A 56123-nucleotide genomic window follows, 5' to 3' on the forward strand; every position below is an offset into this window, starting at 1 on the left:
AGAGATCTTCGAATTGGCGCCGCGGCAGTCGCCGCGCTTGGTGACGAAGTTGTAGATGCCGCCGACGCCTTCGGCGTTTCCTGGATACCAGTTCTGCACCGTCGAATATTTGATCTCGGCGTCTTCCAGCGCGACCAGCTCGACGACAGCCGCATGCAGCTGGTTCTCGTCGCGCTGGGGGGCGGTGCAGCCCTCAAGATAGCTGACATAGGCGCCCTTGTCGGCGATGATCAGCGTACGCTCGAACTGACCGGTATTGCGTTCGTTGATGCGGAAATAGGTCGACAGCTCCATCGGGCAGTGTACGCCTTCCGGCACATAGACGAAGGAGCCGTCCGAGAACACCGCCGAATTGAGGGTAGCGAAGTAGTTGTCTGATGTCGGCACCACGCTGCCGAGATATTTCTGCACCAGCTCCGGATACTCACGGATCGCCTCCGAGATCGGCATGAAGATCACGCCGGCCTTCTTCAGCTCCTCCTTAAACGTGGTCGCGACCGAGACCGAGTCGAACACTGCGTCAACCGCGATCTTGCTGCGCGGCGCTATAGTTTCGCCGTCGACCTCGCCCGCCGGCCGTTCCACGCCTTCGAGGATCTCGACCTCGCGCAGGGGGATGCCGAGCTTCTCGTAAGTCTTCAGGATCTCCGGATCGATCTCCTCCAGCGACGCAACCTTCTTCTTCGGCTTCGGCGCGGCATAATAATAAAGATCCTGATAGTCGATCTTGGGGTAGCCGACGCGGGCCCAGGTCGGTTCCTCCATGGTCAGCCAGCGGCGATAGGCCTCCAGCCGCCATTGCAGCATCCAGGCGGGCTCGTTCTTCTTGGCCGAGATGAAGCGGATGGTGTCTTCCGAGAGGCCCTTGGGAGCCTTCTCCGACTCGATGAGGGTCTCAAATCCGTACCGATACTGATCGACGTCGATACCCTTGACCCGATCGACGGTCTCTTGAACGGCTGCCATGCCTCACTCCGCTTCTCTTCCCTCACCACGCCGTCGCGTCAGGCAGGCACGCAGGTGTCCGGAACCGGACAGACGGCTGCGCATTGCGGCGAGTCGAAATGCCCTTCGCACTCGGTGCACTTCTTGGGATCGATGATGTACATGTCGTTCTTCAGCCGGATGGCTGCATTCGGACATTCGAATTCGCAGGCACCGCAGACCGTGCATTGCGAAGCGATGATCTTGTAGGCCATGAACCGCTCCCCGCGATTAGCGACATCGGACGACGTCATTCGCCAGGAGGTCTTTCAAGCCGCATGCCAGAGGTCATGCGGTTGATATTTCAGGATTATTCTAAACTGCTTCGGGGGGCCGGGCTGTCGCGCTCCCGACATGTCGCAAGTCCGACAGCTTCGCCGACCTCGATCGACACGTCGCGCACACGCCGGGTCGCGAGCCAAAAAAAATCACGCGCCGTTGGATGGCGCGTGAGCTATTCGCTGACGTTTCGGTTGCGCAGCGAACGGAAAGCAGCTGGGCGCCGCAACCGCCGGATCAGAACCGCTTGACCTCGATGTTATACTTCTTCAGGGCGTAGCCGATCTGCCGCGGCGTGAGGCCAAGCAGCCGCGCAGCTTTCGCCTGAACCCAGCCGCAACGCTCCATCGCCTGCACGATCCGGTCGCGGTCGATCAGTCCGGCCTCATCGTTGAGGTCGGCGATCTCGCCCGCCGCCTCGTCGTCCACGGGTTCAATTTCGCGAACCGGCGGCTCAATCGGCGCTTTCGCACGCGGCATGATCGGTAGCGGCACCAATGGCTGCGATCGCGGCGCAGGCAGATCGGAATTGCCCTTCCAGAGGATCGCCGACATGCATTCGTCGCGGCTGCAGGCGAAATCCTCCATCACGATCGATGGCCCCGCCGCCATGGTCGCCGTGCGCTGCACGCAGTTCTCGAGTTCGCGGACGTTGCCGGGGAAACCACAATGCATGAGAACATCGATCGCGCTGACGTCGAAGTTCAGGTTGCGGTTGTTTTCGGTGTTGAAGCGCCGCAGGAACTCGCAGGCGAGCTGCGGAATGTCGCTGCGGCGTTCGCGCAAGGGCGGCAGCCGGATCGGAACGACGCTGATGCGGTAGTAGAGGTCGGCGCGGAACTCGTTGCGCGATACCGCCTCTTCAAGGTTGCGGTTGGTCGCGGTGACGATGCGGACATCGACCTTGATGGTCTGGTTGCCGCCCACACGCTCGAACTCCTGCTCCTGCAGGACACGCAGCAGCTTGGCCTGGAATGCCGGCGAGATCTCACCGATCTCGTCCAGGAAAAGAGTGCCCTTGTCGGCCAGCTCGAAGCGGCCCTTGCGGGCATTGATCGCGCCGGTGAACGCCCCCTTCTCGTGACCGAACAGTTCGGATTCAAGCACGGTCTCCGGCAGCGCCGCGCAGTTGATCTTGATGAAGGGCCGCTTGGCCCGCGCCGACAATTCGTGGATGGCTTTTGCTACCAATTCCTTGCCGGTGCCGGATTCGCCGCGCAACAGAACCGGCGCGTTCGACTTGGCGACCACGTTGATCTTGTCGAGCAGTGTACGCAGCGCCGGGCTGTCGCCGACGATGCCCTCGACCAGCACCTTCTTGCGATCCTTTGGCGCCGGCTTCAGCTCCGACAGCTCCTTCTGCAGCCGATGGCTTTCCGCCATCAGCCGCTCGCGGTCGCGCGCAACCACGCGGTGCAGCTTAATGGTCTGACCGATCAGGTTCGCCACCATTGTCAGGAAGCGCACATCGGCGTCGAGGCGGAACACCGCCCGTCCGTCCCAGACCCGATCGATGGTCAACGTTCCCACCACCTTCTGGTCGATCCGGATCGGCACGCCGAGGAAGGATACGCGCACGTCAGACCCGGCACCGAGCACCGCCACGTCGGCTTCACTGAACGCCGAATGGTCGGCCACATTCTCCGCGATCAGTGGCACGGCGGTGGCCACGATCTGATCGAGCGCCTTTTGCGGGAGACGTTCGCGGTAGCGCTGATCGCTGCCCTCGCTCCAACCGGCGCCTACGGCGATATCAGGAATACCGTCATCGGCCAGCAACGATACCACGCCATGGCGCATCTGCATGAACGACTGCAGCAGGTTGACGACATTGGCGAGGGTGATTTCGAGCCGCGTCGGTGCGGCGAGAATTTTCGAGATCTCGAAGATACCGGTCAGTGCGATCTCACTGAGCGGGATCGGAGCTGCATTGGACCGCGTGTCTTGAGCTTCGAGCTTCAGTGCTTCCGTATGGATCATGGTCGCATCTCTATGCGTCACGGACGCCCCAGCGGATCGCCCGGATTTTGTAGGCGTTCTAACATCCTCGCTCATCAGCTACTGATTGTCGTGCCTAACTTTGCTGCACCGCCGCAGAATGAGTGGGCAAACACAGACCAGAAAAGTTGCAGGGCTTTCATGATGTTAACGCCGCACGCGCGCGCACGGAGGCGGCCTCGACCGCATCGCCGCATGATCGAGGACCGACAGGACAAATTTGCTCTTATCAGGTCGATTCCGTCATTCAATCGAACGGCTTGCGGTAGATCGGAACGCCTCGCAAATGCAATTAGAGATGCTGGCCGCCATTGATCTGAATCTCCTCGCCGGTCACGTAGCTCGCCGCGTCCGAGCAGAGAAAGAAGATCACCTTCGCGACCTCGTCCGGCGTGCCGATACGGCGCATCGGGATCAGCGGCGAGAAACGCGCCTCGGTCTCCGGTGACACCATCTCCGTCTTGATTTCGCCGGGCGCGATCGCGTTGACGCGGATGCCATGCGGCGCGAAGTCGTGGGCCATTTCACGGGTGAGACACGCGAGCGCCGCCTTCGACGTCGCATAGGCGGTACCGGCGAAGGGATGGACGCGGGAGCCGACGATCGAGGTCACATTGACGACCGCGGCCTGCCCAAGCTTGAGCTCATCAAATAGCCCCCGCGCGAGCAGAATGGGCCCGAGAAAATTGACATGAAAGACGGTCATCCAGGCTTCGACCGAGGTGGACAGTGAATCGAGCCGGGAGCCGTCCATCGCCTTCGGCGAGATCGCGGCATTGTTGATCAACGCATGCAACGGGGCCCCCGCCAGTCGCGCCTTGATATCGGCGATGGCGCGCGGTACCGCCTGGCGATCACTGAGATCGACCTGGACGTGATTGTCGGGACCGGCGTCCCACGGACATCGTCCGCCATCGAACGGCTGCCGCGAGCAGGTGATGATCCGCCAGCCTGCGTCGGAGAATAACTTGGCCGTGGCGTGCCCGATCCCGCGCGAGCCGCCGGTCAGCACCATCGTCTTCTGCTCTTGTCGCCCTCTCATCTCGGTGGAGAGAGCATCGCCGTGAAATGGACACGACAACGGCACCGCTTCGGCGTCCGCTGGCCGCTCGTCATGTTCGAGATCGAGACTCACACGCGCTCCCGCGTTGTGCTTCAGATATCGACCTGCGGCCACGAGATGCGGCGCGATGGTCTTGCGGTAAAACTGCAGGATTTGGGCCAGCAAAAAACACGGCGCAACATCTCCGGGCCTGTCGGATTTGCGACAGCTTGGCTGGTTTGGAACATGCCGCTCGTCGAATTCGTGACGGATCTTCGGGTAACCCGTTGAAGTCTAGCCGCTAGTTCCCGTCCTATGGATGTGGTCCAAGTCTTGCTCACGTTCTGACAATCAGGTTTTGCCAATCTACTTTCCAACCACACTGCGTGAGACGTTCGACGCTGCAGGGCCTTTTCGATGGGATTGAGCGCCGTCAGGCTCGCTGTCATTCTCGGCACGAACGAAATCGCGTCGGCCGTCGCCGTCTATCTGCATCGCGCGGGCTACTGCGTGGTGCTCTCGCACGATCCCAACCCGCCGGTCATGCGTCGCAGGATGGCGTTCCATGACGCGTTGTTTGCCGATTTCGCGCGGGTCGAGAATGTGATCGGCGAGCGCATCGAGGGCAGCGTCGACGTCTTCAACGCATTGCGCGCGCCGCGGCACGTGCTTGTGACCTGGCTTGGACTACTCGATTTGTTGCCGGTGCGAGAGATCGACGTCTTGGTGGACGCGCGCATGCAGAAGCGCGACATCACGCCCGATCTGCGGGGCCTGACGCGCCTGTCAATCGGACTGGGACCCGGATTTTCTCCGTCAGCCAATTGCGATGTTGCGATTGAGACCAGGCCGGCGCAGAGCGGACAGATCGTGCGCCACGGCTGGACCGCAACGGCCGACAGCGCCCCCGCCTTGTTAGGCGGCGTCGGCGCCGAGCGCTTTGTCTACTCGCCCTATGAAGGCCGCTGGCACACGCCGGTCGAAATCGGCACCCGCATCTACAAGGGCTTTGTCGTAGGCCACCTGTCGGGCGCGCCGCTGACAGCGCCTTATGATGGAATACTCCGCGGGATCGTCCGCGACGGCAGCGATGTGCCGGCCGGTGCCAAGCTCCTCGAAGTCGATCCCCGCGGTCGCGATGCGCAATGGACCGGGATCGATCGGCGCGGACGTGGCATCGCGCAAGCCACACTGACGGCCGTGCAGCAGCATCGCGCAGCCGGCGTTGCTCCCATGCCGCTTCACGCGGCGGACTCGAAGCTCTGATCCCCCTTGTTCTGCGCTGTCATCGACAAAAGCAGCAGCAGAATCGACGTTTGCCTCCGTCTAGATCTATTCCAAATCCGCCTGTAACTGCTGCCGCCGTCCTGATCGCGGCTGGCACTCTTGTTGCTTATCAGTTGCAGAAGCCGGACATCGAACCCATGATCATCTGTTCCTGCAACGTCATCACCGACCACGCGATCCGCAACATCGTCACCACGACCGATCTCGCTTTCGGATCGCCGGCACAGGTCTATGACTGCCTCGGCTGCGCCGTCCAGTGCGGACAGTGCTCACGCTCGGTGAAGCGCATCCTGGAGGAGAAGCTTACAAACGGTGTTGCGGCCTGGTCCGTTGGTCGGGCCGACCGCTATCAGGCTGCGGGCAACGCGAATGAAAATGTCGCGCCACCTTCGGGCGCGTTGGCAGCAACGAGTTCGCCGCCATGCTCACGCACGATGCCATAGCTGATCCAGAGCCCAAGCCCGGTCCCCTCGCCCACGCGCTTGGTGGTGAAGAACGGCTCGAAGATATGGCTCAGATGATCCTGATCGATGCCGGGGCCATTGTCGGACACCCTGAACAGGATCTCGTTGCCCTCGCGCTGGGCTGACACGACGAGCCGGGGCGCCTCGGTCGCGCGCATGGCATCAATGGCGTTCTCGACCAGATTGACGACCACCTGATGCAACTGGCCTTCATTGCCGGAGATCCAGAGGTCCGGCGCGACATCGATCTGAACGTCGAGATGGCGCTGCTTGGTCCGGACCGCCCAGAGCACTGCCGTGTTGATCAACCGCTCGATATCGACCCGCTCGACCTCGCCGAGTTTCGAGAATGACAGCCGGCGCAGGTTCTTGACGATCTCGCTGATACGAACCGCACCTTCCAGCGTGCCATCGATCAACGAGCCGAAATCCGCGAGGATCGCATCGATCCTAAGCTTACCCTTGAGCTCGGCGACCTCGGCCGGCAGCGGCCGCTCATGGATCGCGTCGAGATAGGTCGTGAGCGCGGTCCGATAGCGCATCAGGGTGTGAATGTTGCCGTAGACAAAGCTGATCGGGTTGTTCAGCTCATGGGCGACGCCGGCAACAAGGCGGCCGAGGCTCGCCATCTTCTCCTGCTCGACCAGCTGCCGCTGTGCGCGCTGCAGCTCCCGGTGCGCCTTGTGCAGAGCCTCATAGGCGCGACGGAGCTCGCCGATCGGCCGGCCCGTCAACACGACGCCGATGAAGCGGCCGCGGTGATCATGCCGGGGCGAGCTGTTGATCGCGAACAGGTCCGAGCTGCCTTGCTCGTTGACGAAGCGCAGCTCGCTGTCGACGACCTCCGCGGCAGCGCGGGGTTTCAGCAATGGCGCCAGCCTGGCCCTGTCCTCGCGGTCGATCAGGTCGGCGATATTGCCACCTGTGATCTCCTGCATTGCACGGCCGGAGGTCTGCTGAAATGCGGAATTGGCCTGCTGCACGGCTCCCCTGGCGTCGCACACCACCAGAATGTCCGAGACGGATTCGATTACATTGGTGACGAAAGCCTGCGCTTCCTCGAGCTCGGCATTCTTGTGCTCGAGATCGACCTCGTAGCGGAGGAGATCGGAATAGACCTCATCCATCTTGCGGATGACTTCGATCCAGACGCCTTCGCGCTCACTGTCGAATTCCAGCGAGCCGCGGCCGGCAATCAGCTTCAGCAGCGTTTCCGAACCGGGCATCTCAGGAGAGGACGTCGCCTTTGCCATTTTTTCTCAGATCGTATCGGGACAATTTGTTGCGCAAGCCCACGCGCGACAGGCCAAGCTCGTTCGCGACCCGGCTGATATTACCTTCATATTTCTCCAGATAATTGATGATGACAGCCTTTTCGAGATCTTCCACCTTGTCCTTGAGGGTTGCGGAACCGTTCAGCTGGCCATTGGCCGCCGGCGACGCCCGGCGCGGAGTGCGGCGTCCCGCGAATGGCGGACAGCGCAATTCATCCGCGTCGGCCAGCACGGCCATGCGCTGGATCTCGTTCTGCAGCTCGCGCACATTGCCCGGCCAGTGATATCTGGAAAATTCCTCCAGCGCCGCCGACGCGAAGCGCAGGTTCGGCCGGTTGAACGAAACCTTGACCGCCGACAGCACGCCTTCAGCAATCAGCGGGATATCCATGGGACGGTCGCGCAACGCCGGCATATGCACAGGGAACGCGGCGAGCCGGTAATAGAGGTCCCGCCGGAACCGGCCGGCCTCGACTTCAGCCTCCAGATCGCGGTTGGTGGCGGCCACCACGCGGACATCGACCTTGCGCACCCGCTGCGCGCCCAGCGGCCTGATCTCGCTCTCCTGCAGGACCCGCAAGAGCTTCACCTGAAAGGCGGGCGAGGTCTCGCCGATCTCGTCGAGGAAGATGGTGCCGCCGTCCGCGACCTCGAACAGGCCGATCCGGTCCTGATAGGCGCCGGTGAACGCCCCCTTCTTGCAGCCGAACAGCTCGCTTTCCAGCAATTCGTCCGGCAGCGCACCGCAGTTCTGGATGACGAAAGCCTTGGTGGCCCGTGCGGAGCCATAGTGGATGGCGCGCGCCAGCAGCTCCTTTCCGGTACCGGATTCGCCGGTGATCAGTACCGAGATGTCGTAATCCGCCGCCCGTCGGCCGAGCTCGATGACGCCGCGCATCGGACTATCAGGCGAGTGCAGGATGCGGTCGAAGTCATAGAGCTGCTTGGCGGCGCCGCGTTTGACCGAGACCACCTTCTTGACGTGCGCAGGCCGCGCCTTGACGTCGACGCCCGCCGTCTCGGTTTCCTTCTGCAGACGGTACAACTGGACCGCTTCGCGCACGATCTCGATCAGGCGCTCCGGCTGCCATGGCTTGGTGATGTACTGGTAGATCCCGGCCTCGTTCAGGCCGGCGATGATGTCTTCCGAATCCGAGTAGCCGGAAATGATCATGCGGACCGGATCAGGCCACAGCTCGCGGACGCGCTTCAGGAAGCTGACGCCGGACTCCTGCGGCATGCGCTGGTCGCAGATGACGGCGTGCACGATCTCGCCTTCCAGCAGCTTCTCGGCATCCGCGGTGTTGCCGGCGCAGAGCACCTCGAAATCCTGATCGAGGACGCGCCGCAGCGCCTCCTGCGAGCGGACCTCGTCATCGACGATCAGTATCGTCCCCTGCACGCTCATCTTCGGTCTCAACAGATCCTTCAACAGATTCGTCAACAGATCCTTGGCAACTGCTCGCCCGACAGCCAGTCGACGATCCGCCCGCCGCCGAAGCTGGTCGCCATCTGGACGAAGCGGTGATCGTCCGCGACCGCCTCGCCGATCTCAGCGGCGTCACGGCCGAGCGGATGGGCCTTCATTGCCGCCAGGACAGAGGCCGCCACATCCGGCGCGACCACCGCGACCAGCTTGCCTTCATTGGCGACATTGAGCGGGTCGAGCCCAAGCAGCTCGCAGGCCGCGGCCACCGCAGGCTTGACCGGGATCGCCTCTTCCTCCAGGCGGAAGCCGAGCCGCGACTGCTGGGCGATCTCGTTCATGGTTGCCGCAAGGCCGCCGCGGGTGGGATCGCGCATCAGCCGGATGCCTTGCCCGCCTGCCGCGATCATAGCCGCGACCAGCTCGTGCAAGGCTGCAGAGTCGGAGAGGATCTCGGTGTCGAAGGCGAGGTTCTGGCGCTTCGACATGATGGCGACGCCGTGATCACCGAGGCTGCCCGACAGCAGAACACGATCGCCGGGGCGCGCCTTGTCGGCCGACAGATCGAGCCCCTCGGGCAGCACGCCGACGCCGGCGGTCGAAATGAACAGACCATCGGCCTTGCCGCGCTCGACCACCTTGGTATCGCCGGTGATAATCGCGATGCCGGCTGACCGCGCTGCCTCCCCCATCGCATCGGCAACTCGCTTCAGATCGGCGAGGCCAAATCCCTCCTCGATGATGAAGCTCGCCGAGAGATAGAGCGGCTGGGCGCCGGCCATCGCGATGTCGTTGACGGTGCCGTGCACAGCCAGCGAGCCAATGTTGCCGCCCGGAAAGAACAAGGGCGAGACGACGTAGCCGTCGGTCGTCATCACCATGCGGCCGGCGGGCACGTCGAAGGCCGACTGGTCGTTGCCGCGCGCCAGCCATTCGTTGCCGAAGGCTTCGTGGAAAAGACCGGAAATGAGCTGTCCCATTGCCCGTCCGCCGGCGCCGTGGGACAGGTCGACACAGCCGTTCTTGAGGTCGAGCCGGCGCTGCGGGACGCTCATGATGCGAGCCTCCGCTGATGGTCGCGGAAGCGGCCATAGGTCCAGTGCGCGGCGCAGGCGCCTTCCGACGACACCATGCAGGAACCGACCGGGGTCTCAGGCGTGCAGGCTGTGCCGAACAATTTGCAGTCGACCGGCTTCTTCAAGCCGCGCAGGATAGCCGGGCATTCGCAGGCGGGATTGTCGGCCACGATCTTTTCGTCCATCGCAAAGCGCAGTTCGGCATCGAAACGCGCAAAGGCCGGGCTCAGCTTCAGCCCGCTGTGCGGGATCGACCCCAGGCCACGCCATTCGAACGTCTCGCGCAGCGCAAAGATGTCGGCCACATCGGCCTTGGCGCGCTGATTGCCGACGCGGGTGACGGCGCGACGATATTGGTTTTCGACCTCGTGGCGTCCGTCATTGACCTGGTCGACCAACATCAGGATCGCCTGCATCATGTCGAGCGGTTCGAAGCCCGCGATCACCACCGGCTTGCCGTCACCCTCGGCAAAGGGCTCGTAGGGCGCGGTGCCGATCACGGTCGACACATGCGCAGGTCCCACGAAACCGTCGATCTCGACCGGGTTCTCGCTATCGAGGATCGCGCGCATCGCCGGCGGCGTCAGCACGTGATTGCAGAACACGCTGAAATTCGTAAGGCCCTTCTTGTCCGCGAGCCTGATCATGATCGCCGTCGGCGGCGTCGTGGTCTCGAAGCCGATCGCAAAGAACACGATTTCGCGTGCCGGATTGTCTTCAGCGATCCTGATCGCGTCGAGCGTCGAATAGACCATGCGGATGTCGGCGCCGCGCGCCTTTGCCCGCAACAGCGAGGCGCCGCGCGAGCCCGGCACCCGCATCAGGTCGCCATAGACGCAAAGGATGATTTCGGGCCGTTCGGCGAGCTGGATCGCCATGTCGATGCGCCCCGCTGGCAGCACGCAGACCGGACAGCCCGGGCCATGAATCATCCTAATATTGTCCGGCAGCATGTCCTCGAGGCCATAGCGGGCGATCGCGTGCGTGTGCCCGCCACAGAACTCCATGAAGCGGTAAGATCTCTGCGGGTCGGCCTTGGCGCGGATCGCCCGCGCCAGTCCGGTCGCAATCTCCTTGTCGCGAAACTCGTCAGAATATTTCATGGCTGCGCCTCCGCATAGTCGCCAAGCTGCCGCAGCAGATCGAGCGTCTCCTGAGCCTCGGCCGGATCGATCTTGGCCAGCGCGTGGCCGACATGGAGGATGACATAGTCGCCGACCGCGAGGTCCTCGACCAGCGCGACCGAGACCTCCTTGCGGACACCATCGATCGAGACGATCGCCATGTCGTCGGCTAAGAACTCGATCACCTCAGCGGGAATGGCTAGGCACATCAGGTCGATCCTCCGAGATGTGGTGGCACAGTGGCAAGTGTGAGGGCCGCGATCCAAGCCTGCCCCAGGCTCAAGCCGCCGTCGTTCGGCGGCAGACGGCGCGGCCGCAGCGGGTTCAAGCCAGCGGCCCGGCAGCCGCGTTCGATCTGCTCTGTCAGATGCGCATTCAGGAAGCAGCCGCCGCTCAACACGATGTCGGATATGTTCAGCGAGCGCGCCGCACGCATGACCCAGTCGACGCAGGCGGCGGCGAACGTACCGTGAAACAGGCCAGCGGCGTCGACCGGGGCCGTCGCGTCCGCCAGCAGGCGCTCGAACAAGGGACACAGCGACAGCACGCCGTCAGCAACCTCCCAACCGCGATCGCATATCGACGTTTCGCGTACCAATGCTTCGAGCTTCATCGCGGCTTCGCCTTCGTAGCTCTGCAACAGACAGATCCCGAGCAGCCCGGCGGCCGCATCGAACAACCGGCCGGCACTGGTTGTGATCGGCGTGTCCGGCCTCTCGAGCAGCGACGGCAGATATTGCGCCTGCGCATGGGCTGAAAAGCGGCGCGGGATCTCGTCACTGCGGTCGAGTCCGTGCAGCAGCGCCGCCGCCATCCGCCAGGGCTCGCGCGCGGCACGATCGCCTCCGGGCATTTTCAGCGCGGCCAAATGGCCGATGCGGCGAAAGCTTGCGCCGTCGCAGAGCAACAGCTCGCCGCCCCAATTGCCGCCGTCGGAGCCATGGCCGTAGCCGTCCAGCACCAGCCCAATCGCCGGTCCGGTGTGACCATGTTCCGCCATGACCGAAGCGGCATGCGCATGATGATGCTGGACCGCGATCATCGGGCGCCCGCTTGCGTCGGCAAAGCGCGTCGAGGCCATGTCGGGATGCAGATCATGTGCGACCGCCACCGGCTCGACGTCGAGCACGTGCGTGAGATGCGCGATCGTCTCTTCGAAGAAGCGGATGGCGGCGGCGGTATCGAGATCACCGATATGCTGGGAGACAAAGGCTTCATCGCCGCGCGTGAGCGTGACGGTGGATTTCAGGTGCCCGCCGACCGCGAGAATCGGCGGCACCTCGCGTGCAAGCCTTATCGGCTCGGGCACATAGCCGCGCGCGCGACGGATGAAATGCGGCTGCCCGGCCACGACCGACACGACGGAATCGTCGGCGCGAGTGACGATGTCACGGTCATGGGTCAACACCAGATCGGCGATGCCGGCCAGCCGCCGCCCGGCCTCCGCATTGTCGATCAGGAGCGGCTCGCCGCTGATGTTGGCGCTGGTGCAGACGAGCGCCCAATGCGCGGCATCGCTTGATCCGCTGCGCGCACCGAGCGCATGGAAGATCAGATGATGCAGCGGCGCGACCGGCAGCATCACCCCGATCCTGACAAGCCCGGGGGCCAAAGATGGTGCCAAGCCGGAGCGCGATCGCAGCAGCACGATCGGCCGCGCCACCGTTTCCAGCAATCCGCGCTCGGCGGCATCGACATCGGCGATCCCGGCCACCGCGTCCACATCCGCCACCATCACCGCGAACGGCTTCTGGTCACGCTGCTTGCGCGCCCTCAAGCAGCGAACCGCCGCCTCGTTACGCGCGTCACAGAGCAGCTGATAGCCGCCGAGGCCTTTGATCGCGACGATGCGACCGTCCTCGAGCGCTGCCGCAATCTCCTCGAGGTCATGGCTCAAGCGCGGCCCGCAGCGCGGGCACGAGATCGCCTCGGCATGAAAGCGCCGGCCGGCAGGATCCGCGTAGTCGACCGAGCAAGCCTCGCACAATGCAAAGGCCTTCATCGCGGTGGTGGCGCGGTCGTAGGGCAGCCGTTCGGCGATGGTGAAGCGCGGCCCGCAATCGGTACAGGTCACGAAGGGATAAAGATAAAAGCGGCTATCCGGATCGAACAGCTCGGCGAGACATTGCGGACAGGTGGCGGCGTCAGGCGTGATCCGCGTGGCGACCCGTCCGCGCCCGCTCTCGCGGATCTGGAACGCGGCGCTTGCCGCGGGCGCGACATGCTCGACTGCGATGTCGTCGATGCGCGCCAGCGGCGGCACCTGCCGCGGGAGCGCATCGACAAAATCAGCGGCGTGGTCGCCCTCGACCTCGATCAGGACTCCCTGCGGGTCGTTGGCGACGAAGCCGCCGAGCCGATAGCGGGTGGCCAGCCCATAGACATAGGGGCGAAAGCCGACGCCCTGCACGGCGCCGCGCACGCGCAGCCGCAGCCGCGTCCGATGCTGTGCCTGCGCCCCGCCGCTCATGATCAGACCGTAGCCGCGCTCAAGGCTTGCGCCGTAACGCTTGCCCTGGCCTTTTCCGACTGCTTCCTGATCCAGGCATAGAACGCGGCAAAGCCTTCGCCGGTGCGCGCGGAGATCGTCAACACCTCGATCTTCGGATTGACGCGCCGGGCATATTCGATGGTTTGCGCCAGATCGAAATCGACCGCCGGCGCGAGATCGATCTTGTTGATCAGCATCAAGGAGGAGGCTGCGAACATGTCCGGGTACTTCAGCGGCTTGTCCTCGCCTTCGGTGGTGGAGAACACCACAATCTTGCAGGCCTCGCCGAGGTCGAAGGCGGCCGGACAGACCAGATTGCCGACATTCTCGATGAACAGGATGCCGCCACGCAAGGACGGCAGCTTGCGATAGGCTTCGTCCACCATCGCCGCATCCAGATGGCAGCCTTTGCCGGTGTTGACCTGGATCGCCGGCACGCCGGTCGCCCTGATCCGTTCGGCATCGTTCGAGGTCTGCTGGTCGCCTTCGATCACCGCAACGGGACGGGTCTGCTTCAGTTCGGCGACGGCGCGGACCAGGAGCGAGGTCTTGCCGGCACCGGGGCTGGAAACGAGGTTGAACGCGAGCACATCATCAGCGCCGAAGCGGGCGCGGTTGTCGGCGGCAATGGTGTTGTTCTTGCCGAGAATGTCGCGCTCGATCTGGACGATACGCGACGAGGAGAGACCGGCGATCTCTTGTCCGGCCGGATTGGCGGTGCAGTCGACACGGCTGGCTTCGCCATGATCGTGATGATGATGATCATGGTCACCGTGATGATGATGGCCATGACCATGGTGGTGATGGTGGCCGTGATCGTCGTGGTTATGATCGTGAGCGTGGCCACGATGATGGTGGCCATGCGCATGATCATGATCGCCATGATGATGGTGGTGCTCGTCACCGGCTTCGACGGACGCCTTGCCTTCGCTGCAGCCACAGACCGTGCACATCACTCGACCTCCAATTCCTTGACCCGCATCTCCTCGCCGCCGGTGACCTGCAACTGGTAGCTGCCGCAGGACGGACACGGCGCGAGACGCTCGGCGATCTCGACACTTTGCGAGCAGTTGAGACACCAGGCCGTGCCTGGCTGCGTGATGATTTCCAGCGCAGCGCCTTCCGCCACCGTGCGCGCGGTGACGGCATCGAAACAGAACCGCAGTGCCTCGGGCGCGACATGGCTGAGCGCGCCGATCTCGAGCCACACCGTCTTGACCTTCGAGAATGCACACTTGCGTGCCTCCTGCTCGACGATCTCGACGATGCCTTCGCACAACGCCATCTCATGCATCGGCCAGCTCCGTCAGCTCGACACGCACGCCGACACAGGCATCGAATGCGCCGACCAGCGCCTCGACAGCGTCGCGATCGTGCATGGAGATGGCGGCGCCGGTCAGCGCCCTGGCCACCGGCCCGCGCGGATGAAAATTCCATTCGGTCGGCGCCAGAAATTCGCAGTGAACAATCTGGCCTACGCCGTCGAGCTCGACCGCGTGATAGAGTCGCCCCCTGGCGCATTCGACCGCTGCCGCGCCACGCCCGCGCCCGAGCGGATAGCTCTCGACGACGCCGCTGTCGCGCGTCTCATTGTCGTCCTGCTGGTTCTCAAGCCAGCGAACGAGCTGGATGATTTCGGCGACCTTGGCCCTTAGCCGCTCAACCAGCGTTCCGTGCGAGGCCCCGGATGTCGTTCGCAAAATGTGACGGGCCCAGACGCCGGTTTCAGGAACACGGCCGCTGAGATCGGGCCGGTCGGCAAAGGATGCGCCCTCGTCAAGCAGACGTGTAACGATGAGCGGGTCGTCCGCCGCCGACAGGTGGCCTTGGTCTGCGAGCATAGGATGTGTCCAGTCGCGATCGTTCGCGGCCACAACGATCGAGGCCAGCGGGCTTTCTGGAACGATCTCCTCCGGCTGCAAACATAAGCCCAGCGCCGCAAGTGCGGTCTTGATCTGCGACAAGGTTTCAATGCGGGACCGGTCTGCGGTGTCGGCGGCGAGGGACGCCACGGCCTGCAGCAGCTTGCGCAGGCCTACGGCCGCGCCCCGATCCTGAGCAAGACGCGGCACCAGCAGGCTACGCAGCAGTTCGGCGAGCCGCTCGGCGACGACAGCATGAGTGCGCCGTTGCTGCGTCAACGGCGCGACCTCGCGCGCATATGCGGCATCGAGCGCTGACAGAAATGCAACCTGATGCGCAGCAGCGCACAGCGAAAACAGGCGCGGCAGGGCCGCTGCCGCTTTCTCCGCGGGCTTGCCTGCGAAGATGCGGCTCAGAGGCGGACGGGTTCGCGGCCTGATATCGACGGCCGCGATCCGGCCATCGACAACCGACAGTGCGAGATCGATCTGATCGCGGATGCCCGGGCTCACCGCGCGCTCTCCGTCAGGCTTCCGCGCAGAAAGGCGCGGCGGTCGATAACGCTGCCGGTCTTTCCAAGCCCATTGACCCGCTGCTGATCGTCGGCGCATGCCGTCATCAGTTCGGCCGAGGCGGCCTGCGCCGCAGCACGTGCTGCGTCCATATCGGCGAACTCGAACATCGGTGAGAACAGCGAGCAGCTCGCGATCCGGCCGACTTGCGCGATCTCACTGACCGTGAAAGTGAAGGCGCCCGCGGGAAAGTGGATCTGCAGATGGTCCGATGCAACTCCGTCCGCAGGCGTCACCACATTCATGAACCAGGGCGTGACGACGATGCCAACAATGTTGCCCTGCATCTGCTGGAAACCGATCGCCTCCACGTCGAGCGCATCATGATAGATCGGCAGCTCGCGCATGGTGCGCGCGCCGATGTCGCGGTAGGCCGCAGCAAGCCGCTCGCCCCACGCGACCGGATCGGTGATGGGATCCCCTGCTGGCTGGACCGCGATCGCACTCATGCTTCGATCGCCATGAATTTCGATTTCGGCGCGTCGCAGGTCGGGCAGCGCCACTCCTCCGGCAAGGCGGTGAAAGCCGTCCCAGCGGGGATCTGCGCCACCGCATCGCCCTCCGCCGGGTCGTAGCGGGTCCAGCAGATGCCGCATTCCATGCGGACGCTGTCTGCGAGATCGCTGGGCACGCCGAAATTCTCAAAGCCGCTCATGTGAAATAGGCCTCGATGATCTCTTTGAGGCGCACGGCCGAATCCTCGAAATCCTCGTCGGCGGCGAGCGCCACCACCGGCACGCCGCCGACCTCGAGCGTGTCGAGGATGATGGTGTCCATCGCGTTGAAGAACTGCACCGACCACACATTGCGCACGCCGGTGGCCAGCACGCGGCAGGTCCCATAGCCGCGCGAGACCAGCTGGATCGGTCCGTTCCTGAGCGTGTCCTGCAGGAAACTCATATCGGCCGGGCTCATCGGCAGCAGCGTGAAGTTGATGGTCTGCGTGCGCGTGCCCGGCTTCCAGGCGAGCGTGCGCTCGCGGATCTCAGCCAGCACCGGCAGCGCATTCATGATGCCCTCCGGCGCCGCTCCGATCTCGAAATCCGGCACGGTCAGATCGGCGGCAGCACGGGTCACGATTTCCGGCACCGGGCCGATCTCGATGTAATCGTGCTGGCTATCCGCCTCCCAGCGCACGCGCCAGACTCCGGCCAGCACCGATTCCTGGATCTGTGCCAGCGATCCGCCGGGCAGCGCCACCACACCGGCCACCTCGCCCTCGCCGAGCACGTCGTCGATCAGCCGACGTTCGAGATCGTTGAGACCCGCGAGCCGGAACAACTGGGTCGGCCCGTCGCTGGTCTGACGCGCGATGCTGTCGGCGACCTGCGACAACAGCACGATCGCATTCGGGCAGTTACGTGCGAGTTCGGCACTGTCCAAGGTCGCAAGCTTGGCGAGCGCGCCTGCTGCGGTCAGGCCCTTATGCGCAGCGTCAAGACTCTCCTCGCCGATCGGAAAAATGTTGACCGGCTGCTCCTCCCCCTCCGGGGCAATCCAGAAACCTGCTTTCATCGCTCGGCCCCTTGGGCGGTATGGGCGGGAATAATGCTGGCGACGACGGCTGCCTTGCCCGACTTCGGTCGGTCGATCAGCCGGGAGATGCGCTCGACATAAACAGACCAGTCCTGGATCTTGGCGATCAGGCCGAGGGTCTCACCGCCGCGGCAAAAGATCAGGCTCGGCTGCACGCGCACGCCGAAACGTTCGCCCAGCGTGGCCTCAGCCTCACGCGCAATGACGGCCCCATGCAGCCGGCCCTGAAAGGCCGTGATCAGCTCGGGGAGCACGATGGCGACGTCGAGCACTTCGGGAAATCGCACGGGATCGCCCGCGGAGAACAGGACCGCCACGCCCCCGGCGCGATCGGCCGCGGCGAGAAAATCATCGATATTCGAGGCATCGACTTCGGGCAGCCCGCCCCGCCGCTGCGCGCGACCGCGCTCCTGAAACTCCATCGACGCTTCCTCCTGTCCAGTTTTTTGTTGCCAGGAATTGTGGTTAGCAAGCGATGTGCCAGAGCGATCCGGCCTGAGCTTACGAGCCAACTTATTGAAAATAGGAAATATTTTTATTGATCTGGCTCAATGCCTTCCAGCTGGAAAGCTATTTTCCGGACTTTGGCTGGAAATATTCCTACCAGGCCGGATACTTTCTTATCAGCACTCGGGGAGCCGACCGCTTATCGCAGGTGTTCGGGCAATTCCGGCTCGCGGTCGACCAGGTCGCCAAAGAAGCGGTCGCAATCCTCGCCATTGAGCGCTGCCTGCAGTCCCTGGATCGCATCGCCGATCAAGCGAGCCTCCTCGTCGTCGAGCAACCGCACTGCGCTGTCGAGATAGACCAGCACCTTCGCGCCCGCCGGCGGATCCGATAGCAGCAGCACCGAGACCCGACGCAGTTCGTCGCCATATTGGCAGAGCGCGGTCGTGCCGTCGGTTTCGACAATGGTCATCGGCAGGCCCAGGCACATCGCCATGTTCTCCAGTGGCGAGCGGGCTCAAGCCGAGCGCGCCCTCATTTCATAATTCAGGTGATCGATATCGTTTGCGAGCAGCCGCTCAGCCGGCGCGAGCGGCTCGGTGCGCGGCACCGGTGGCGCGCCCCATTGCACCAGTAACTCACAGGCCAGTCGGATCGCCGGTTCGATCTGTGCCCGGACAGGCTCTGTCAACGGCCCGCCCCAATCTTCGAGATCAAGAGGCTGACAGCCGATCAAGGCAAGGCGCTTCGGATAGCGGCCCAGCAGATCAGCCGCGCTCAAGACCTCCTGAAAGCCGGTCTGATGCAGGCTCATCTTCTTGGCGCCGGTGAAGCGCGGCACCTCGTCATCGCGGACGAGCTTCAACTCACCCGGCGCAAGACCGTAGTCGATGGCATCGAAGACGATGAGGGCATCGGCGTCCTCGACGTAGTTCACGAGGTAAAGGCCCTGCGTGCCACCGTCGAGGATGGTGACGTTGTCGGGAACGGCGTAGCGGCGGTGGAATTCCTCCACCACCCGCACGCCGAAGCCTTCGTCCGCCCACAGGATGTTGCCGATCCCGAGCACCAGGATCCGATCTTGCCCGGCCTCACTCATACACGGCCCCTATTCGCGGAATTGGCGCTCGCCCGAGACCATCGAGGAGATGATGCTCTGGCGCGACATGATGTCTTCGCGGATCGCGGCATAGATGTGCACCATCACAAACGTGACCAGCGCCCACATGCCGAGGTGATGCCACGTATGCACGTCCTGGCTGTTCGGCCAGATCGCAAACACCCAACCGAACAGTCTGTGCTGCCAGCTGTCGATACCGGTGCCCTCGGAGTAAAGCGCAAACCCGGTGATGATCATGAAGGCCACGAACAGCGTGAACCCCGTGAACATCGCGGTCTGGGCCAACGGATTGTGGCCGACATACATCTTCGGCTCACGCTCCAGGAACGCGTACCAGCGGATTTCGTGCAGCACCTCCTTCCAGAACTGCACCCGATGCACCGGGACGTAGAAAATCTGCCGAGAGTGATGGTTGCCGACGAAAGCCCACAGGACTCGGGCGAGGAAGAACACCGCCAAGATCTGTCCCGCGGCGAAGTGCGTGAAACGAATATAGCCCATCAGGAAATGCGCCGAGGCCTCGCCGCCGACCGACGGCAGCGGCGTTCCGATGAAATAGCCGCTGACCATGAGCACGACGATCGCGAGCGCGTTCACCCAATGGCAGATGCGGACCGGGGCTTCGTAGACGTAGACCGTCGGACGCCCGATCACGCGCTCGCCATGCGCGTCGGAGGCCCCCGTCTGCAACGAACCGTCCGGTGCGATTGTTCTGTCCAGCATGACGCCCTCCTATCGCACTTTCACGGTGGCCAGCTCCTGGCCGTCCGGGCTCATCACATGGGTGGAGCAGGCCAGGCACGGATCGAAGGAATGGATCGTGCGCAGGATTTCCAACGGTTTCTCTGGATCCGCCATCGGCGTATCCATCAGCGACGCCTCGAACGCGCCGATATTGCCCTTGGGATCGCGCGGCGAACCGTTCCAGGTGGTCGGCACCACGCACTGGTAGTTGTCGATCTTGGTGTCCTTGATCTTGATCCAGTGCGCGAGCGCACCGCGCGGCGCCTCGGTGAAACCGAAGCCCTTGGCCTCCTTCGGCCAGCTCTCCGGCTTCCACTTCTCAACATTGGCGGTCGAGGAATCGCCGGCCTTGATCCGCGCCACCAGCTTGTCCTGGAAGTAGCGCATCTGCCGCGCCGCCCATTGACATTCGAGCGCGCGCGCCGCGGTACGGCCGAGCGTCGAGAACAGCGCCGTGACCGGCAGGTTCAGATCCTTCAAGAACTTCTCGGTCGGCTCCTTGAATTCCGGCTTGCCCTGGGCATAGCCGACGATGTAGCGCGCCAGCGGCCCGACCTCGACGGCATTACCGCGCCAGCGCGGCGCCTTGATCCAGGAATACTTGCCGCCCTCGTCGAGCTCCTTGATGTCGGTCTTGGTGCCCTTGGCATTCGGCCCGAGCTGATAGTTCGGCTCGGTGATGCCGTCCCAGGGATGCAGACCCTTGGTCTCATCAGGGTATTTGTACCAGGAATGCGTGACGAACTCCTGGATCTGCTCGGGATCGGCGTGATCGATCGGCAGCACCTCCTTGAGATTGCCGTTCAGGATCACGCCGCGCGGCAGCTTCAGGTTCTTGGCCGAATAGTCGTTGGCGTTTTCCGGGATGTCGCCATAGGCCATCACGCTCTTGCCCGACAGCCCGCCGCCATAGAGCCAGTCCTTGTAGAAGGATCCGATCGCCGCGACATCAGGCAGATAGACCTGCTCCGTGAACTCGATGCAGCGGTCGATGATGGAGGAGACGAGGTTTAGCCGCTCCATGTTGATGGCGCCGACCGCGCCGGTGCCGTCGACATTGATGGCGCAGGGGACACCGCCGACCAGCCAGTTCGGATGCGGATTCTTGCCGCCATAGATGGTGTGGACCTTGACGATCTCCTTCTGGAAATCGAGCGCTTCCAGATAGTGCGCCACCGCCATCAGATTGGCTTCGGGCGGCAGCTTGTAAGCCGCATGGCCCCAATAGGCATTCTTGAACGGCCCCAGCTGGCCGGACTCGACGAACTTGGTGAGACGGATCTGCAGGTCCTTGAAATAGCCGGGCGAGGACAGCGGCCAGTCCGAGATCGATTGCGCCAGCGCGGAGGTCGCCTTCGGGTCAGCCTTCAGCGCCGACACCACGTCGACCCAGTCGAGCGCATGCAGATGGTAGAAGTGCACGAGGTGATCATGCACCTGCAGGCAGAGCTGCATGATGTTGCGGATCGAGTTGGCGTTCTCCGGGATCGAGATGCCGAGCGCGTTCTCCACGGCGCGCACCGAGGTCAGCGCATGGGTGCCGGTGCAGACGCCGCAGATCCGCTCGGTGAAGGCCCAGGCGTCGCGCGGATCGCGGTTGCGCAGGATGGTCTCGATGCCGCGCCACATCGTGCCGGTCGAGACTGCATTGCGAATGACATTGTTGGAGTCGACATTGACCTCGACGCGAAGATGTCCCTCGATCCGGGTCAAGGGATCGACCACGATCCGCTTGCCGGAATTATCGAGATTGAACCCATTGGGTGTCTGAATGCCCATCGTTACCTGCCCTGAAGAGAATTAGTTGTCCTGCCCGACGTTTTGTTTGGCGTCGTCACGCTTGGTCGCGAGCCGCTTCACGGCGGTGACCGCCGCATGCGCGGCGACGGCGGCGCCGACCGCGCCGGCCGCGACCATGCCGACCTCGTCCGCATTGTGCTCGATGCCGAACTGCTTGATCGTGGTAAGGCGATCATAGAACGAGCCCTTGTCCCAGAAGCCGTCCTCCGAGCAGCCGATGCAGCCGTGACCGGATTGGATCGGGAACGAGACGCCGCCGTTCCAGCGCACCGTCGAGCAGGCGTTGTAGGTGGTCGGTCCCTTGCAGCCCATCTTGTAGAGACAGAAGCCCTTGCGCGCGGCCTCGTCGTCCCATTCCTCCACGAACTGGCCGGCGTCGAAATGCGGCCGGCGATAGCATTTGTCGTGGATGCGCTGGGAATAGAACATCTTCGGCCGCCCCTGCCGGTCGAGCTCGGGCAGCTTGCCAAAGGTCGTGATGAAGGTGACGACGCCGGTCATCACTTCCGCGATCGGCGGGCAGCCCGGCACCTTGATGATCGGCTTGTTGGTGATGACCTTGTCGATCGGAGTGGCCTGGGTGGGATTGGGCTTTGCGGCCTGCACGCAGCCCCAGGAGGCGCAGGCACCCCAGGCGATGATCGCCATCGCATCCTCGGCCATCAGCTTGAGTTTCTCGACGAACGGCTTGCCGCCGTCGATGCAGAACATGCCGCCTTCGTTCAGCGGCGGATTGCCTTCCACCGCGAGCACATACTGGCCCTTGTACTTGGCGCGGGTCTCTTCGAGAATCTCCTCGGCCTGATGGCCGGCCGCCGCCATGATCGTATCGTCGTAGTCGAGCGAGATCATCGACAGCACGGCATCCTTCACCAGGGGATGCGCAGAACGGATGAAGCTTTCCGAGCAGCAGGTGCATTCGAGCCCGTGCATCCAGATCACGGGAATGCGCGGCTTGGTCTCGAGCGCGTTGGCGATGCGGCTCGCTGCCAGCGGGCCGAGTCCCAGGCTCGTTGCGGTCAGGCTGCAGAATTTATGAAAGCTGCGTCGCGTGATGCCCTGGCGCCTGATCACGCTGTAAAAAGTTTCCGTTGCCGCGCCCATGAGCCCTCCCTTGATGATTGCTTTGGCGACCGCGACTGGTCGCTGTTCGGGAAGGCAGACAGCAAGAAGCAGGCCAGGATCAATTGCAACTTTAAATCAGAATGATTCCAAGCGCTTGAAGACGAGGCGCGGTCTCAAACCGGTGTCGCGGGCGTCTCATCACGGCGGAAGCGGAAACAACCGACTTTGCAGTCGACAACGAAGTTTCCGGCACACCGCCCAAGCATCGCGCGGCGCCACAACTTCAATGCGCAGTGCACACCATGCAGGGATCGAACGAGCGCACCACGTGCTGGACGCCGACCGCGCGCGCGCCGGCGTCGCCAACCTCCGTCCCGACCAGCGCCTGCTCGAGCGGCCCGGCAACGCCATCGGCATCGCGCGGCGAGAAATTCCAGCTGGTCGGCGCGATGATCTGATAGCGCTCGATCTTGCCGTGGTGGACTGCGAGCCAATGGCCAAGGCTGCCGCGCGCCGCTTCGACCAGACCGACAGAGTGACCATCGGAGATGTCGCGGGCGTTGACACAGAACGGCTCGTTGAGCCGCAGCGCCTTGACCCAGCTTTCGATCGCAACCGCAAGACGTGCCGTCTCGATCAGCCGGGCGATCACGCGGTTGCGGACATTGCTGCCGCTCTCTGCAACGAGCGCGGCAATCAGCGATTGGCCGTCAATGGCCTGCCGCGCCAGTGCGCCGACCTCGACCGGCTGGCCAGCCAGCCGTGGCGCCTTGCACCAGCTATACGCACCCGGCTTATCGGCATCCGGCACGGTCGAGCTCTCTGCCGGATCGAGCGAGGTGTCCCGCATCCAGGCGTGCGAGACGTCCTCGGTGATCTGACCGAGCGGGAGCGGCGCGACTTGCGCGGACGAGCTGAGGACGCCTGCGCGGAAATGCGCGCCCTCCTGATCATGGTAGGCGCCAAAGCTCATCAGGCGCCCCGTACCCTTGCCGAGATCGGCGAGCGCAAGCGCGTCAGCAATCCGCAGGAAATGCGCGAAATCGCCACCGCGGCCCTCGCGCCAGCGGTCGAGCTCATGCGCGCTGGACAGCGCCAACACATTCTCCAGCCTATCGGCAAACACAACACGCTCGAGAAAGCCACGGAACGCGGCCGCAATCGAGGTCAGCCGGATACGTTCGCCGAGCTCGATCGCCCGCGTCGTGCCGCCCGGCTGGAAGGCGAGGCTATGTGGCCATTTGCCGGCGATCACGCCCATGATCTCCAGCAGCCGCGCACGGGCAGGCAGCGCCTCACGCGCGGCGCTGCCATGCGTCGCCTTGAAACGTTCTGTGGCCGGAGCATGCCAGGCTTGTGCCGCATAAGCTTCGCGCGCGAAGTCAGGCATGAAGAACACATAGAAATGCGTCAGATGGTCGGCGGCGTTCTCCGCCGCATGCGCGATATTGGTCGCGAGCAGGCCGTTGGGCGCAGCGTCCACGGCCATCGCGGCCCGCAATGCAGCCGCAGCGGCGACCGACTGCGAGACCGAGCAGATGCCGCAGATGCGCGGGGCGATCACCAGCGCGTCGAGCGGCGGACGCCCCTCCAGGATCTGCTCGAAGCCGCGGTAAAGCGGCGCGGTCACCTCGGCCCGCGCCACCCGCCCATCTGCGATATCGAGGCGCACCTCGAGGTCGCCCTCGACACGATTGAACGGGCCGACCGTGATCCGGGTCATGGCGCGCGTTTGCCGCTGGGCCGGGTCGGCGGCACCACGACATGGTCCGACGTCGCATTGACCCGCACGCGCCGCGGGGTTGCGGATTTCGACAGGGCCGCGAGCGCAACGAACCAGGCCTTCGGCATGTCAGTCGGCAGGCCGACCGGGATGCCGGCAAGCTTGGCCGTCTCCAGATAATTTTGCGCCGCCTCGAAGCCCGGCGATGTGCAGGCAATGCAGGCATAGCCACCCTTGGTGCAGGAGCCTCCGCCATTCCAGGAGCGCTGATTGCAGTCGCCGACGGCTTGCGTCGCCCGACACCCGAGATGCTCCATCAGGCAGCCGCGCTCGGACATCGCTTCGGCGCTGGCCTTGAACTCATAGAATTCGTTGCGCGAGCAGCCGTGATGCGCGAGATGATTGGCGATGAATTTCGGCCGGCCATATCCGTCGAGATCGCCGGACGCGAGATCACCACTGCCAAGTGCCAACAAGGTTTCCATGATCCAGCCGGGATGCGGCGCGCATCCCGCGATGTTGATCGCCGGCAGCCCGCGGCGCGACCGGAAGCCGCCCCCCAGCGCGCCGCCGCTGTCAGTGCCCTCGAACTGCAGCCCGACCGCATCGGTCGGATTGGAGCCGGCGGCCGGAATTCCACCATAGGCGGCACAGCTGCCGACCGCGACCACATAATCGGCGAGCGGCGCGAGTTCTGAGACCCAATGATAGATTGAACGGTTGGTGCCGGCGAGCATGTTGAAACGCCCGGTCAGGTCAGGCCCACGCGCGACCGAACCTTCGAGCACAAGAACATCGAGCCGCTCACGTCCGTCGCGAACGGCTTCCAGGATATCCAGCGCCTCTGCGCCGGTCTCCTCGCTGACCGAGGGATGCCACAGAAGCTCGATGCCGGATTGCCTCAGCTCATCGAACCAGCCGGATGCGCCGCTCTCCAGGATCGACATGGTACATCCGCCGCAGCTCGCCCCCTGCAGCCAGAGCATCTTCATCTTCCGATCGGACAAGGCCATCTCCGGGCGTCTTCAACTCATCTGGCGCGCGATCGCCACCAAAAGGACGGGGATCACGGCGCGAGCTTGTGATTTTGCGCTTCTGTCGGAACGCTGGCAAGCACCGCTCCGTCGGGATGGCGTCGGTGACATTCGACCGCGCTCGCGGCGGTATCCCGCCCCCGGTTGATCAACATCGATCCGATCCAGACCGCGCCGAGCAAACCGATCACGACAATCCCGAGATCGGCGAGATGGGCGTTGAGATCGCCAACCACATCCCACACGCTGCCCACGAGGCCGAACCGCGTACCCAACAGCTGAGCCGCTTCGATGCCACCAATGACAAAGGCAACCGTGACGGATGCCGCTGTTATCGCCAGATTGTAGCGAAGCTTGCGATGCGGATCCGTCAGCGCCCATCGATAGGCAGCGGTCATCAGCACGCTGTCAGCGGCATCGACCGTTGCCATGGCCGCAGCGAACAACGCCGGGAACACCAGAACATGCAAGAGCGATGTTCCACGTGCGGCCTCCGTCGCCGATAGGCTCAACAGGCCGATCTCGCTCGCGGTATCGAATCCAAGGCCGAACACGAGACCGAGCGGATACATGTGCCACGGGCGGCTCACCATACGGAGCAGCGGCCTTAACACGCGGACCAGGAAGCCACGTTGCGGATCGGCCGAACTGATCGCGACAACGTTGCGCGCGCTCTGGTCAGACTGCCGCAGCGAGCGAAACTTACGCCAGAGGTCGAACAAAACGACCAGATTGGCCGAAGCGATCAGCAGCAGGAACGCGGCGGAAACCGACGTGCCAACGGCGCTGCCGAACAACCTGATCAGGCTGTCGCCATCAGCCAAGCCTATCGTCGCCATGCTTGCCAGCAGGATGGTGGCCGCGACCACGACGCTGGAATGGCCGAGCGCGAAATAGAGGCCACTGGCACGCGGCATCTCGCCCGCATGCATTAGTTTCCTGACAACGTTATCGATCGCGGCGATGTGGTCGGCATCGACGGCATGGCGCAGGCCGAGCAGCCAGGCCAGCAGCGCGGTGCCGACGACAGCAGGCCGCTCCGAATACAGCGCGAACGCCCAGGCCCAGGCAAGGCCGTTGGCGATCAGGAGCCCGCCGGCCAGGGCAGCCGGACCGGTGGTCCTGTCGCGCAGCCTACGTGCCGGATGATCATTGGCAAGAATCGTCATACTCTGCTGAGAGCAAGTCCCGCGCCATTCGGTCCGTGCCAAAATTCCGTGGATCTTCAACGGCGGCGGGCGGCTGACTGAGGCCATGTTGGCACGTCGTGGCAAGCCGCTTACCAGCCGCCGACGGCCGCCCTGGCGAGATGGACCTGCACATCACTCAGACCATCACGGACAAGACCCCTACGGACAGGCCATTGTGCCCAACGAATTATCGCTAGCCTTGTCGCGGTCCCGCAAACGTGTGTCGCGGGTTCCTGCCGCAGCGGGCGTTAGTCCCAGATGCGGCTGCCAGACACTGGCTGCGAGTCGCGAATTGACAGTTCCCGGGATAGCCCCATCGCCTTCCTTGCAGACAGTATCGATCCTGTATGCCGGAGGTCGCCCGCGTAACACGGTCACGCGCCTGACCTGGTGAACTCGAGGTCGCAATCGCAACAAGGCCAATCGCAAACAATGAAGCGAATAGAATGTGGCCGCGCATGGCACAACTCCCGGTCTCGGACTACAAGGCGAGCCGTCGGCCAATCGTGCGGCATGATCGAGCATTTCAGCTACTACTCGATTGATCTGCCGTGACGATCGTGCACGTCGGCGCGATCGGCCTTCGACACGGAAATCCACCTAACACCGATGCTGGAAGTTGGCGATGCGGGTTTTACCCGGGCCCGGATCGGGACAAGTCCACCTTCGGGTCATGACCTTTACTTAGTGTTCTGGGAGTGTGCAGCGGATTCGACGGCGCTCCCGCTTTCAGTCCGGTTGGATCGTGCTTTTGCGCAGCATTTCCGTTGACTCGGCCCAAGCTTGCGTCCTGGTGCCTGACGTGGAGTTCCCGGGGGTCACGCCCCAGCGAAGCGCGCCCACTCATAGTTTCAGCTCTCGACCATGAGGTTAATACCGGATGTTCGGGACCGTTCCGACGGGGCATGGTCTACCAATGAGAGGAGCCTGTCCTCCCAAGACTGGCCCACCCTCAGGTGGGCATTTTTTTGATAGCTTCAGGGCTCGATCAATTTCTTGCGGATCGCATAGCGTACCAGCTCGGCCGTCGTCGACGTGCGAAGCTTGTGCATCGCCGATGCTCGGTGGGTTTCGACGGTCTTTATGCTGAGTTTCAAGATCGAGCCGATGGATTTGTTGGTGTATCCCTCCGCGATCAGCTGAACCACACTCTGCTCTCGCGGAGTGAGAAGCGTTGATGACCGGTTCTGCTGGTGGAGCTGGTAGTCGCTAAGCAATTTCTCCAGCAACACTCCGGTGAAGTAAGGCCTTCCCTCCAACAGAGCCTCGATCGCCGAAATGAGATGCTTGCTGGCGTCCGATTTCAACAGGAAACCGCGAGCTCCCGTCAGAAGAGCCTCGGTCAGAATCTCCTCGTCTTCGTGCATCGTGAGAAGCAGCACCTGCGAAGGGAGATGGAGCGCCTTGATGCGCCGGCTCACTTCCAACCCGTTCATCAAAGGCATCGAATAGTCGACGATGACAATGTCCGGCCTCGTCTTCGCAGACAATGCCACTGCCTGCTCGCCGTCAATCGCGTCTCCACTTACGGTCCAATCGGGTCGTGCCTGAATGATCGCACGAAGTCCCGAGCGTACCACCTCATGATCATCCGCGATCAATATCCGTTTCACAGCGTCGCCCCGTATACCGGCGCCGCAATCATTGCCGGTTGTCTGCAGATTCAAGCGGGCAGGTCGACAGCGTACTGATCGGTCTTCCAGCGACCATTACGCAAAACCCGAGGAATCTCGCAGGAAATGTATTGAGATCGCGCACGCCGTCCCGCCTAAACACCGGCGCGACACGAGCGCCCCGTTACGGTTCCACGAGGTTGGCGCGTACTGCGTATCGAACCAGGCCTGCCGTCGAGTTGACTTCCAGCTTGCGCATTGCGGCCGCGCGATGCGCTTCGGTGGTCTTGACGCTGAGGTCCAGCATGGCGCTGATACGCTTGTTGGTATAGCCCTCCGCGACCAGCTTCACAACCAGCCGCTCTCGCGGCGAGAGGTGATGATACCTGTGCTTGTCTTCACCCAAACTGCCGTTCAGCTCGCTCGCGCAACTGTCCGTGCAGAATGCCTTGTGCACCAGAAGCGACTCGACCGCAGCCAGCAAGAGCTTGTTGGCATCTGATTTCAACAGGAACGCGCGCGCCCCCGCCTGGAACGCCTGCTGCGCAAGTAGACCTGAATTGTGCACGGTGAAGATGAGAATCTCCGTGTGCATGCGATATTCCTTGATGCGCCGCGCAACCTCCACCCCCGTCATGCGCGGCATGGAGAAATCGAGTATCGCGACATGGGGCTGGCTTGCGACGGCCGCGGCAAGAGCCTTGCTGCCGTCGTTCGCCTCCGCAACGACTTCCCAGCCGGGGTGCTGTTCCAGGACAGCCCGCAGTCCCGAACGGACCGCTTCGTGATCATCCGCAATGAGAAAACGCTTCATGGTGAGGCAACTCCAAACTCGTACCGCTTCGCGCGATCCAATCGGTGCCCAAACGCGATGTCCCCGTCTGACTATCGATCCACCATTTCGTTCATGGCCTGCTTGCGCGAAAGCTGATGATTGCGGCGGCCTTTGACCGAGCGCGCCACATGTCCCCGGGGAAATGCCGCGCGCAGGATAGTACCGGACTGCCCCCCTTTCCGAGAATAGATCTCGAGCATACCTCCCATCTGCTGCAGCCTCGCCTGCATTGCGGGAATTCCGACGCCGAGTGATTTTGTTTTGGAGTGATACCCGGCCCTGGCAAGAGCCGGGATGCCGCGCCCATTGTCGGTTACGCTCAGCTCGAAATGCTTACCGACCACCTCGATGGCAACGTCGACCGCAGTTGCTTTCGCGTGACGGAAGACGTTCGTCAGGGCTTCTTGAATGACTCGCAGCAGCGACCGCTGCGTTTCATAAGGCAGCCGATCGACGCTGGGCACAATCCGAGCGCTGACATCCAACGACGTGCGTGCGGCAAAGCCCTCGGCATAGTGTTCAACCGTCGTCCTCAACCCGGAGGCCGCGAGGTTTTGCGGGTGCAACAGATAGGTAAATGTCCGGATTTCCCTCAAGGCGCGATCGATCGAGGCGTTGATATCGTCGTAAATCTGCTCGGCCTCGGCCGATTGGCTCAAACAGCTTCGTATCCGCATCAGACCGAGGCTCGCAGCAACCAAATGCTGACAGGTCGAGTCGTGCAGATCGGACGCGATCCGCTGCTGGATGTCCTCCTGAATGGAAGCTAACCGGGCGGTTATGCCTGTATCGTCCCGATCCATCTCCAGGGCGCCTTGCGCCGGCTCTTCACTCGCGACGCGATGGCTCCCGATCAATCGGGTGATGTTGCCCGTCAGCGGATCGCACATCGGCGCTACGACTGTCTCGATGTTTCGCGGAACTCCACCGAGCGCTAGCCGATGACGCAGACGTGTTTCGTTGCCTTGGGCGAGACAGGCATCCAGGACCTGATAGACGGACCTGGCATCTTCTGTCCCCATACAGTCGCTGACGGCCATCTCCCGGATCTCTTCTGAAGCGATCCCAATAAGCGCTTCGAACGCCGGGTTTATAGCTTCGTAGACGAAACGGCCCCCATATGATGGGCGCACGACGAAGAGAAGCTCTCGAGCGAACTTCCAGTACAGCCGTTCCTTGGTGTCCTGGGCGTCAATCTGGGCCTCGATGCGCGCCAAGTTCAGGACACTGGATCCACCAGCCCCCCTGGCAGAAGCGTTGTCAGACCTCACGGTACACACTCCGCTTATGACCTTCCAACTTGGAAAGTCCATTCCTGCCCCGGAACTACTCCAGTATACACCGTCGGTTAAGTTATACCATAGGTCGATTCATCTTTCAGTTGAGATCGCGGTTTTGTGTAATGAGTCACGCGCAACGGAGGCGGAGCTCGCTGCACTGCTCAAATGCTATGGAAACAAAACTAAAATGCGTTTCGTCGAAGCCCAGGACCGATGGGTGCTCTAGTCCGTGGAGTGAATTTTTGTTCCATGATTATACTGAGTTAAGCTTCTTTTGGTCTGAATAACACCTATCAATACTTGGCAACGCTGTCCCTCACTCCTCAGGATACTACCTTAGGGTGAATTATCAAATTTTTTGGAGTGCGACAGCGGACTGCACAGGGGCGTTTACGGCAACAACAAGTGGCTGGTTCCGTTGGTTCCGATGCCGGATTTCCGGGGAACTCAAGCCGACCATGCTGCCTGCGCCCGATCGGCCCTAACCAGAGTGTGCTGTCTGCCAACTCAGGCGAGCGTGATGAAGGCAATTCGCCCGGCGAAAAGTTGGCGGAGATGATGCCTCAGCCGAGACACGAGACATGAGTCTCATCACCAGATTCATAGGAGATTCCTTAGCCTTGATCGGGCAACCACCCGATATCTGTGTCAGATGAGGAGCGTAATGTTAGACGCGAAGCAGGATTGGAAGACGGCGTTCTGGTCGCGTACGCCTAAGCTCACCAGTTCTGATCACGACGGCGCCGCGCCTTGGCCGCACTCGGCAAACGCGCTCCGACCGGCCGTCCTCGACAAACGTAGATGTGCGTACCCTCCTCGACCCCAACACAGCTGAAAGTTGCACATGCCGCGCTTTTACTTTGACCTCTATTTCGATCGCTACGTCGTGCTCGATCCGGGCGGAATGCCATTCGAGCACAACGCGGGCGCGCAGGTCGCAGCGCTACAAATGGCGCGCGATCTTGCGATCATCCACTCCGAGCTACGGAACGGTCGTGGCTGGATACGCGTCAGAGACGAGAAGCGACACGAAATCCAGCGCTTCCCAATCGACGTAGACCCTGGTTCCGCATGGTTGATGGCCACACGGGAGCCAACGGCGAGAGTTACGAGCCGCAGCCGCTCCTCACACGAAGAAGATCCTTCCAATCGTCAATTTTGAGTTCTCGCTCCGATCGAGCCGATCTGACGGGGACATTGTTGTTTCTCGTTCTTGGAGATGTTCAATGGGAGAGGCCGCAGTCCTCGTCGCCGTCACAGGCTTTGCTGTCGGCACGATGTTTCCGATCACTGCTCTGCTCCCATTTCTGTTTGTGGTATTGATGGCTTCGATCCTGTTTTCGGTACATCGAGATTTATCGCTCTTCCATACGGCATTGGTCATCATCCTCGCGCAAGCCATCATTCAATACGGCTATTGTCTCGGCGTTGTCGTACGATTCGCTCTGATAGACCGTGGTCGCGGGCGGCGTCCCGAGAGAGACAATTCACGGATCTGGCAACCACGATTTTTCGATGAACCTGCCAGATCTCGCTCGCGAGTCGCTGACGCGAGTCATCCCAAGATCCATCCGCCCGCCCCGGGGGTTTCCACCGATGTCGGCAATGCGAAACCGCGCGTTAAGGTGCGCGACTGACGTGCTATGAGCGGCCCGACGCAAGCTGACCAAATCTCGATCAGCAGGAGGTCTCCATGTCCGATCTGGTGGCGATCGTATATCCAACCGAGGCGGAAGCCGAACGGGTGCGTGAGCGCCTCCTCCAGCTGCAGAAGGAGTACCTGATAACGATCAGCGACGCGGTGGTGGCCGTGAAGACCGATGCGGGCAGCATCAGGCTCAATCAGCTCGTCAATACCACCACGATGGGGGCGATCACGGGCAGTTTCTGGGGGTTGTTGGTCGGAGTGCTCTTTCTCAATCCGATTTTCGGCGTCGCAGTCGGCGCCGCATCAGGAGCGCTCGGCGGTGCCCTTTCGGATTTCGGCATCGACGACTCGTTCATGAAGCAGCTCGCAATGACGATCCAACCCGGAAACGCCGCGCTGTTCGTCCTGATCAAGAACATGACTGCGGACAAGGTGCTCAAGGAAATCAAGGACGCCGGAGGAGTCGTTCTGAAAACATCTCTGGATGAGACCAAGGAAAAGGCTCTCCGCGACGCGCTCGCGAGCGTCGCGGCCAGGCCGGCGGCCTGAGCCGGTGAACTCGGTTTTGCGCTCTAGCGGCGACTGCCGACCAGACGCAGCAGCATCATGAACATATTGAGGAAGTTGAGATAGAGCGACAGCGCGGCGATCACCGACTTGCGGCCGGCGGCGGTCTCATCGTCCCTGCCGTCGTACATCGCCTTGATGCGCTGCGTATCATAGGCAGTCAGACCGGCGAAGACGCCGATTCCGATGACCGAGATCAACCAGTCCAGTCCGGTCGATCGCAGGAAGAGATTGACTACCGTTGCGATAATGATTCCGATCAGACCCATGAACAGGAAGGTCCCCAGCCCGGACAGGTCCCGGCTGGTGGTATATCCAAAGACGCTGAGCGCTCCGAACATTGCCGCTGCGATGAAGAAGACTCGCGTGATCGAAGAGGCGGTATAGATGTGAAGCAGCGTCGAGACTGACACGCCCACCAGGGCGGCGTAGGTAAAGAACAGCCACCGTGCGGCCGTCGCCGACAACGTATTGATGCGCGAGCTGATGAAGAACACCAAGGCCAAAGGCGCCAAAATGAAGATCCACATCAGGGGGCTCTGAAGCAATGCCGGACCGGTCAGCTGATAGCTCAACCATGCGACAAGAGCGGTCAGTCCGACGCCCGCAGCCATGAAGTTGTAGACTCCGAGCATGTAGCCGTGCAGACCGGCATCCGCAGCAAGGTCGTGGCTGCCGATCGTGCCAGAACCCAGTGAATTTTGATCGTAGTTGGACATAGCCCGTCTCCTCCCGGTACCACTGACGAGGCGTGAACGTCGACGGTATTGCCGGGAGCATCTTGCGGGATATTGGAAAATCACCCGAGCGCCTGCGGCGAAAACCACCCGATCATTTCGCAGCCTTTGACAGAAGAACGCGCCGATCAATCGGCCGCCATGGCTTGCCATTACGAAAGAGTAACCCCGGAGGCGGACGCCCTAATCCAAATTGGGGATATTCCCTTACACGTTTGTCACTGGAACCTGCTCCGCATCCGCCCTATTCAGCGCGGATGCGATACTTCTTTCACATCGTCGATAGATACGGCCTGTGTCAGGACAGGATCGGATTCGAGTGCGCCACCCGGCGCGCCGCGGTTAGGCATGCCGAACGCATCGCCGCCGAACTGGCGAGGGCCGGCGAGTTTCTTCGTGGCGGCGCTGTCCTTGTGACCCATGGCGCCGCATCGGGCGCGGATGTCGGAGCGGAACCCGGATGCTGCGGCCATCTGGGAAAACTGGGCAGCGATGGCGGGCGCGCGGTACTGCCCTGACGTCCTACAGAGAATCCCGGATAGGCGACCGGAAGAGGCCCCCACAAGATCAGCCGGCTGGATGGCCGCGTATTGGTATGTTCTGCCCGCGGTGCCTCCGCGATCGACGGAAGAAGGCCATCACGCGCCATGGCACCTGCATCGCATGAGGTCGATCAGAAGCTCTCCCGCCTTGCGCCCATCGCGCGGCTGGATGTAGCATTCTCGCACTGCCGACCTGGTTCCACTGAAAAAGTTCTGCGTTCGCCGGCCCTCCACATGGAGGCACGCATGACCATTCGTCTTGTTTGCGGACTTCTGATCGCAGGCGCATTGGCCGCAACTGCGGCTCCAACGCCCTCCGTTGCGGAAGCGAATAGCCCAAGCGCATCTGCGCCAACGGACGCGGCGCGGGTCGCTAATCCCCATAAGCATCGATATTGGCGCCATCGCGGCGGAAGGCATCCGCACTACGGCAGCCGGCGGGTTCGTACCTATGCTCCGAACGACCCGGGACGATAGCTCGCCGACCGCAGAGCTGAACGCCTCGGAATGCATCTGCCGATTTGAGCGATTAATGACTGATACGAAGACGGCCTTGGAACGACTTCGCGAGGACGCCCGACACGATGATCCCGCAAGTCGGCCTGCACATGTCGAATGGCGCGGCCTGTTGACGGCCGGTCTCGGCCTGCTCGCATTCAGCATATGTCTTTTCCTGGTGTGGCAGACCGCTTCGAGCCTGCTCATTATCTTCGCAGGCGTCCTGTTCGCCGCATTTCTGGACGCCGCCGCGAGGACCCTTGCGCCCGTCCTCCCCCTCAATCGAGTCTGGCGGCTGACGCTGGTCGTGCTGCTTCTGGCCGCCGCGTTGACGCTGGGCTTCGTCTGGGGCGCGAGCAAGCTGCCCGAGCAGACGCGGCTGCTCCTCAAGGTCATGGATGAGCAGGTCGACGTCGTCCAGGATCACCTGTTGTCGTTCGGCGTGGACCTGCTGGGCCCGGACGGAGGACGAAACCTCGCCACGTGGCTGTTTCCCGATCACAACAGTCTGTTCAGCCATGCTCAGATGATCCTCGGCGGCGCATCGAGCTTCTTGGTCAACGCTCTGGTCATCCTGTTCCTCGGACTTCTCTTTGCTTTCGATCCGGCCGGCCACCGCGACAGCCTGCTCCTGTTGGTCAAGCCCTCGTACCGGCCCCGCGCGCGCGGGGTTCTCAACGAAATGGGATTGGTTTTGCGGCTGTGGTTCATGGGCCAAGTGGTTCGTATCGTCCTGATGACGCTATGTACCTGGGTCGCGCTCTATCTCGTCGGATTGCCGGGTCCGTTCGTGCTCGGGCTTCAGGCTGGATTGTCGAATTTCGTTCCCTACCTGGGTCCCCTTGTGGCTGCGGTTCCGATTGCGCTTGTGGCGATGCCCTTCGGCGTTTCGGTATTGGCCTGGGCGGTGATCATCTACACCATTATCCAGTCGGTCGAAGGCTATGTGATCGGTCCGCTGATCCAGCGCCAAGCGGTTGAAATTCCACCTGCGTGGACGCTGGTCACGATCGTGCTGCTCGGCGCACTTTTTGGCGTGATGGGTCTGGCGCTTGCGATGCCGCTGGTCGCGATCGGCCGCACCGCGGTGCTCAGATTCTATGTCGAGGACTTTCTTGGTGATGAGGTCAACGCAACCGCGAGGGATGGCCCATGAGCGAGATCGATCTGCAATCGCACGATAGCGTCGCACCCTCGACCAGTCCCGCGAGAGCCAATTTCCTGTGGCAGCAACTGCCGTACATCCTGGCTCTCGTGCTTGCAATCGCAGGCGTCGCCTACACCAACATCTCGCACCGGCCACTCGTCGGCTATTGGGAGTTTCTCTCGCTTGCAATCGCGGCGGTGTGCGTCGTAGCCAAATGGCCCCTGCTTGACAACAAGCAGGCCCAGTTTCGTCTGCTATGGACCCAGGCGCTGCACTGGGTCGCTGTCCTGGTCGCGATGAATATTGTCCTGATTTCCAGCGTCCAACAGCTGCTTCCGACCCCGGCGTCAAGCCTTGTCCTTTTGGTGCTACTGGCGCTCGGCACCTTTCTGGCAGGACTGAGCCTCTTGCTCCCACAGATCTGCTTCCTCGGCGTTGCGATGGCGGCAACCGTTCCGGCGCTGTCCTGGCTGAAGCAGTCGATGATCTTCTTCCTTCTGGCGGCCGTATTGCTGGTCGGACTCGGCATGGCGTTCTGGCTTTACCGCGGCGACCAGCGCGTGGCGGTGTCACCGCGGACCAACGATCAACACGAGTCCTGAGATGCAAATGATACGACCTCTCGGCGCGCTGAGCGTTTCCGCGCTGATCGCGATGAGCTCGGCCGCAGCACAGGGCGAGAGATTCCGGGTCGGCCGCCTCCTGTGCTTCGGCGGGGCGAGAGTTGGCGCCCTCGTTGGATCAACTCAATCCCTTCGTTGCGAATTCTATCGGAGAGGATCGACGACGCGCTACATCTATGACGGACGAATCCAGCGTGTTGGTCTGGACCTTGGCGTCACCGGAGTTGGCGCTCTGTCTTGGGCCGTGTTGGCCAGGAACTCAGGGATTGGCCGCGGCTCCTTGCACGGGAGCTACGTCGGGATAAGCAGCCATGTTGCGCTCGGGCCCGGCCTCGGGGCCAATGTTCTGATCGGAGGGTCGCGCCGAAGTATCGTTCTGCAGCCGCTCTCCCTGGAGCGCAGCATTGGCGTCAATCTCGCCGCGACGGTGACCCGCCTCACGCTCAGCGAGCGAGGCGGGCGATAGCGCATTGACCGTCTACGGCTTCGCCGGGTGGCCGAGACTCCCCCGCGATCGGAACTTCCCATCCCGACGCTCAGGGTTTCGTCGGATGCCGATCATAGGGGCGGCAGCTACCATTGCGTCACCCGGCAATGAAAGGAGGGGTCCATGACTCTCTATAGAAGCTCCACCATTGAGAGCCTGGGTCCACCGCCGCTCTGGGTTTGCACGCTCCTCGGCGTCGTCATGATCCTCGCCGGGTTCTTTGCTCTGAGCGATCTTATGTTCGCTACCATTATCAGCGTCAAGCTGATCGGTCTGACGGCCATTGCGGCCGGCGCGTTCGAGATCATTCACGCCTTCTGGACTAGAGGCTGGGGCGGCTTCCTGTGGCAGATTCTGCTTGGAGCGCTCTATGTCGCATTCGGTCTTACGCTCGTCACCCAACCGGCTTCCGGCGCCCTGGTCCTGACTTATCTCCTGGGCGCACTGCTGTTCGCATCGGGTGCCATTCGATGCGCGCTGAGCTTCGCCCACTGGGCGCAGAACGGTTGGATGATGCTGATTTCCGGCATTTTCGGAATAGCTGCCGGTCTGCTGATCCTATTCGGAATTCCCAATATCAGCCTATGGGCACTTGGATTCCTGCTTGGGGTCGACCTGCTTTCGCATGGTCTGGCTTGGCTGCTTTACGCATTTCAATCCGCGCGAGCAACGGCATAACAAACTAAGGAGAAGAAAATGACCGTTAGATCCCGCCGGGCTGTTCTCGGTCTTGTTGCGCAGGGCGTGGCAGCTAGTGCTGCCGCCGGCATCCTCGGCGCCCGCTTCGTCGAAACGGTCCAGGCCATGCCGATGGCTCCTGATCTTGCACGAACTGAGAGGCAATCGGACCAACTTACGCCGGCGCAGTGGTGGGGCGCACCGCCGGCTCCGGGTTGGGGACGACCGCCCCCTCCCGGCTGGGGACGACCGCCGCCGCGCAGGCGCCGGTGGGTCTGCTGGTGGCATCGAGGCCGACGCCGCTGTGGTTGGCGCTGAGCCGTGCATTTGGAGACTCCATCCGCGCGCAGCAGGTTCATCGTGAACCTCTGCCGGGGTTCCGCAAACCGATGGAGGAAGCCGTGCACGTGACCTACCGGCTCTTTCTGGCGATGCTAGCCACTCTTTTTCTCGTGTTTGCTGCAATCTGGTATATCGCGATGGTGTCGGCCGCGACGCCGCCGATGTCTCTGTACCGCAACGTCATCATGGCAGTGGCCGTGACCGTAATGGCGTTGACCGCTGGTGGCCTGATTGCGCTCATGTTCTACAGCCGCCGCAAGGGCTACGACGAGCCTGCGCGCAGCGATCGGGATTCTCGCATGTGAACCACGAGCTTCCGCCCGGCTTCCGGGGGCGAACTTGGCAACGGCGGCGCCTGAGACGTCAACTCAGGGAATGATCCGGGAACATGCCTTGAGCAAGCAACGAAATATTTGCCTTGCTGAAGTCGCGCTTGTCGCGGGCATCATCGCGGTGGGCGCTGGTGGCGCCGTTCTGGCGCAACCGGCCGCCGCTCCACCTGCGGTCGGCGTCGTGGAAGCGGCCAGGAGGTCGATCACCGAGACCAGCGAATTTCTCGGACGCATCGAGGCGATCAGCCGGGTCAACGTTGTGGCGCGCGTCACGGCGTTTCTCGAAGAGCGTCTGTTCACCGAAGGCGCCGAGGTTCGAAAGGGCGATGAGCTCTATCATCTCGAGCGAGGCCCCTTCGAGGCCGACCTCGCATCGAAGCGGGCGCAGGTTGCTGAGCTGCAGGCAACGCTCGAAAACGCCAAATTGACAACCGAACGTGCCCGCACCCTGCTCGGCGGCCCGGCCGGACAACAATCGACCTACGACGCTGCGATCGCGAGCCAGCGGAGCCTGGAAGCCCAGGTGCAGGCCGCCCAGGCTCAGGTCCAGGCTTCGCAGATCAATCTTGATTACACCACGATCAGGGCACCGATCGACGGGAAGATCGGACGTACGGCGGTGACCGAGGGCAACGTCGTCAGTCCAAACTCCGGGGTGCTCACCACGATCGTCAGCCAGGATCCCATGCACGTCACCTTCCCGGTGCCGCTGCGTCAGGGATTGCAGCTGCGTGAGCGTTACGGGCCGCAGGGCGGCCTGGAAGCCGTTGTCATCAGGCTTCGGCTGCCCGATGGCCGCATGTACGGCCAGTCCGGCAAACTGAATTTCGTCGACAATACGATTGCGCAGAACACGGATACAATCCTGGTGCGCGGCCAGATCGCCAATCCAATCCTGCGCGCCCCTTCAGCTGCCGGTGTCACCGTTCATGAACTCACCGACGGCGAGTTCGTCAGCGTCGAGCTTGAGGGTGTCGAACCGGTCGAGGTGCTGGCGATTCCGCGAGCCGCGGTGCTGTCCGACCAACGGGGCGACTACGTCCTCAAGGTCAGCGAGGACAACAAGGCTGAACAGCGCCGGGTCCAGCTTGGGCAGTCGACCCCCACACTAGCCGCCGTCATCAGCGGCCTTGCGGCCCATGACAGGGTGATCGTTGAAGGGCTGCAACGGGTTCGTCCTGGTCAATCCGTCGCGCCGGGGCCGCCAAGTCCCCAAATTCTGTCGATCATGAAAGCCGGCACGAATGATGGAGCAACGCAAACAGACCACGCCCCCTCCCCCGCGGCGCAGCCGGTGGACAGCAAGCCATGATGTCCGCCGTCTTTATCGACCGCCCCCGCCTGGCGATGGTGATCGCCACCATCATCATCCTCGCCGGCGCGCTGGCGATCATGCAGATCCCGGTCGCACAATTCCCTGATATCGTGCCACCGCAGGTCACGGTTTCCGGTACATTCCCGGGCGCTTCGGCTGAGGTCGTCGAAACCAGTGTCGCTCAACCGCTCGAAGCCCAGGTCATCGGAGTTGATCGCGCGCTCTATATGAAGTCGACCAGCGGCAATGATGGAAGCTACACACTCACCGTCTCGTTCGCGCTTGGCACCAATCCGGATATCAACACGGTCAACGTCAACAATCGCGTTCAGGCCGCGCTGTCGCAATTGCCTACCGAGGTTCAGCAGCAGGGTGTGACGGTCAGGAAGAAATCCTCAGCGATCCTGCAATTCCTGGTGCTGTACAGCTCCGATGATTCACAGGACGCGCTGTTCATCACCAACTATGCCATCATCAACATACTCGATGCAATTGCCAGCACACCCGGCGTCGGGCAGGCGAACCTGTTCACAAAGCTCAACTACTCGATGCGAATCTGGTTCGATTCGAAACGGCTGACGAGCCTCAACCTCACTCCATCCGATGTCATCGCGGCGATCCGCGCTCAAAGCGTGCAGGCGCCGGTCGGGCGCATCGGCGCCCGGCCGATCAGCGATGACCAGCAGTTTCAGTTCAACGTACAGACCTTGGGGCGGCTCGCGACAGTCGACCAATTCGCAAACATTGTGCTCCGCGCCAATCCGGACGGCTCAGCGCTCCTGGTCAAGGACGTTGCCCGCGTCGAAATCGGCGCACAAAATCTGGACAGCGAGGCACGGATCGACGGCCGCGCCGCGGTGCCGATTGCGATCTATTTGGCGCCCGACGCTAATGCGGTGACGACGGCGCAGGCCGTCCACGCTGCCATGGAGCGGCTGTCCAGCCGATTTCCGCCGGGGCTTAGCTATCTCGTCCAATACGACTCCACGAGCTTCGTCCGCGATACGATCACCGAGGTGTTGAGGACCCTTGGCGAGGCGTTCGTGCTGGTGGTCATCGTGGTGTACCTGTTCCTGGGCAGTCTTCGCGCGACCGTGATTCCCGCGATCGCCGTTCCGGTCAGCCTGGTCGGTACTTTCGCCGTCCTGCTCGTACTCGGATATTCGGCCAACACGGTGTCGCTGCTCGCGCTGGTGCTTGCCATCGGGATTGTCGTCGACGACGCCATCGTCGTGGTCGAGAACGTCGAACGCGTGATGGAGGAAGAACCGGAACTTTCTTCCGTCGAGGCCAGCAAGAAGGCGATGATGCAGATCACCGCGCCGATCATTGCGATTACGCTGGTGCTGCTCTCTGTGTTTGTGCCGATCGCGTTCATTCCCGGAATTTCCGGCACGCTGTTTCGCCAATTCGCCGTGACGATCAGCGCAGCCATGATGATTTCCGCGCTGAACGCTCTGACGCTCTCGCCTGCTTTGTGCGCGCTGTTCCTGCGGCACAGCGGCCGGCGTCGCGGCATCATGGGCCGCGTGCTCGGCGGCATCGACTGGTTGCGCGACCAATATAGCGGCGGCGTCCGCCGGCTGATGCGTGTGGCCGGATTATCGGTCCTAATGGTCGCGATATTTGCTGGCGGCATATTCGCGATATCGCGCGTGACACCCACCGGGTTTCTGCCCGAGGAAGACCAAGGCGCGTTCTTCACCTCGGTGCAACTCCCGGATGGTGCCTCGGTCGCGCGCACGAGCGAGGTCACCCGGCAGGTTGAGGGCCTCCTGAAGCAGATGTCGGCCATCGATCATACGCTGGCCATCATCGGCTTTTCGCTGCTCGATGGAGCATCCGAACCAAACAGCGCACTCGTTGTCGCCCGGCTGAAACCATTTGCGGATCGCAGGGCGGCAGCGGATTCTGCACAAGCGCTGATCCGGCATATTTTCGAGGCTGGCACACAGATCAGGCAGGCCAACGTGCTGCCGTTCAACCTGCCCCCTATCATTGGGCTTTCCGTTGGCGGCGGTTTTGAATACCAGCTCCAGGCCTTGGAGGGACAGGATCCAGCCGCGATCTCAAGTGTCACCGGCGCGTTGATTGCCGCTGCCAATGCCGATCCGCGGCTGGCCCGCGTCTTCTCGACCTTCACCGCGACCAATCCCTCGATCTATCTCGATATCGATCGCCGCAAGGCCCAGGCGCTCGGCCTGACGATCACCGACATCTTCGCCGCACTGCAAGCGACGCTTGGCGGCATCTATGTCAACAACTTCAATCTCTATGGCCGCACATGGCAGGTCAACATTCAAGGCGAGGCATTCGATCGCGCGGATATTTCCGACATCTGGCGAGTCTACCTCCGCAACAGCACGGGCCAGATGGTGCCCATCCGATCTTTGGCCGATATCAAGATCGTCACCGGCCCCCAGGTCATCACCCGCTACAACAACTACCGTTCGGTCACCGTGAATGGCAGCCCGGCGCCTGGCGTTTCATCGGGAACTGCACTTGCGGCCATGACGGAGATTTCCAACGCGGTGCTGCCTGCGGGCTACGGTTTTGAATGGACCGGAACCGCCTATCAGGAACAGCAGGCCGCCGGCCAAACAGGCATCGTGCTGATGCTCGCCGTTCTGTTTGCCTATCTCTTCCTGGTGGCGCTCTATGAGAGCACGATCATTCCCGTCCCCGTGCTGCTATCCGTCGTTGTCGGTGTGCTCGGGTCCTATCTCGGCATCAAGATTTCCGGACTCAATCTTGACCTCTACGGCCAGATCGGACTTGTAGTGCTGATTGCGCTCGCCGCCAAGAACGGCATCCTCATCGTCGAGTTTGCGAAGGAGCGGCGCGAGACGGGCACAGCAATCGACGAGGCCGCGATCCAGGGGTCCCATATGCGATTTCGCGCGGTTATGATGACGTCCGTTGCGTTCATCCTGGGACTTCTGCCGCTCGTGTTCGCAACCGGCGCCGCCCAACTCAGCCGCCGCGCCGTCGGCACCGCCGTGTTTGCGGGCATGCTCGCGGCGAGCTCGATTGGGATCTTCATGGTGCCGATGCTCTATGTGACCTTTCAGCGCATGCGCGAGCGGGTGAAGACGGCTTCGAATTCAAGCAGACGGCCGCTCGATGACTCGGCGCCGGCAGAATGACCTCCGGCGCGGCCACATGTGGTCCTTTTCGCTACACGCGGTCGATGTCGAATGGATACGGAGATACGCAAGATGGTCAGAACGACCCGAACACCGACCCCAGTATCAGGACCGCGACAAGTGCAATAATGCAGCTGACGATCACGGTCATCACCATGTCGAGATAGCTCTCACGGTGGGTCAGACCACTGATTTGCAGCAACAGCAACACCGTGCCGTTGTGTGGGAGAGCGTCCAGGGTGCCCGCGCTCATCGTTGTTATACGATGCATTAGGTCGGGAGCGATGCCATGTTCATTGGCAAGGCGCACGAAGTCATCACCGAATGCATTGAGCACGATAGCCATGCCGCCGGAAGCAGTCCCGGTAAGCCCCGCCAGCACGTTCATGGAGACGGCGAGTGAGACGAGCGGCCCGCCGCCGATCGAGAATACCGCATCGCGGACCGTCGTAAATGCCGGCAACGCCGCAACGACCGCGCCGAAGCCAACGAGGCTGGCGATCATCAGCATCGGCAGAGCTGCAGAATTCGCCCCGGCGTCGATGCTCTCACGGACAGATGGCAAGCGTCGCAAGTTGACGAGAAGGACGGTCACGTTTGCCGCCGCGAGCGCCACGACAACAGACCAGACGCCCGACACCGCTCCGATCGACGTACCACCCCACTGCTCCTCCGACAGAAATGAAAAATCGAGCCGCGGGAATATGACAAGCGACATCAAGAAATTCGTCACAATGACAACGACGAGGGGCAGCACGGCCAGGAAGAAGCTGGGTTCATTCTCGGCCCGCTTGCCATGCGGCAGCTCCGCCGGATCGAAGTCGCCCGCCGGCGCCGCCTGTTCGCGAACCATCTCGTTGACGACGGGGACAGTTTCCGTCTCACCACCATAACCCTCGCCGGCTTTCTGTGCGGCCGCCTCGGCGCGGCCGAGCCACCACATGCCAAAGATAAAGATGATCGCCGACGCGATGACGCTCAGCCCGGGCGCCGCGAAGGTGGTGGTGCCGAAATACGGCATTGGGATCGCGTTATTGACCGAAGGCGTTCCAGGCATCACCGACATCGTGAACGTGAATGCTCCAAGGCCGACCGTCGCTGGCAACAGCCGTCGCGGGATGTTCGCGGCTCGGAACATTTCATGAGCCATGGGCACCACCACGAAAAATGCGACGAACACGCTCACGCCGCCGTAGGTCACAACGGCCGAAGCGATCACCACCGCGAGTATCGTGCGGTTCGTCCCCAGCCTGTTGGTCAGATATTTGGCGATGGAGCTGATCGACCCGCTGTCGCCCATCAGCTTTCCGAACAATCCGCCCAACATGAACATTGGAAACCATTGCGCGACGAATCGCGCCGCTCCGCCCATGAACGTTTGGGTCCAGTGAGCGAGCAGCGGTTCGCCGGAGAACGCGGCTGCGACGAGCGCAGCCACTGGAGAGACCAGAAGTACACTCACCCCGCGGTACGCGAGCCACATGAGCAGAGCCAAACCAAGCAAAACTCCGATAAGTCCCATGGTGCACCTTCTCCAACGAATGCGGGAGCCTTGATTGAGCTGTCGCTCTCAAGCCCCGGCAGCCGGATTTTCGATATCGCGAGCGGCAGGATCCTTCTGCTCCAAGCGTTGCCGCGGCAACAGGAACAACCAGGTCACCAGCACGAAAGGTGCCGTGAGAGCCGGGATCGCAAACGGCGTCAAAGCGACGTTCAGGGCTGCCTGGGTGATCACCGTGAACACTGTGGCGAGCGCAGCGTAGACAACGACGCGCCAGCTCGGCTGATAGAAGACGGTACCGAGCGCGATCGCCGTCAGGACTGGGCTGAACCCAAGCAGGCCGCCGGTGATCAGATCGCTCTCGGCGCCGAAAAGATGAGCGGTCAGCACTGCCAATATCGCTCCCCCGAGCGCGAAGACAGCTGCCGCGAGCGAGCTCACGGCGAGCCCCGCAAGCAGGAGCAGCGCCGCGATGCCGCTGGCTTTCAAAAAGACTTGCGAGATGCTCAGGAAAACTCCCTCGACAAGGTCAAGCAGCCGAAGTGGACTTGTCGGGTAGGGTTGGAACGCGGTGACTACGGCGCCGGACGGCAGTGCCGTTCCCGCGAGGCCGGAAAATCCATATGTCGCCAACAGAAGAAGCCACGTCGTGAGCACAAATGGGAAGGTGAGAGCACTCCCCCATGGCTTGACGATGTTGGTGGTGGCGAGCATCACGATGACGGATACGGCCGCTCCCAGTATCACATACACCCAAAGCAGCGGTCCGGGCGCCAGGAACGTCGCCAGCGCAAGACCGACGAGAATGCCGTTGAAGCCATAAAGCCCGGAATAGAGTGAGTCATTGTCGACGCGAAGCCATTGCGCCGTCAGGTTGGACACGACGACCGCGAGGATGCCCGCAATTGCCACCTGGGGGACGCCGGCCGCATAGGAACCCCAGCCGATCGCGGCCAGGAAGAGAATGCCGGTCAGCGGATTGTTCTGAAACATGACCTGCCCGATGCCGCGCAAGTTGATGTCCAGAAACCGCAACAGGCCCGACGACACAGAGAGGCTTTCCCAGCCTGCCAAGATCCTTTCCATTGCCGCCTCCTCGAACGTGTCGCTATCGGCTGCCGCGCGTCAGCCGTTTACAGCGCTCACCCGCTACCGCCAGAGATAGAGCGGAGGCAGCGCAGCGCCGATGACCTCCTGACGTACCAGCCCCCAGATTTCGCGGACTTTTGCCTTCACCTGCGCGGTTTCACGGCCCAGCACTTTGAAAATCAAGCCAGCATCATTGGGCAGATAGCAGGCACCGAGCGCTATGCCTCCAGCCTGATTCACATCGGCTTCCGCGCGTTCGTGAATACGCACAGCCTTTTCCTTGGGTGTGCACAGGACCACGTTGGCGAACACGTCAAAGGAATTCATCACGCCAGTCTGCCGCATCTCATATCGCCTGGGCTCGATCACCAGCTTCTCTGCGAACAGGGAGCGACCATCAGGTCGTGTCGCCGACGTCGAGATCGACAACACGGTTGCTCCGAAGCATTCGTCAGGATGATGGTATTTCCGCCCCGCTTGAATGATTTCCGAAAGCAGCAGCGTGGCCGATGGTGCGACCGAGATTTGGGTATCGCTGAGAAACCGCGACTCTCGGTGCGGGATCACAGGCTCCGGAATGAATTCCAAATAGGCATCTTCAAACAGCGTAATCGTTTGGCTCTGCGCCGCATAGTTTGCATCCATCGCATGGATCTTGGTTGCCGACTGCGAGGTGAGATGAGCCTGCGCGCGTGGACCAAGGGTTATGTCGAGAGCGAGCCTGTCTCCCTGCAGCACGCAGCCCGTGGTGGTGATGAGAAAGACGCTAGCCAACCCCGGCATGGCTTCGTCGCAATGCAGCGCACGCTGCACCATGTAAGGCGCTTGACGCTGCAAGTTCGCCAGGATCGTTTGGCCCGAGCGTTGCTCGAAGCCAAGACGCAGGTATCCCGTCTTCCCTACGGTGCCGCTCCGCATCTGCGGCGGCTCGTCCTGGAATGGTGCAAATTCAGGCATCGACGCGCCAAGCGCTTCGGCGCGAGCCCAGGGCGGAACGGCGGCCGGTATCATGCTGACCGCCGCGCACGCGGATCGATGTCGAACAGAAACTCCCGTTCGATCAGCGCGACCAGCTCGGGAATACCTTCTCCGGTCTTGCAGTTCGTGAACAGGAACGGCTTGACGCCACGCATCATCCGCGAGTCCCGCTCCATCACGTCGAGGCTGGCCCCGACGTAAGGTGCAAGATCGATTTTGTTGATGACCAGGATATCGGAATGTGTGATCCCGGGTCCGTTCTTGCGCGGGATCTTGTCGCCTGCGGCGACGTCGATCACGTAGATGAAGTAGTCCACCAAGGCGGGCGAGAAGGTCAATGTCAGATTATCGCCTCCGCTTTCGATCAGCACGACGTCGCTGTCCGGAAAGCGCCGCTCCATATCCTCGACCGCGGCAAGGTTCATGCTTGGATCTTCACGCACGGCGGTATGAGGGCAGGCCCCCGTCTCCACGCCAAGAATACGTTCGTGGAGCAGAACACCCTTGAGCGTACGCTGAACATGCTTGGCATCTTCAGTCGTCACCACATCATTTGTAATAATCAGCACCTTGATGCCGAGATCGAGCAGGCGCGGCGTGATCGCCTCCACGATCGCGGTCTTGCCTGACCCGACCGGGCCGCCGATACCGATACGCGTGATACTATTCGCCATTCCCAGCTCCATTTCGACGTCAGTTCATGAACAGCCGCACACGCGCTCGGGTGTGGACAGCAGCTAGGATCTCGGTCAACGGCGCAAACCCTGCCATGTCCGACAGCCGTGCTGCCGCCGCGGTCGCGTACATCTGTTCCACTTCGCCGGCGAGTTCGTACAGGATCTTCTGCGTCTCGATGTGGCTGACCTTCATCAGCCGAAGAGCTGCGCCGAGGATGGTCGTCGCTACGCCATACTGGTGCACGACGAACGCGTGATAGGCGGGTAGTTCCTGCGCCGCGAAATTGATCGCCAATGCGATGGGGTAACAGCCGGGCGTGACGGACTTTTCAATGCATTCGCGCCACGTGCGAAGCAGTGAGGCACCAATCACTGCGACGCCCATCTCCGTGAACTTCTTGCCCATACGGACCGACATGGTTCGCGCTTCGTCAGAGAGCTTGCGCGCATAGACCTGAGCATCGATCCTAACGAGGGTATCGATCTCGCCGGCCGTCGCCGCGCGGTGTGCTGCTATGAGTGCGATGCAGTCGCCGCGGGCCGCCTGTTCCACCGCGGTGCGCGCGAAGGCCCGAAGGGTCGCCGCGTTTCTGACCACACCTTCCTGAACGGCGGATTCCAGTCCGGACGAAAATGAAAACGCTCCAACGGGGAACATCGAGTCGCCAAACTGCAATGTCCGCGAAAGCGACGCCGTTATCTTCGATCCGTCCACATTTTCATTCGCGGTGATCACGTGCAGACCCGGTCCTTGTCGGTATGGCCTCTGCTTCGGCATCATGCTCGTGAGTATGAGAATGCACGGGCCCTTCCGCACCACCGAAAAGCCGCCGGGACTCATGTGGGGCGAGGTAGGGAACGACCTCTCGTCCGGGCACGAATTCGAAGCGGATCCGCTCAAAGCGATGGGTGTTCATGACGGAGGCCATGACCTTCCGATCGACGGTCAGAGGGACATAGACGCGGTTGTCCTTGACCAGCGCCGGCCAATGCTGGTTGCCCATCGCGTGGCCGAGTTCGACGCAGGTGCGCATTGCTAGTCCGGGCGCGACGTTCATGAGGTCATCCAGATGCACGATCATCACCTCGCGCAGCTCGATTCGCGCAACGAGTGCCGACAGCGCCTGGGCATTCCAGAGCAGAATGTCTCCGTCGCGGATGTGGGTGCGGCGATCGAGAGAGACGGCCACTTCGGCACCCTTTGTGGTCGTCTTGCGGAAACGGCTCTTCTGCGCCTCCCACTGGTCGATCTCGATCAGATCCATTTCGACGCTACACAACCGCCGGGCCCAATCCGGATCGGCGACATTGCCTAGAACGGAGTTGATGAGGATCATGACCGGTTTCTCAGCTGAAGAAGTATTTTTGATTGAGCGAGACTGTCGTCAGCGGCGGAACCGTCGCGTGCTTGCCGTCAACGGTCACCGCAAAGGTTTCCGGACTGACCTCGATCTTCGGTGTCCCCGTATTTCGAACCATGTCGTGCTTTCCGATCTTGCGCACATTTCTCACCGGCATCACCTGCCGGCGGAGCCCCAACCGCTCCTTGACACCTGCAGCATGGGCGGAGCCGGAGACGAAGGTGATGCAATTGGCGGCCAGCGCATCGCCGTAAGCACCGAACATCGGCCGGTAATAGGTGGGTTGCGGCGTCGGCAGCGATGCGTTCGGATCGCCCATCACCGCCCAGCTTATGAAGCCGTTCTTGATCACGATCTTTGGCTTTGCGCCGAAGAACGCCGGCTCCCACAGCACGAGATCGGCGATCTTGCCGACCTCGACCGAACCCAGCACGTCGGCAATTCCATGCGCGATCGCCGGATTGATCGTGATCTTTGCGACATAGCGCAGCACGCGGAAGTTATCGTTTCCCGGTACGTCCTCCGGCAGCTTGCCGTGTCCAGTCTTCATTGCATCAGCGGTCTGGATGCAACGTAGCCAGCATTCCCCGATCCGCCCCATGGCCTGCGAGTCGCTCGAGAACATCGAGATGACACCGAGATCCTGCAGGACATTTTCGGCAGCAATGGTCTCGGCGCGGATACGGCTCTCGGTGAAGGCCACATCCGAGGGGATGTCAGGACTGAGATGATGACAGACCATAATCATGTCGTAGAGCTCCGCCTGCGAATTGATGCCGTAGGGGAGCGTAGGATTGGTCGAGGACGGCAAGACGTTAGGAAGGCCGGCGATCTTGATGATATCCGGCGCGTGGCCGCCGCCGGAACCTTCGGTATGGAACGAATGGACCGTCCGTCCTTCAAACGCCGCGATCGAATCGTCGATGAAGCCGGACTCGTTCAGCGTATCCGTATGGATGCAGACCTGGGTGTCCGTCTCGTCGGCAACGGTCAGCGCGGAGCGAAGCACCGCCGGGGTGGTGCCCCAGTCTTCGTGACATTTGACACCGACCGCGCCCGCCTCAATCTGTTCAACCAGCGCGGCTTTGCCGTGTCCGTGCCCCTTGCCGAGAATGCCGACGTTGAGCGGCCAGTTTTCGAACGCGCGCAACATCATGCTGATGTTGCCGGGACCCGAAGTGACGGTGGTTGCGTTGGAGCCGTCCGAAGGACCGGTACCGCCACCGATCAACGTGGTCGTGCCGTTGGAGAGCGCGGCCTCGGCCTGCTGCGGGGAAATGAAATGAATGTGCGTGTCGATCCCGGCGGCCGTCAGGATGAGATGTGAGCCCGAGATGGCGTCGGTAGCCAATCCCAACTCCAGGCCAGGCGTAACGCGATCCATCGTCTGAGGGTTGCCAGACTTGCCGATCGCACAGATGCGGCCATCCTTGATACCCACGTCGGCTTTCACGACGCCCAGCACCGCGTCGATGACGGTCACGTTGGTGATCACCAGGTCGGGGGCGCCCCCTGCCCGCGTCACCTGATTGTCCATCCCCATGCCCTCGCGCATGCTCTTGCCGCCGCCGAAGACGATTTCATCGCCGTAACCGCCGCGCAGATCGCGCTCGATTTCGACGAACAGGCCCGTGTCGCCCAAGCGGATGCGGTCGCCTGTCGTCGGACCGAAAAGGCCGACATATTCTTGCCGGGAGATGGTAGCCATTATGGCCCTCGTTCAAGGATTTGCGTTTCACGCCTTGTTCTGTAAGGAACGAAAGCCCCGTTGCGCTGCCAGCGCTACCGCCTTTGATTTCACCGTGGCGGCATTGCGATCCGCGGTCGGACCATCGACGAGGTTGTTGAAACCGTAGACGGCGCGCTTGCCGCCATAGGGCACGAGCTGCACCTCGCGCTCGTCGCCGGGCTCGAACCGCGTTGCCGTCGAGGATGGGATGTTCAGGTGCAGCCCGAAGGCCGCAGCGCGATCGAACTCGAGTGCAGGATTGACCTCAAAGAAATGGAAGTGCGATCCCACCTGTACCGGCCGGTCACCCGCGTTGCGCACCTTGAGCGTCGTCACCGGGCGATCGGCATCGAATGTGATCGCCGCCGGGCTGCACACGTAGCCGCCGAGCGGCACGTGGGATGTCGCCGGATCCACATCGGCGGCGATCTTGGGTCCCACTTTTGGTCCAGCCATGTTGATCTCCAGAAAACACTTATTGAATCGGCGTGTGCACCGTGACCAGGCGGCTTCCGTCGCTGAACACGGCCTCGATCTGCACCATGGGAATGAGATCGGCGACGCCATCCATCACGTCGGCCTTGGTCAGAACGGTACGCGCCTCGTTGGTGACGTCTTCGATTGTCTTGCCGGCCCGCGCGCCATCAAGGGCGGTCGCCGATATGACGGCGACGGCTTCCGGATAGTTGAGCTTGAGGCCCTTGGCTCGTCGTTTCAGTGCAACATCGGCCAACATATGGACGAGCAGCTTGTCGAACTCCCTCGGAGTTAGCTGCATAAAATCCTCCCGGAGCCAGGCCGCCAAAGAGAGATCGGCATATTGAACCACCTCCCGGCCCGGATCATCCGGTGTTCTACTTAGTTTAACCCGAGAAAATACCCGATAACCGATGTCGTCCGGTCCGGCTCTTGCGCTCACCATTATGATGGACTTCCGCGCTGTTCGCCGGCCAAGCCCTCGGCCAGGCGGGGGCGCAGCGAAGCTTGCGGCCAAGGTGGCGACTCCCCAGCAAGGTATCGAAAGCCTTGTCTCGCGGCCCTTCTTCGGCTCTAATTGGAACCGCGGCCACGCCGCTCCTGGTGCGCTTCGAAGCTGCAGCGTGCCTCCCAGGCAAAGATTGCCACATCCTCATTCGCGAGGGACGGTGGCGTTTGGCCCGGCCCTTCGCGCAGAACGCGGAGGCCTCGCATGATTCTCGATCCCTACCGGATCGGTGCAGAACCCTACTACCAGCCGCAAGCCGACGAAATCGCAACCTTCACGGCCGCCTATCAGGAACGGTTGCCGGTGATGCTGAAGGGACCGACCGGCTGCGGCAAGACGCGGTTCATCGAGCACATGGCCTGGCGGCTTGACATGCCGCTGATCACGGTCGCCGCGCACGAGGATATGACGGCGGCCGACCTCGCCGGCCGCTACCTGCTGGAACCGTCCGGCACCGTATGGCACGACGGGCCGCTGACGCTCGCCGTGCGCCACGGCGCGATCTGCTATCTCGACGAAATCGTCGAGGCGCGGCAGGACACCACGGTCGTGATCCACCCCCTGACCGATGCGCGCCGCATCCTGCCGCTCGACAAGCACAACGAGATCGTGCCGGCGAATCCGGACTTCCAGCTCACCATTTCCTACAACCCCGGCTACCAGAGCGCGGTCAAGGACCTGAAGGAATCGACCAAGCAGCGCTTCATCGCGATCGACTTCGGCTATCCGCCGCCGGCAACGGAGAGCGCCATCATTGCACGCGAGAGTGGCGCGGACACGGACCTCGCCCGCCTGCTCGTCGCGATCGCGGAGCGCTCGCGCAATCTGCAGGGCCACGGCCTCGACGAAGGCGCCTCAACGCGGATGCTGATCCATACCGGCCGCATGGTGCGCGCCGGCCTGCCGCTTGCGACCGCGGTACAGTCCGGCATCGTGCTGCCAATCACGGATAATCCGGACATCCGCGCGGCCCTCACCGACGCGATCGAGGCATGCCTGCCGTGAGCGCAGCCAAGCCGCCGATCGCGTTGAAGCTGGTCGCGGAGCCGGAGGGCGACACGCGCGCGCTGCATTTGCTAATGCGGCAGCGCGACAGCCTGCGGCCGCTGTTTCTGTCGACCTGGGAGATGCTGTCGCGGCAGTTCCAGCCGCCCGAACTGGAGGCATGGGCCGGCGCGGTGCTCAAGCTCGCGCATGTCAATGCGGGCCCGTCCTGCCTGCTGGCCTATTGGGAGGCGAGCACGGCAGGCGCTATGTCCGGCGAAATCGCGCCGCTGCTCGGCGCGGCGCAGGCGAGCGTCGAGATCTGCCGCAATGCCGGTGCGCAGGCCGCAACCGGCGCGCTCAAGGCTCTGCCTGCCGCGCGCCGCGTCCTCGGCAACGGCGCGCCGTTATCGCGGTGGTGGCGGGCGATGGAGAGGCTTGCACGGCAGGCGCCGGAATCCGTGGTGCCGGTGGCGAGCCGGATGGGCGAGATCCTGCAGCCGGGCACGATCGAGGCGTTCGAGAATTTCGTCGCCGCAGGATTGCGCGCCGCGGCCGGCGACCGTCGCAAGCGGATCGCGTTCTTCTCGCTGCAGGACGAGTTGGCGCGGCGGCTGATCACGCGGGATCCCGGTGCGGTGACATTCACCGATATCGAACATGAGCTGAAAGCGTTCCTCACCGCACTCTGGGGCGACGTGCCGCTGTTGCGAAGCATGGCGCTCGAAGACGGCGGTCAGCAGCCGCAGCGCCGCGCCGCAATCGCGGAACCGCTGATCCGGCTGCCCGAGATCTATCGCGGCGTGCAGGGCGATGCGGCACGGGCACTGTTTCAGGCTGCGGCCGCCCATGCGCAGGCGCACCTCGCGCTCGGCCGTGCACGCTTTCCGATCGGCCAGCTCAAGCCGCTGCAGGTGGCGCTGGTCGGTCTGATCGAGGACGCCCGCGCCGAAGCGCTGGCGATGCGCGCCCTGCCCGGCCTGCGGCGGCTGTGGGCGCCCTATCACGTCGCAGTTCCCACCACCATCGGCACCGCGCCGATGCTGCTCGCACGGCTGGCGCGCGCGTTGTTCGATCCAGCTTACGTCGACGATGACGGCTTCGTCAGCAAAGGACGCGCGCTGTTTACAGCGGCACTGCCGCGGATCAACGAGTCCGCGATCAGCCGCGAGATCGGCATGCTGCTCGGCAACGACCTCGGCCAGATGCGGGTGCAGTTCAACGCCAAGACCTATGTGGTCGAGCCGCTCTATCGTGACGATGGTCTCGGCCTGTGGGATTTTGGTGACGACCCGCAGCCCACCGCCGACGTGTTGGAGCTGTTCATCGACGCCGTCCGGCAGCGGCGGGAGGACAACGAGGGGCCGCGACAGGAGCATGATCCGGGTGGGACGACACCCGCGCCGGGAAAAGCTCGCTCCGTGGCGCCCAATGAACGCGGCGTGATCATTGCGCGCTATCCCGAATGGGACCGCGTCGATGCGATCGAGCGCGCCAACTGGACTACCGTGCGCGAGGTCGCGGCGCATGCGGGCGACGCCAGAAGTATCGAGGATGCGCTCGACCGCGCGGGCGCATTGCGCAGCCGTGTCGCGCGCCTCGTCCGCGGCGTCCGCATCGGCCGCACGGTGCGGCTGAAGCGGCAACAGGACGGTCATGACCTCGATCTCGATGCCGTGCTCGACGCCGCAATCGCGCTGCGCAGCCGCGAGAAGCCGGACCTGCGCGTGTTCCGCGCCACCAAGGCCATGCACCGCGATCTCTCGGCGCTGCTCCTGATCGATACGTCCGAGTCCACCCACGACCGGCTTGCCTCGGGAGCAACCATTCTCGATGTCGAACGGCTGGCCGTGGCCCTGCTTGCGGAGGCCATGAACCAGCTCGGCGATACGTTCGGGCTGCTGGCCTTCGCCTCCGACGGACGCGAAGATGTCCGGATGACCAGCATCAAGGGCTTCGACGAGCCTTATGATACCGACTGCCGCGCGCGGCTCGCGGGCCTGTCCTCCGGATTGTCCACCCGCCTGGGCACGGCCTTGCGTCATGCCGGTGCGGTGGTCGGCCAGACGACGACGAGCCGCAAGCTGCTTATCGTGCTGACCGACGGCGAGCCCTCGGACGTCGATGTCTCGGATCCGCTGGATCTGATCGAAGATGCCCGTCGCGCTGCGGTCGGGCTGCATGCCGCCGGCATTGATGCCTATGGCGTCGTGCTTGGCCGAGCCGGCTCGGAGGCTGCGACACGCATCTTCGGCCGCGGCAACACCATGCTGGTCCATCGTGTCGAAGACTTGCCGGCGCGATTGTCCGAGCTCTATTTTCGCTTGGCGCGACGATGATCCTATTTGCGCCGGCGCGCCAGCTTCACCCCGAGTGCGGCCTGCGCGGCGACGTGGAATGCTGCATCCATTGCGCGCGACAGCGCGCCACCATCAGGCGCCAGGATACGAAGAACAAGGCCTGCGGCGTTCGGGGCGGCCGACGCGCCAGCCAGCGCGCCGCATTCGTCCGCGACCTGATGCAAGGTCTGCGGCGGCGGCAGCCGATCGGTTGGCGCGATCAGGACAAGACTGGCCGAGGCCGTGCGCGCTCCCAGCGCATCGTGCAGCTGGTCGCCCTTGATCCGGCCGGCGTCCTGCAGCAGCAGGCGGCCATCCGGCCGCACGATCCGCAGACGACTGGAGACCTCCGCGAAGGCACGCCCATTCGCACGGGGATCATGCATTGCGAAGCCATCGGCCACACAGAGCACGGCGTCCGCAGCCACAACGGCTGTCGTTTCCAGCGCCAGCGACGCGCCGGGAAACAGCACGTAAGGATCGGTCGTGATGGCGCAGAATGCGCCGGTGTCCACGTTCACGGTCTGCCGCTGCACGGCGCCGATGCCGCGGCCGTCGTGAACCACAGTCGCGGCCTGCGTTGTCAGGTGGAACGCAGCGTCACGCGCAACGACGACGTCGAGCGCGATCCGGTCGCCGGCATAGATCCCACCAGAGGCCGATTGCAGATAGAGCGTCAACAGATCGGGCCTGAGGGCGTCGAGATAGAACCCGCGAGTCACATGCAGGGGATAACCGACATGTTGGCGTCGCAGGACGCTGCGGCCGCCGGCGAGATCGACGGATAGCGCGGCTTCAGCCGCCCGTCCCGTCTCAGATACGGAATAGGACGGCAGCAGAGATCGCATCGGCCACCGCCTCCACGCCAGTGCAGGTCTTGAGATTGGTCGCGATCACAGGCTGTCCATCACGGACCTTGCGCGCCTCCACAAGCATGCGATCGAGATCGACACCGACATGCGGAGCGAGGTCGATCTTATTGACGACCAGGAGATCACAGCGCAGCAGGCCAGGCCCTCGCTTGCGCGGGATATCGTCGCCACCCGCGACGTCGATGACGAAGATCCACCAGTCGACGAGGTCCAGCGAGAAGGTCGAGGCCAGATTGTCGCCGCCCGACTCGAACAGGATCAGCTCCAGCCTGGGAAAGCGCATTTCGAGCTCATCGCCGGCCGCAATGTTGAGAGTCGGATCCTCGCGGATCACGGTATGCGGACAGGCGCCCGCCTCCACTGCGGAGACGCGCGCCGGATCGATCAGACCGGAGCGGCGCAGCCGCTCGGCATCCTCCTTGGTGACGAGATCATTGGTGACGACTGCGAAATCGATGCCGCGCCGCTGCAGCACCGGGATCAGCGCCTCGATCAGAGCCGTTTTGCCCGAGCCGACTGGGCCGCCAATGCCGACGCGCGCCGCGCCGACTTGGGCGCCGACGTCATCATCGATCGGTCGCGGGTTGTGCAGCATCGGCTCACCTCAGCATGTAGCGCCGCGCCAGCGGCAGCTCGCGGGCGGGCTCGCAGGTCGCAAGCTCGCCATCGACGAACACGTCGAACGTCTCCGGGTCGACGGCGATGTTCGGACAAGCGTCGTTCCACAGCATGTCGTGTTTGGAGAGCTTGCGCGTACCGCTGACCGGCAGCAGCTGCTTCGAGAGGCCAAGCTCGCGGCCGAGCCCGCGGTCGATCGCGAACGGGTGGACGAAGCAGGCCGACAGCGCCGCGGGCGCGCGGCCGAATGCGCCCCATTGCGGCCGCATCAGCATCGGCTCGCAGGTCATCAGCGACGCCGCGCTATCCCCCATCGCGCCCCAGGCGATGAAGCCGCTCTTGATCACAAGCTCCGGTTTGATGCCGAAGAAGGCGGGACGCCACACCACGATGTCGGCGATCTTGCCATCCTCGAGCGAACCGATGTGCTCGGCGATGCCGAAAGTCCGTGCGGCGTTGATGGTGTATTTGGCGATGTAGCGACGAATGCGCGCATTGTCGCCGAAGCCTGGTTTGTCCTCCGGCAGCGCGCCGCGCTGATCCTTCATCTTCGACGCCAGCTGCCAGGTCCGGCAGATCACTTCATGGATGCGGCCCATGCCCTGGCTGTCCGAGCCCAGCATCGAAATCGCGCCGATGTCGTGCAGCACGTCTTCGGCGG

At 62.7% G+C, this 56123-nt stretch carries 58 protein-coding genes (1 of these 58 running past the window's edge); 15 read left to right on the forward strand and 43 right to left on the reverse strand.

Translation table 11 applies throughout. From position 1 onward, the window contains the following. The 4 genes from sufB to BRAS3843_RS32990 all read right to left on the reverse strand — a co-directional run. Positions 1-966, reverse strand: a 966-nt coding sequence (gene sufB / locus BRAS3843_RS32975) for a Fe-S cluster assembly protein SufB (protein WP_035983617.1), incomplete at its 3' end; no start/stop codon positions are given. 38 nt (positions 967-1004) lie between these two features. Then, complete coding sequence (locus tag BRAS3843_RS32980; RefSeq protein ID WP_008973558.1) at positions 1005-1199, reverse strand: 4Fe-4S dicluster domain-containing protein; 195 nt, start codon at positions 1197-1199, stop codon at positions 1005-1007. A gap of 301 nt (positions 1200-1500) precedes the next feature. Continuing rightward, the gene (gene nifA / locus BRAS3843_RS32985) at positions 1501-3243 is read right to left on the reverse strand and encodes a nif-specific transcriptional activator NifA (protein ID WP_008973559.1); all 1743 of its coding nucleotides are present in this window, start codon (positions 3241-3243) and stop codon (positions 1501-1503) included. Between the two features lie 310 nt (positions 3244-3553). Next, positions 3554-4396, reverse strand: a complete 843-nt coding sequence (locus tag BRAS3843_RS32990) for an SDR family oxidoreductase (RefSeq protein WP_008973560.1) — start codon at positions 4394-4396, stop codon at positions 3554-3556. Between BRAS3843_RS32990 and BRAS3843_RS41065 the strand changes: the two genes are divergently transcribed. The 3 genes from BRAS3843_RS41065 to BRAS3843_RS40035 all read left to right on the forward strand — a co-directional run bounded on the left by BRAS3843_RS41065 (position 4376) and on the right by BRAS3843_RS40035 (position 6033). Then, entirely contained in the window at positions 4376-4594 is a 219-nt protein-coding gene (locus BRAS3843_RS41065; RefSeq protein ID WP_139025049.1) for a hypothetical protein, read from the forward strand. The genes BRAS3843_RS32990 and BRAS3843_RS41065 overlap by 21 nt on opposite strands. A 126-nt stretch (positions 4595-4720) precedes the next feature. Beyond that, the gene (locus tag BRAS3843_RS32995) at positions 4721-5569 is read left to right on the forward strand and encodes a xanthine dehydrogenase (RefSeq protein WP_008973561.1); all 849 of its coding nucleotides are present in this window, start codon (positions 4721-4723) and stop codon (positions 5567-5569) included. A 158-nt stretch (positions 5570-5727) separates the two neighbouring features. Beyond that, the gene (locus BRAS3843_RS40035; protein WP_083841488.1) at positions 5728-6033 is read left to right on the forward strand and encodes a (2Fe-2S)-binding protein; all 306 of its coding nucleotides are present in this window, start codon (positions 5728-5730) and stop codon (positions 6031-6033) included. Here BRAS3843_RS40035 and BRAS3843_RS33000 read toward each other — a convergent pair. The 25 genes from BRAS3843_RS33000 to BRAS3843_RS33115 form a co-directional block, all read right to left on the reverse strand. After that, positions 5940-7307, reverse strand: a complete 1368-nt coding sequence (locus tag BRAS3843_RS33000; protein ID WP_035983620.1) for an ATP-binding protein — start codon at positions 7305-7307, stop codon at positions 5940-5942. The genes BRAS3843_RS40035 and BRAS3843_RS33000 overlap by 94 nt on opposite strands. Further along, positions 7282-8736 (reverse strand): sigma-54 dependent transcriptional regulator, encoded by a 1455-nt coding sequence (locus tag BRAS3843_RS33005; RefSeq protein ID WP_008973563.1) that lies wholly within the window; start codon positions 8734-8736, stop codon positions 7282-7284. The genes BRAS3843_RS33000 and BRAS3843_RS33005 overlap by 26 nt, the downstream gene beginning before the upstream one ends. Before the next feature lie 32 nt (positions 8737-8768). Continuing rightward, positions 8769-9809: a hydrogenase expression/formation protein HypE gene (hypE, locus tag BRAS3843_RS33010; protein WP_008973564.1), complete on the reverse strand. Its 1041-nt coding sequence runs from the start codon at positions 9807-9809 to the stop codon at positions 8769-8771. Next, positions 9806-10933 (reverse strand): hydrogenase formation protein HypD, encoded by a 1128-nt coding sequence (gene hypD, locus BRAS3843_RS33015; RefSeq protein ID WP_008973565.1) that lies wholly within the window; start codon positions 10931-10933, stop codon positions 9806-9808. Before hypD ends, hypE begins: the two co-directional genes overlap by 4 nt. After that, the gene (locus BRAS3843_RS33020) at positions 10930-11163 is read right to left on the reverse strand and encodes a HypC/HybG/HupF family hydrogenase formation chaperone (protein ID WP_035983621.1); all 234 of its coding nucleotides are present in this window, start codon (positions 11161-11163) and stop codon (positions 10930-10932) included. Before BRAS3843_RS33020 ends, hypD begins: the two co-directional genes overlap by 4 nt. Beyond that, positions 11163-13424: a carbamoyltransferase HypF gene (gene hypF / locus BRAS3843_RS33025; protein WP_008973567.1), complete on the reverse strand. Its 2262-nt coding sequence runs from the start codon at positions 13422-13424 to the stop codon at positions 11163-11165. The genes BRAS3843_RS33020 and hypF overlap by 1 nt, the downstream gene beginning before the upstream one ends. Before the next feature lie 2 nt (positions 13425-13426). Next, entirely contained in the window at positions 13427-14398 is a 972-nt protein-coding gene (gene hypB, locus BRAS3843_RS33030; RefSeq protein ID WP_035983624.1) for a hydrogenase nickel incorporation protein HypB, read from the reverse strand. Then, positions 14398-14739 (reverse strand): hydrogenase maturation nickel metallochaperone HypA, encoded by a 342-nt coding sequence (gene hypA / locus BRAS3843_RS33035; protein ID WP_035983626.1) that lies wholly within the window; start codon positions 14737-14739, stop codon positions 14398-14400. The genes hypB and hypA overlap by 1 nt, the downstream gene beginning before the upstream one ends. Next, complete coding sequence (locus BRAS3843_RS33040; protein ID WP_008973570.1) at positions 14732-15820, reverse strand: hydrogenase assembly protein HupF; 1089 nt, start codon at positions 15818-15820, stop codon at positions 14732-14734. Before BRAS3843_RS33040 ends, hypA begins: the two co-directional genes overlap by 8 nt. Next, entirely contained in the window at positions 15817-16329 is a 513-nt protein-coding gene (gene hybE, locus BRAS3843_RS33045) for a [NiFe]-hydrogenase assembly chaperone HybE (RefSeq protein ID WP_008973571.1), read from the reverse strand. Before hybE ends, BRAS3843_RS33040 begins: the two co-directional genes overlap by 4 nt. Then, the gene (locus BRAS3843_RS33050; protein ID WP_008973572.1) at positions 16326-16535 is read right to left on the reverse strand and encodes a rubredoxin; all 210 of its coding nucleotides are present in this window, start codon (positions 16533-16535) and stop codon (positions 16326-16328) included. Before BRAS3843_RS33050 ends, hybE begins: the two co-directional genes overlap by 4 nt. Next, positions 16532-17395: a hydrogenase expression/formation protein gene (locus tag BRAS3843_RS33055; RefSeq protein ID WP_008973573.1), complete on the reverse strand. Its 864-nt coding sequence runs from the start codon at positions 17393-17395 to the stop codon at positions 16532-16534. The genes BRAS3843_RS33050 and BRAS3843_RS33055 overlap by 4 nt, the downstream gene beginning before the upstream one ends. Beyond that, positions 17392-17838 carry a hydrogenase accessory protein gene (locus tag BRAS3843_RS33060; protein ID WP_008973574.1) on the reverse strand — a complete coding sequence of 149 codons (447 nt, stop codon included), beginning with the start codon at positions 17836-17838 and terminating at the stop codon, positions 17392-17394. The genes BRAS3843_RS33055 and BRAS3843_RS33060 overlap by 4 nt, the downstream gene beginning before the upstream one ends. A 224-nt stretch (positions 17839-18062) precedes the next feature. Next, positions 18063-18353, reverse strand: coding sequence for a HypC/HybG/HupF family hydrogenase formation chaperone (locus BRAS3843_RS33065; RefSeq protein ID WP_008973575.1), 291 nt, complete (start codon positions 18351-18353; stop codon positions 18063-18065). A 27-nt stretch (positions 18354-18380) separates the two neighbouring features. Then, positions 18381-18962 (reverse strand): HyaD/HybD family hydrogenase maturation endopeptidase, encoded by a 582-nt coding sequence (locus tag BRAS3843_RS33070; RefSeq protein WP_008973576.1) that lies wholly within the window; start codon positions 18960-18962, stop codon positions 18381-18383. 9 nt (positions 18963-18971) lie between these two features. After that, positions 18972-19706, reverse strand: coding sequence for a Ni/Fe-hydrogenase, b-type cytochrome subunit (gene cybH, locus BRAS3843_RS33075; protein WP_008973577.1), 735 nt, complete (start codon positions 19704-19706; stop codon positions 18972-18974). A 9-nt stretch (positions 19707-19715) separates the two neighbouring features. Beyond that, positions 19716-21506: a nickel-dependent hydrogenase large subunit gene (locus tag BRAS3843_RS33080; RefSeq protein WP_008973578.1), complete on the reverse strand. Its 1791-nt coding sequence runs from the start codon at positions 21504-21506 to the stop codon at positions 19716-19718. 21 nt (positions 21507-21527) lie between these two features. Continuing rightward, entirely contained in the window at positions 21528-22631 is a 1104-nt protein-coding gene (locus BRAS3843_RS33085) for a hydrogenase small subunit (RefSeq protein ID WP_008973579.1), read from the reverse strand. A 244-nt stretch (positions 22632-22875) separates the two neighbouring features. After that, a complete protein-coding gene (locus BRAS3843_RS33090) occupies positions 22876-24315 on the reverse strand; it encodes a nickel-dependent hydrogenase large subunit (protein ID WP_008973580.1) in 1440 nt (479 codons plus the stop codon). After that, the gene (locus tag BRAS3843_RS33095) at positions 24312-25328 is read right to left on the reverse strand and encodes an uptake hydrogenase accessory protein HupU (RefSeq protein ID WP_008973581.1); all 1017 of its coding nucleotides are present in this window, start codon (positions 25326-25328) and stop codon (positions 24312-24314) included. Before BRAS3843_RS33095 ends, BRAS3843_RS33090 begins: the two co-directional genes overlap by 4 nt. Positions 25329-25381: 53 nt before the next feature. Then, positions 25382-26518 carry a HoxN/HupN/NixA family nickel/cobalt transporter gene (locus tag BRAS3843_RS33100; protein ID WP_008973582.1) on the reverse strand — a complete coding sequence of 379 codons (1137 nt, stop codon included), beginning with the start codon at positions 26516-26518 and terminating at the stop codon, positions 25382-25384. Between the two features lie 214 nt (positions 26519-26732). Further along, entirely contained in the window at positions 26733-26999 is a 267-nt protein-coding gene (locus BRAS3843_RS40040) for a DUF3551 domain-containing protein (RefSeq protein WP_083841486.1), read from the reverse strand. Positions 27000-27516: 517 nt separating this feature from the next. Next, positions 27517-28152, reverse strand: coding sequence for a response regulator transcription factor (locus BRAS3843_RS33105; RefSeq protein ID WP_008973584.1), 636 nt, complete (start codon positions 28150-28152; stop codon positions 27517-27519). A gap of 184 nt (positions 28153-28336) precedes the next feature. Beyond that, the gene (locus tag BRAS3843_RS33110) at positions 28337-28966 is read right to left on the reverse strand and encodes a response regulator transcription factor (protein ID WP_008973585.1); all 630 of its coding nucleotides are present in this window, start codon (positions 28964-28966) and stop codon (positions 28337-28339) included. Between the two features lie 71 nt (positions 28967-29037). Next, positions 29038-30204, reverse strand: a complete 1167-nt coding sequence (locus tag BRAS3843_RS33115) for an ATP-binding protein (protein WP_244425534.1) — start codon at positions 30202-30204, stop codon at positions 29038-29040. Positions 30205-31111: 907 nt separating this feature from the next. Here BRAS3843_RS33115 and BRAS3843_RS33120 point away from each other — a divergent pair. The 3 genes from BRAS3843_RS33120 to BRAS3843_RS33130 all read left to right on the forward strand — a co-directional run bounded on the left by BRAS3843_RS33120 (position 31112) and on the right by BRAS3843_RS33130 (position 32464). After that, complete coding sequence (locus BRAS3843_RS33120) at positions 31112-31429, forward strand: hypothetical protein (RefSeq protein WP_035983630.1); 318 nt, start codon at positions 31112-31114, stop codon at positions 31427-31429. 64 nt (positions 31430-31493) lie between these two features. After that, positions 31494-31904 (forward strand): hypothetical protein, encoded by a 411-nt coding sequence (locus BRAS3843_RS33125; RefSeq protein WP_008973589.1) that lies wholly within the window; start codon positions 31494-31496, stop codon positions 31902-31904. Between the two features lie 56 nt (positions 31905-31960). Next, the gene (locus tag BRAS3843_RS33130; protein WP_008973590.1) at positions 31961-32464 is read left to right on the forward strand and encodes a DUF1269 domain-containing protein; all 504 of its coding nucleotides are present in this window, start codon (positions 31961-31963) and stop codon (positions 32462-32464) included. 23 nt (positions 32465-32487) lie between these two features. Here the strand turns inward: BRAS3843_RS33130 and BRAS3843_RS33135 are convergent, their stop codons facing one another. Both BRAS3843_RS33135 and BRAS3843_RS41765 read right to left on the reverse strand, forming a co-directional pair. Further along, positions 32488-33201, reverse strand: coding sequence for a Bax inhibitor-1/YccA family protein (locus BRAS3843_RS33135; RefSeq protein WP_008973591.1), 714 nt, complete (start codon positions 33199-33201; stop codon positions 32488-32490). Between the two features lie 266 nt (positions 33202-33467). Next, positions 33468-33641, reverse strand: a complete 174-nt coding sequence (locus tag BRAS3843_RS41765; protein ID WP_008973592.1) for a hypothetical protein — start codon at positions 33639-33641, stop codon at positions 33468-33470. Between the two features lie 652 nt (positions 33642-34293). Here BRAS3843_RS41765 and BRAS3843_RS33145 point away from each other — a divergent pair. The 7 genes from BRAS3843_RS33145 to BRAS3843_RS33175 all read left to right on the forward strand — a co-directional run bounded on the left by BRAS3843_RS33145 (position 34294) and on the right by BRAS3843_RS33175 (position 42329). Beyond that, positions 34294-35415 carry an AI-2E family transporter gene (locus BRAS3843_RS33145; protein ID WP_008973593.1) on the forward strand — a complete coding sequence of 374 codons (1122 nt, stop codon included), beginning with the start codon at positions 34294-34296 and terminating at the stop codon, positions 35413-35415. Beyond that, entirely contained in the window at positions 35412-36008 is a 597-nt protein-coding gene (locus BRAS3843_RS33150) for a hypothetical protein (RefSeq protein ID WP_008973594.1), read from the forward strand. Before BRAS3843_RS33145 ends, BRAS3843_RS33150 begins: the two co-directional genes overlap by 4 nt. Before the next feature lie 52 nt (positions 36009-36060). Next, a complete protein-coding gene (locus tag BRAS3843_RS33155) occupies positions 36061-36495 on the forward strand; it encodes a DUF992 domain-containing protein (RefSeq protein WP_244425537.1) in 435 nt (144 codons plus the stop codon). A gap of 144 nt (positions 36496-36639) precedes the next feature. Beyond that, the gene (locus tag BRAS3843_RS33160) at positions 36640-37194 is read left to right on the forward strand and encodes an HdeD family acid-resistance protein (protein ID WP_008973596.1); all 555 of its coding nucleotides are present in this window, start codon (positions 36640-36642) and stop codon (positions 37192-37194) included. 269 nt (positions 37195-37463) lie between these two features. Continuing rightward, on the forward strand, positions 37464-37841 hold the full coding sequence (locus tag BRAS3843_RS33165) for a hypothetical protein (protein ID WP_244425535.1): 378 nt from the start codon (positions 37464-37466) through the stop codon (positions 37839-37841). A 70-nt stretch (positions 37842-37911) separates the two neighbouring features. Beyond that, positions 37912-39180: an efflux RND transporter periplasmic adaptor subunit gene (locus tag BRAS3843_RS33170; protein ID WP_008973599.1), complete on the forward strand. Its 1269-nt coding sequence runs from the start codon at positions 37912-37914 to the stop codon at positions 39178-39180. Continuing rightward, complete coding sequence (locus tag BRAS3843_RS33175; RefSeq protein ID WP_008973600.1) at positions 39177-42329, forward strand: efflux RND transporter permease subunit; 3153 nt, start codon at positions 39177-39179, stop codon at positions 42327-42329. Before BRAS3843_RS33170 ends, BRAS3843_RS33175 begins: the two co-directional genes overlap by 4 nt. Before the next feature lie 76 nt (positions 42330-42405). On the opposite strand, the gene BRAS3843_RS33180 is transcribed toward BRAS3843_RS33175, so the two are convergent. From BRAS3843_RS33180 to BRAS3843_RS33220, 9 genes are all read right to left on the reverse strand, one after another. Next, complete coding sequence (locus BRAS3843_RS33180) at positions 42406-43851, reverse strand: GntP family permease (protein WP_008973601.1); 1446 nt, start codon at positions 43849-43851, stop codon at positions 42406-42408. Positions 43852-43899: 48 nt separating this feature from the next. Next, entirely contained in the window at positions 43900-44916 is a 1017-nt protein-coding gene (gene yut, locus BRAS3843_RS33185; RefSeq protein ID WP_008973602.1) for an urea transporter, read from the reverse strand. A 63-nt stretch (positions 44917-44979) separates the two neighbouring features. Next, on the reverse strand, positions 44980-45930 hold the full coding sequence (locus BRAS3843_RS33190; protein ID WP_008973603.1) for an urease accessory protein UreD: 951 nt from the start codon (positions 45928-45930) through the stop codon (positions 44980-44982). After that, the gene (ureG, locus tag BRAS3843_RS33195) at positions 45927-46571 is read right to left on the reverse strand and encodes an urease accessory protein UreG (protein WP_008973604.1); all 645 of its coding nucleotides are present in this window, start codon (positions 46569-46571) and stop codon (positions 45927-45929) included. Before ureG (BRAS3843_RS33195) ends, BRAS3843_RS33190 begins: the two co-directional genes overlap by 4 nt. A 19-nt stretch (positions 46572-46590) precedes the next feature. Next, complete coding sequence (locus BRAS3843_RS33200) at positions 46591-47310, reverse strand: urease accessory protein UreF (RefSeq protein WP_244425536.1); 720 nt, start codon at positions 47308-47310, stop codon at positions 46591-46593. After that, positions 47294-47911, reverse strand: coding sequence for an urease accessory protein UreE (gene ureE / locus BRAS3843_RS33205; RefSeq protein ID WP_008973606.1), 618 nt, complete (start codon positions 47909-47911; stop codon positions 47294-47296). The genes BRAS3843_RS33200 and ureE overlap by 17 nt, the downstream gene beginning before the upstream one ends. A 10-nt stretch (positions 47912-47921) precedes the next feature. Further along, on the reverse strand, positions 47922-49643 hold the full coding sequence (locus BRAS3843_RS33210) for an urease subunit alpha (RefSeq protein ID WP_008973607.1): 1722 nt from the start codon (positions 49641-49643) through the stop codon (positions 47922-47924). Between the two features lie 27 nt (positions 49644-49670). After that, positions 49671-50120, reverse strand: coding sequence for an urease subunit beta (locus BRAS3843_RS33215; RefSeq protein ID WP_008973608.1), 450 nt, complete (start codon positions 50118-50120; stop codon positions 49671-49673). A 19-nt stretch (positions 50121-50139) separates the two neighbouring features. Next, positions 50140-50442, reverse strand: coding sequence for an urease subunit gamma (locus BRAS3843_RS33220; RefSeq protein ID WP_008973609.1), 303 nt, complete (start codon positions 50440-50442; stop codon positions 50140-50142). Positions 50443-50853: 411 nt separating this feature from the next. Between BRAS3843_RS33220 and BRAS3843_RS33225 the strand changes: the two genes are divergently transcribed. Beyond that, the gene (locus BRAS3843_RS33225) at positions 50854-51654 is read left to right on the forward strand and encodes a CbbQ/NirQ/NorQ/GpvN family protein (RefSeq protein ID WP_008973610.1); all 801 of its coding nucleotides are present in this window, start codon (positions 50854-50856) and stop codon (positions 51652-51654) included. Beyond that, complete coding sequence (locus BRAS3843_RS33230; protein ID WP_008973611.1) at positions 51642-53972, forward strand: VWA domain-containing protein; 2331 nt, start codon at positions 51642-51644, stop codon at positions 53970-53972. Before BRAS3843_RS33225 ends, BRAS3843_RS33230 begins: the two co-directional genes overlap by 13 nt. 2 nt (positions 53973-53974) lie before the next feature. On the opposite strand, the gene BRAS3843_RS33235 is transcribed toward BRAS3843_RS33230, so the two are convergent. The 3 genes in view from BRAS3843_RS33235 to ureC are tightly spaced (at most 4 nt apart) and all read right to left on the reverse strand, a layout consistent with a single transcriptional unit that may run on beyond the window. Beyond that, entirely contained in the window at positions 53975-54820 is an 846-nt protein-coding gene (locus tag BRAS3843_RS33235) for an urease accessory protein UreD (protein WP_008973612.1), read from the reverse strand. Next, on the reverse strand, positions 54786-55439 hold the full coding sequence (gene ureG / locus BRAS3843_RS33240; protein WP_008973613.1) for an urease accessory protein UreG: 654 nt from the start codon (positions 55437-55439) through the stop codon (positions 54786-54788). Before ureG (BRAS3843_RS33240) ends, BRAS3843_RS33235 begins: the two co-directional genes overlap by 35 nt. 4 nt (positions 55440-55443) lie before the next feature. Further along, on the reverse strand, positions 55444-56123 hold the end of the coding sequence (gene ureC, locus BRAS3843_RS33245) for an urease subunit alpha (protein WP_008973614.1). Its footprint extends 1030 nt past the window's final position; only the last 680 of its 1710 coding nucleotides appear in the window; the start codon falls outside the window, past its right edge; its stop codon occupies positions 55444-55446.

Origin of the sequence: Bradyrhizobium sp. STM 3843, assembly GCF_000239815.1 — a bacterium.
In the GTDB taxonomy this organism is placed as follows: Bacteria; Pseudomonadota; Alphaproteobacteria; order Rhizobiales; family Xanthobacteraceae; genus Bradyrhizobium.

Excerpts from the sequence above, each read along its gene's own strand:
- BRAS3843_RS32980 (WP_008973558.1), bottom strand. The coding sequence starts at position 1,199 with ATGGCCTACAAGATCATCGCTTCGCAATGCACGGTCTGCGGTGCCTGC.
- nifA (WP_008973559.1), bottom strand. The coding sequence starts at position 3,243 with ATGATCCATACGGAAGCACTGAAGCTCGAAGCTCAAGACACGCGGTCC.
- BRAS3843_RS41065 (WP_139025049.1), top strand. The coding sequence starts at position 4,376 with ATGTTCGAGATCGAGACTCACACGCGCTCCCGCGTTGTGCTTCAGATA.
- BRAS3843_RS32995 (WP_008973561.1), top strand. The coding sequence starts at position 4,721 with ATGGGATTGAGCGCCGTCAGGCTCGCTGTCATTCTCGGCACGAACGAA.
- BRAS3843_RS40035 (WP_083841488.1), top strand. The coding sequence starts at position 5,728 with ATGATCATCTGTTCCTGCAACGTCATCACCGACCACGCGATCCGCAAC.
- BRAS3843_RS33000 (WP_035983620.1), bottom strand. The coding sequence starts at position 7,307 with ATGGCAAAGGCGACGTCCTCTCCTGAGATGCCCGGTTCGGAAACGCTG.
- BRAS3843_RS33005 (WP_008973563.1), bottom strand. The coding sequence starts at position 8,736 with ATGAGCGTGCAGGGGACGATACTGATCGTCGATGACGAGGTCCGCTCG.
- hypE (WP_008973564.1), bottom strand. The coding sequence starts at position 9,809 with ATGAGCGTCCCGCAGCGCCGGCTCGACCTCAAGAACGGCTGTGTCGAC.
- hypD (WP_008973565.1), bottom strand. The coding sequence starts at position 10,933 with ATGAAATATTCTGACGAGTTTCGCGACAAGGAGATTGCGACCGGACTG.
- BRAS3843_RS33020 (WP_035983621.1), bottom strand. The coding sequence starts at position 11,163 with ATGTGCCTAGCCATTCCCGCTGAGGTGATCGAGTTCTTAGCCGACGAC.
- hypF (WP_008973567.1), bottom strand. The coding sequence starts at position 13,424 with ATGAGCGGCGGGGCGCAGGCACAGCATCGGACGCGGCTGCGGCTGCGC.
- hypB (WP_035983624.1), bottom strand. The coding sequence starts at position 14,398 with ATGTGCACGGTCTGTGGCTGCAGCGAAGGCAAGGCGTCCGTCGAAGCC.
- hypA (WP_035983626.1), bottom strand. The coding sequence starts at position 14,739 with ATGCATGAGATGGCGTTGTGCGAAGGCATCGTCGAGATCGTCGAGCAG.
- hybE (WP_008973571.1), bottom strand. The coding sequence starts at position 16,329 with ATGAGTGCGATCGCGGTCCAGCCAGCAGGGGATCCCATCACCGATCCG.
- BRAS3843_RS33050 (WP_008973572.1), bottom strand. The coding sequence starts at position 16,535 with ATGAGCGGCTTTGAGAATTTCGGCGTGCCCAGCGATCTCGCAGACAGC.
- BRAS3843_RS33055 (WP_008973573.1), bottom strand. The coding sequence starts at position 17,395 with ATGAAAGCAGGTTTCTGGATTGCCCCGGAGGGGGAGGAGCAGCCGGTC.
- BRAS3843_RS33060 (WP_008973574.1), bottom strand. The coding sequence starts at position 17,838 with ATGGAGTTTCAGGAGCGCGGTCGCGCGCAGCGGCGGGGCGGGCTGCCC.
- BRAS3843_RS33065 (WP_008973575.1), bottom strand. The coding sequence starts at position 18,353 with ATGTGCCTGGGCCTGCCGATGACCATTGTCGAAACCGACGGCACGACC.
- BRAS3843_RS33070 (WP_008973576.1), bottom strand. The coding sequence starts at position 18,962 with ATGAGTGAGGCCGGGCAAGATCGGATCCTGGTGCTCGGGATCGGCAAC.
- cybH (WP_008973577.1), bottom strand. The coding sequence starts at position 19,706 with ATGCTGGACAGAACAATCGCACCGGACGGTTCGTTGCAGACGGGGGCC.
- BRAS3843_RS33080 (WP_008973578.1), bottom strand. The coding sequence starts at position 21,506 with ATGGGCATTCAGACACCCAATGGGTTCAATCTCGATAATTCCGGCAAG.
- BRAS3843_RS33085 (WP_008973579.1), bottom strand. The coding sequence starts at position 22,631 with ATGGGCGCGGCAACGGAAACTTTTTACAGCGTGATCAGGCGCCAGGGC.
- BRAS3843_RS33090 (WP_008973580.1), bottom strand. The coding sequence starts at position 24,315 with ATGACCCGGATCACGGTCGGCCCGTTCAATCGTGTCGAGGGCGACCTC.
- BRAS3843_RS33095 (WP_008973581.1), bottom strand. The coding sequence starts at position 25,328 with ATGGCCTTGTCCGATCGGAAGATGAAGATGCTCTGGCTGCAGGGGGCG.
- BRAS3843_RS33100 (WP_008973582.1), bottom strand. The coding sequence starts at position 26,518 with ATGACGATTCTTGCCAATGATCATCCGGCACGTAGGCTGCGCGACAGG.
- BRAS3843_RS40040 (WP_083841486.1), bottom strand. The coding sequence starts at position 26,999 with ATGCGCGGCCACATTCTATTCGCTTCATTGTTTGCGATTGGCCTTGTT.
- BRAS3843_RS33110 (WP_008973585.1), bottom strand. The coding sequence starts at position 28,966 with ATGAAGCGTTTTCTCATTGCGGATGATCACGAAGCGGTCCGTTCGGGA.
- BRAS3843_RS33120 (WP_035983630.1), top strand. The coding sequence starts at position 31,112 with ATGCCGCGCTTTTACTTTGACCTCTATTTCGATCGCTACGTCGTGCTC.
- BRAS3843_RS33125 (WP_008973589.1), top strand. The coding sequence starts at position 31,494 with ATGGGAGAGGCCGCAGTCCTCGTCGCCGTCACAGGCTTTGCTGTCGGC.
- BRAS3843_RS33130 (WP_008973590.1), top strand. The coding sequence starts at position 31,961 with ATGTCCGATCTGGTGGCGATCGTATATCCAACCGAGGCGGAAGCCGAA.
- BRAS3843_RS33135 (WP_008973591.1), bottom strand. The coding sequence starts at position 33,201 with ATGTCCAACTACGATCAAAATTCACTGGGTTCTGGCACGATCGGCAGC.
- BRAS3843_RS41765 (WP_008973592.1), bottom strand. The coding sequence starts at position 33,641 with ATGGGTCACAAGGACAGCGCCGCCACGAAGAAACTCGCCGGCCCTCGC.
- BRAS3843_RS33145 (WP_008973593.1), top strand. The coding sequence starts at position 34,294 with ATGACTGATACGAAGACGGCCTTGGAACGACTTCGCGAGGACGCCCGA.
- BRAS3843_RS33150 (WP_008973594.1), top strand. The coding sequence starts at position 35,412 with ATGAGCGAGATCGATCTGCAATCGCACGATAGCGTCGCACCCTCGACC.
- BRAS3843_RS33155 (WP_244425537.1), top strand. The coding sequence starts at position 36,061 with ATGAGCTCGGCCGCAGCACAGGGCGAGAGATTCCGGGTCGGCCGCCTC.
- BRAS3843_RS33160 (WP_008973596.1), top strand. The coding sequence starts at position 36,640 with ATGACTCTCTATAGAAGCTCCACCATTGAGAGCCTGGGTCCACCGCCG.
- BRAS3843_RS33170 (WP_008973599.1), top strand. The coding sequence starts at position 37,912 with ATGATCCGGGAACATGCCTTGAGCAAGCAACGAAATATTTGCCTTGCT.
- BRAS3843_RS33175 (WP_008973600.1), top strand. The coding sequence starts at position 39,177 with ATGATGTCCGCCGTCTTTATCGACCGCCCCCGCCTGGCGATGGTGATC.
- BRAS3843_RS33180 (WP_008973601.1), bottom strand. The coding sequence starts at position 43,851 with ATGGGACTTATCGGAGTTTTGCTTGGTTTGGCTCTGCTCATGTGGCTC.
- yut (WP_008973602.1), bottom strand. The coding sequence starts at position 44,916 with ATGGAAAGGATCTTGGCAGGCTGGGAAAGCCTCTCTGTGTCGTCGGGC.
- BRAS3843_RS33190 (WP_008973603.1), bottom strand. The coding sequence starts at position 45,930 with ATGATACCGGCCGCCGTTCCGCCCTGGGCTCGCGCCGAAGCGCTTGGC.
- ureG (WP_008973604.1), bottom strand. The coding sequence starts at position 46,571 with ATGGCGAATAGTATCACGCGTATCGGTATCGGCGGCCCGGTCGGGTCA.
- ureE (WP_008973606.1), bottom strand. The coding sequence starts at position 47,911 with ATGATCCTCATCAACTCCGTTCTAGGCAATGTCGCCGATCCGGATTGG.
- BRAS3843_RS33210 (WP_008973607.1), bottom strand. The coding sequence starts at position 49,643 with ATGGCTACCATCTCCCGGCAAGAATATGTCGGCCTTTTCGGTCCGACG.
- BRAS3843_RS33215 (WP_008973608.1), bottom strand. The coding sequence starts at position 50,120 with ATGGCTGGACCAAAAGTGGGACCCAAGATCGCCGCCGATGTGGATCCG.
- BRAS3843_RS33220 (WP_008973609.1), bottom strand. The coding sequence starts at position 50,442 with ATGCAGCTAACTCCGAGGGAGTTCGACAAGCTGCTCGTCCATATGTTG.
- BRAS3843_RS33225 (WP_008973610.1), top strand. The coding sequence starts at position 50,854 with ATGATTCTCGATCCCTACCGGATCGGTGCAGAACCCTACTACCAGCCG.
- BRAS3843_RS33230 (WP_008973611.1), top strand. The coding sequence starts at position 51,642 with ATGCCTGCCGTGAGCGCAGCCAAGCCGCCGATCGCGTTGAAGCTGGTC.
- BRAS3843_RS33235 (WP_008973612.1), bottom strand. The coding sequence starts at position 54,820 with ATGCGATCTCTGCTGCCGTCCTATTCCGTATCTGAGACGGGACGGGCG.
- ureG (WP_008973613.1), bottom strand. The coding sequence starts at position 55,439 with ATGCTGCACAACCCGCGACCGATCGATGATGACGTCGGCGCCCAAGTC.